We start from the raw sequence: 42,984 nt of genomic DNA, 5'->3' as shown, positions 1-42,984 counted from the left end.
AACGCTGAGACGCGTCGCACCGGCCGCTCTTCCGCATCCCCTTTTCGGAGAGGATCGGATCGGAGTGACTGGAGAATTTCGGTCGAAGCCGGAAGATGGAAACCGCTAAGTCGCTGTTTTCTCTTCCGTTTCTGCCGCCAGCGCCGCGCTTCGTTCAGCGCCCCGCCGTCGGTGGAGCGGTTTATAGGCGCCCTCCCCCAAACCGCGCAAGCGCTTTTTTGCTTTTCGATGAAAATTTCCTGACGGTTCGTTTTTCACCAGAGCCTGCACTGGATTCAGTGTAAGGGAACGACCCACCAACCGCGGCGTGGCCGGCACCGTCCGCGCACGCCAATCGATAGTATAACCCAGCGGGATCATGGTGTTCCCGTCGGGCTCACCCCCTGCGGTCTTGTGTCGGTTGACAGGGTCGGATTGGTCCAGCATCGTCCGATCTATAGGCTTAACACCTTTGGTGACGGCCATCGCCGACAGCCTGCTGAGCAGCCCCAGGGGTTACAGGAGGAGGACGACGGTGCGTTCGAGGCTCTCCCGCCTTCCCACGCTCGCCTTGCTTGCCATCATCACGGCCGGTGCGCTGACGCCTGCGACTGTCGTCGCGCGCAACGCCGATGCGCCGAATGGCCGGGCTCCCCATGCCTATAAGCCGGCAGTGAAGCCGAACACCGGTGCGGAGAGCGCCGCGGAGGCCAAGGACGATGCAGGGGATGACGGTCCAGCCACCGGACCGGTCGACCGGCGCACCCTGTCCATCGGCCGCGGGGATACGCTGATGGATCTGCTGGCAACCGCCAACGTCCCAACCAACGATGCGCACGATGCCGTCGCCGCCCTGCGCGAGGTCTATAACCCGCGCCGTCTGCAGGTTGGCCAGCATGTGACCGTCCTGTTCGAACCGCGCCGCGGCGGTGCCCGCAAGTTCGTCGGGTTCGAGTTCGCCCCCGATCCGCTGCGGTCGGTATCGATTGCGCGCAAGGGTGATGCCGGCTTCACCTCCAGCCAGACCGAGAAGCCGGTGACCCGCAAGCCGGTGGCGGCGCAGGGTGTCATCCGCTCCAGCCTGTTCGAGGCGGGCGCGCAGGCCGGAGTTCCGATCTCGGTCATGATGGCCTTCATCCAGAACTTCTCCTACGACGTCGATTTCCAGCGCGACCTGCAGCCAGGCGACCGTTTCGAGATCCTGTATGAGAAGCTGGTCACCACCGAGGGCACCCAGGCCGGCGAGGGCGAACTGCTGTACGCTTCGCTGACGCTGAGCGGCGACGACATGCCGATCTACCGCTTCAAGACCCGCGACGGACGTATCGACTATTACAATGGCGACGGCGAGAGCATCCGCCGCGCCCTGCTGCGCACGCCCATCGACGGCGCCCGCATCACGTCGGGCTTCGGCATGCGGCACCACCCGATCCTGGGCTTCAGCAAGATGCACAAGGGGGTGGATTTCGGAGCGCCGAACGGAACGCCGATCTATGCCGCCGGCCGCGGCACCATCGAGATCGCGGAACGCAGCAGCTCCTACGGCAACTATGTCCGTATCCGCCACAACACCGAGATCTCCACCGCTTACGCCCATATGAGCCGCTTCGCCAAATCGATCAGCCGCGGCGCGCGAGTCGATCAGGGCGACATCATCGGCTATGTCGGCACCACCGGCCGCTCCACCGGACCGCACCTGCATTACGAGGTGCTGAAGGCCGGGCATCAGGTGAACCCGCGCTCCGTCGATCTGCCGACCGGCGAGAAGCTGGACGGGCGGGAACTTCAGGCCTTCCAGCAGGCCCGGCGGTCGATCGAGAAAATGTTCGAGGACAGCCGCAGCGGCATGCAGCTTGCCCGGACCCCGGCCCCGGCATCGGCCGAAGAGAAGGGCTGCAACAAGGCCAGCAGTTGCTGACCTGCCGATGAACCGCGTACCGGCGGCAAGGATCGCCGGTGCGCCTATTCCTTGTTCATCATGTTGCGGATGGCGCCGACGAACTGGCGGGCGGTGTCCTCATTCTCCAGCATCTTCTGCAACCTGTCACGGATGATCATCGCCTTCGGCCGCTGCTGCATGGCGCGTTCGATGGCGACGTCGGCTTCGCCGGGCTTCAGGGGTTCGAGGTCTGACATGGCAGATATCCCATGCGGAAGAAATGGCCCGTGCGGAAGAGCTGTTGTGTCGGCACGCAGGTAAGGATAGCCGGAACCGCTGCGGTCATCATCAGGCAAAGCAGATCAACGATACACCATGTCAGCGATACTGGCCGACGGTCTCCACCGCCTCGCCGCCGGTGCCGAGCTTGAACTCCGTGACGCCGGGGGCGATGTCCGGGTTGATGCCGCCGAGGTCGAGAGCGCGGACGCCGCGCTGCTTGAGCTCCTGCATCGCCTTCCACAGCACCAGCCGCGTGGCGCCGTTCTTGCGCCCCGCCTCGCTGGCCCAGCTGATCTGACTGGTGGCGCAGGCGCCATGACGGAAGAACAGCCAGCAGGCAGCCGGCGTGCTGCCGTCCAGCGCCGTGATCATCAACGCCCCGTCGTTGCGGCCGCCGCCTTTGACCATGGCGTTGCGCAGACGGACCGCCAGCGGCCCGGTCATGGCGCGGAACCCCTTCTCGCGCGCCTGGTCATGCTCCCGCTTCATCAGCCAGGGCAGGTTGTCGGCCTTCCAGTCGACGTCGAGGACGAGGCCGGCCTTTTCGGCCCCGCGCAGGCGCTTGCGCCAGTCACGGGCAAGGCCGGCATGCATCGCCTCCTCGCTCCGCGTCAGGTCCAGCCAGACGGTCCGATAGCCGGGGCCGACCTTGCGGAAGCCACAGCGGGCGAGCAGCGCCTCGTTCTCCGCTCCGGCCGGAAGTTCGGGCAGCAGGTTGGCGCGGCTGAGCGGATTGCCCGGGCAGGCGCGGCGCAACAGGCAGAACACCGCCTCCAGCGTGTCGGCATCGGGAATCGTGCCGTCCAGCCACAACGGTCCGCGGTAGCATTGCCGGTCGTGGAACAGCTTCAGCATGCGGCGGTCGAGCGTCTGGACGAGGCCGATCGGCTCGCCGTCACGGCCGATCACGCCCAGGCGTGGCACATGGCCATAGGTGCGGCCCATGGCGCGGCCATAGGCGAAGCTCTGCAACAGGGTGGAACGGGGAACGCGGGCGAACAGCGCATCCCAATCGCCGACGGTGCCCTCGTTCCAGGCGATGTCGATGTCCGGCATCGGCGTCTTCCGAAGGATCAGGCCGGCGGCAGGGCGGAGGTCGCCTCTTCCACCTGGGCGAAGGTCGGGCGGTATTCCGGTTCCAGCACGTTGCGGGCGTATTCCACAGAAATGGCGGGTGCGTAGCCGGACAAATGCGCGATCAGGCCGGTCTTCATCGCCTGATAGTACTTGCCCTCGGCGTGATAGACGTTCTTGAGGCCGCTGGCGATGGGTGCGAGGAAGCCGTAGGCGACCAGAATGCCGGTGAAGGTGCCGACCAGCGCGCCGCCGATCAGTTTGCCCAGCACCTCGGGCGGCTCGGTGATCGAGCCCATGGTGTGAATCACGCCCAGCACCGCCGCCACGATGCCAAGCGCCGGCACGGCGTCGGCCACCGCCTGGATGGCATCGGCGATGCGCTGGTGTTCGTGGTGCATCGTCTCGATATCCTCGTCCATCAGGTCGACCAGCTCATGCGGATTGTCGGCGCCAAGCGACATCAGGCGGAGATAGGTACAGAGGAAGGCGATGGCGTGATGGTCGCCGTAGAATTTCGGGAACTGCTGGAAGAGCGGCGAGTCTTCTGGCTTTTCGATGTGCTGTTCAAGCGCCAGCAGACCCTTGGTCTTCGCGATCTTGAAGACCTGATACATCATGGTGAGGACCTCCAGGAAGTCCTCCTTCTTGTATTTCGGGCCTTTGAACAGGTGGCCCAGCTCCTTGCCGGTGTGGGTGACCACCGATTTCGGATTGGCGATGAAGAAGGCGCCGGCACCGGAACCCAGGATGATCATGAACTCGAACGGCATCCACAGCACGCCCATGTGGCCACCGCCGAGGATGTAGCCACCGAACACACTGAAGATCACGATGCCGAAGCCGATCATCACGAACATTCGGTCTCTCCCCTCCCCATACCGACCACGGGCCGCAAGATGCTCCCGGCGGACAGATGGCCGGACATCGGTTGAGTTTCCGTGAATCACCCGAACGGCCTACCGCCTTCGCGACAGGCCGCGCGATCCTACCGATGCAGGAGTGCCCTGTCACGAAAGGACTGAGGAGTAAGGGTTTTCAACGGGTGCAGGGAGGAGGGACGGTGAACGGGTCGCTGGGCTCCGTACCCGGGAGGGCAAATGCACAGTCGGAGCACGACGGAAACGCACAGGATGGTCACAGCCCAAGCAGGGCGGGCCGACAGCGCAACACCCCAGCGACCGGGTGGACCGGTCAGCCGGGGCGCTCGAAAAGCACAGAACGTTATCGAAGCGGAATGTTCATCTGGACGCTGACGCCCGGCTGGGGCTGCGGGGCATAGATGACCGGGGGCGGTGCGTAGGACGGCGCATAGATGACGCGCGGCGGAGGGGCCGGCACCACGACCACCGGCGGCGGCGCGCCATAGATGACGACCGGACGGTCGTCATGGTGATGCTTCTTGTGGTGGCCCCAGCCATGGCCGCGGCCATGTTCGCCCGGGTCGGCAAGCGAGGGCGCAGACAGCGCGGCACCGAGCAGCAACATCGTTCCGGCGACACCGGCGGCCTTCGCCGCGACACGGGCAGCCCGGCGCATCGCCGTTCGCGGCATCTGGAGATCCTGCATGGCGGCTCCGGCGTTCATCGACCTGTTCTCCTGGAATGGGCTTGCATCGGCAACGGGAAGCGCGGACGCCGGGCGGCCGGCCACATACCCATTTCGATGGGATAAACGCTTATGCTCAGGCTGAGGCTCGACCGGGTGGGACATTTTTGGGCGCTGTGCGGTGGACGGGGTTGGGTGAAGGGACAGCAGCGGCGGATTGCCGTGCATCCTTACTCATGAAGCTGTTGATCGACGGCCGTCGCCGCTACCCGTCCGAAGGGGTTAGACCGGATGACGCGCGCAGTCGGATGGCGCCGTCATGATCCGATGGGCACCGGGGCTCGTATCAGGCATCGTATGAGTAAGGATGACCTCATCCCAATTGCCACCCCACCCACCGAGCCGCGCCGATGACCGTCCGAGCCAGACTTCGCACCGTCGCCATGGCGGCAGTCCTTTCCATGATGGGAGGCGCCAGCGCCATGGCCGCAGGCAGCGCTTACGATTTCACCTTCCAGAGCATCGACGGCAAGCCACTGCCGCTGTCGCAGTTCAAGGGCAAGGCGATCCTGGTGGTCAACACCGCCTCGCAATGCGGCTTCACCCCGCAATACAAGGGGCTGGAGGCGCTGTGGCAGCGTTACCGCGACCGCGGTCTGGTGGTGGTCGGCGTGCCGTCCGATGACTTCGGCGGGCAGGAGCCGGGTAACGCCAACCAGATCAAGGATTTCTGCGAGGTCAACTACAGCATCGACTTCCCGATGGCAGACAAGACGGTGGTGTCGGGCGACAGCGCCCACCCCTTCTACCGCTGGGCGGGGGACGAGCTGGGCTTCCTCGCCAAGCCGCGCTGGAACTTCCACAAATATCTGGTGGGGCCGGACGGCAAGCTGGTGTCCTGGTTCTCCACCATGACCGACCCCGAGTCGGACAAGGTGCGCGAGGCAATCGAGACGCTGCTGCCGGAAAAGGCGCCGAAGTCGTAGCGGCGCCGTTGCCCCTGCCCTACTCCACCGCCTGCCGCAGCGCCGCGGCCCCCGCCCAGGGGGCGAGCGGCAGGGCGGCGGCGAGGATGCCGGCAAGCAGCAGCAGGTGCGGACGCGGGGTCAGCCCGTTGATCGCCGCGTCGATAGCGCCGGCGCCGAAGATCAGCACGGGAATGTAGAGCGGCAGGATCAGCAGCGACAGCAGCACGCCGCCCCGTCGCGCCCCCAGCGTCAGCGCCGCCCCGATGGCGCCGATCAGGCTGAGGATCGGCGTGCCCAGCGTCAGGGTCAGCACCAGCACGCCGAACCCCTGCGCATCCATGTTCAGCAGGACGGCCAGCAGCGGAGCGGCGACGATCAGCGGCACGCCGGTGACCAGCCAATGGGCCAGGGTCTTCGCCAGCACCGCAGCCTCCAGCGGCAGGGGGGACAGCGACAGAAGCTCCAGCGAGCCGTCCTCGTAATCGGTCTGGAACAGACGCTCCAGCGACAGCAGCGAGGCGAGCAGCGCCGCCACCCAGATCACGCCGGCGGCGATGCGGGCCAGGATGTTCGGCTCCGGACCGACGCCAAAGGGGAACAGCACCACGCACAGCACGAAGAACATGACGGCGATGGTGGCGTCCGATCCCTGGCGCAACGCCAGCCGCAGGTCACGCGCGACAAGGCGCAGGAAACGGCTCATGGCCCGGCCCCTTCTTCCTCATACTCGTCGCCCACATCCTCATCGCCGGCCTCTTCGTCGGCGTAGGGGGCGAACTCGTCCAGATGCAGTTCCTCGCCGCCGGGGGTGGCGATGTCGGTGTGGGTGGACAGCACCACCATGCCGCCCTGCGCCCGATGTTCGGCGATCAACCCCTCGAACAGGGCGATGGCGGCGCGGTCGAGCGCCACGGTCGGTTCGTCCAGCAGCCACAGGGTCGCCGGTGCGGCCAGAAGCCGCGCCAAGTTCAGCCGGCGCTTCTGACCGGCCGACAGGTAGCGGCCCGGCACCCCGGCGATGTGCGGCACCCCAAGCCGGTCGAGTGCGGCCCGCGCGTTGGCGGCAGGATCGGCGGCCCCGGCCAGCGCCGCCCAGAAGGCAAGGTTCTCCGCCGCCGTCAGCACCGGCTTCACCGCGTCGAGATGGCCGACATACTGCACCTGCGCCCGGTGGGCATCCGGGTCGTCGGCGACCGACACCCCGTCCCAGCCCAGCGTGCCGCGCAGCGGCTTCAGCAGTCCGGCCATCACCCGCAGCAGGCTGGACTTGCCGCTGCCGTTGGGACCGAGCAGAACCAGCGCGCCGCCGGGGGCGATGCGGAACTCCAACCCCGTGAAGACCAGCCGGTCGCCACGCAGGCAGGTCAGTTCTGATCCGGCAAAGACGGGCATGGTGACAGGTCGCGCTTCCGGTTGAGGGAGGCGCTGCTATAGCACAAGGCGGCGGGAAAGCCGGAGCGAGAATGCGGTCGCCCCAGCGGTCAACCGACGCAGCGGTTCAATGGACGCGGGACAAAAGAAAAGGCCACCGCGAGGGGGTTCTCGCGATGGCCTTGCGTCCGGCCGGGTCCGGCCGGTCGATACCTTGTGGAACGGCTTCGTTCGTCGGCGCGATGGCGCTAGGGGGAACGCCGATGCGCGCGACCTCTGGGGCCGGTTGCTTGGGTTATCGTATAAGGGAAGAAAGTGGCAAAATTTGGATGGAGTTCAAGGAAACGGATGCTACCCGATGCCGCACCACGGTCTCCGCAGCGCTGCGCTCCCATGCAGGCGCCGCAGCGCCGGGTACCGGGATTGTCACGGCTAAAGGCCGGACGCTTGTTCTGAATCAACGCCTTGGCCGCTGTCCTATCGCATCGTGGCGCCGTCATGCCCCCGCTCGAACGGGGACCGCCGCACCCCTCCGGGTTTCCCCATGATTGCGGCGGCGTCTGCCCAAATGTGTTCAGGAAGCGAGTTGTCCCATGTCGGCCTTCGCAGACATCCTCCAGGCCATGCCGCCGATCGCGCGGGTGGTGTTCATGCTCGGTCTCGTGTCGGCGGCGGGCGTGGCGCTCGGCCATATCAAGATCCGCGGGGTCGGGCTCGGCATCGGCGGCGTGCTGTTCTCCGGGATCGCCGGCGGCCACATCGCCAAGCAGGCGGGCATCGCCTTCAATCCGGAGATGATGGACTTCATCCGCGACTTCGGGCTGATCCTGTTCGTCTACACCATCGGTATCCAGGTCGGTCCCGGCTTCTTCGCCGCACTCCGGCGGACCGGGCTGGCCCTGAACGGGCTGGCCCTGCTGATGGTGGGATCGAGCATCCTGCTGACCGCGGTGCTGGTGTCGTCGGGCGCGCTGTCGCTGGGCTCCTCGCTGGGCGTGTTCGCCGGTGCCGTGACCAACGCCCCGGCGCTCGCCGCCACCCAGCAGGTGCTGACTGAGGTCGGGGCCGGGGCCGGGGTGATGGCCCTGCCCGGCCTCGCCTTCGCCGTCACCTACCCATTCGGCATCGCCGGAAACCTGCTGTCGATGGCCGCCGTCCGCATCCTGTTCCGCATCGACCCGGAGGCGGAGGCCACCCGCTTCGAGGAGTGCCGCCGGGCCGAAGTGTCAACTTTGGAGACCATGGATCTGGCGGTTCGCAATCCGGAGCTCGCCGGCAGGCCGCTCGGCTCCATCGACCTGCTTTGCGGCCAGGGAGTGGTCGCGTCGCGCCTGTTGTGCGACGGCAAGCTCTGCGTCCCGCATGACGGAACCTGCCTGAAGCTGGGCGACGTGCTGCATGTGGTCGGGCCACGGCCGAAGCTGGAGCAGGTGCGCGCCCTGCTGGGGCAGGAGTTCGACCGGCCGCTGACCACCAAGGGCACCGACCTGAAATGGGAGCGCATCGTCGTCACCAACAACGGGGTTCTGGGCAAGTCGATCGCCACGCTGAACCTCCAGGATGCCCATGACGTGGTGGTCAGCCGTGTCAACCGGTCGGGCGTGGAACTGGTGCCGACCCCGGCGCTGAAGCTCCAGTTCGGCGACATCCTGACGGTGATCGGCCGGCCGGACAGTCTCGCCGCCGTCGGGCAGATCTTCGGCAACTCCACCCGCAAGCTGCAGCAGGTGGAGATGATCCCGATGTTCCTGGGCATCGCGCTGGGTGCGGCGCTGGGCGCCATCCCGATCTTCCTGCCGGGGATGCCGGCGCCGCTGCGCCTGGGCCTTGCCGGCGGGCCGCTGATCGTCGCCTTGATCCTGGGCCGCATCGGCCATGTCGGGCCGCTGGTCTGGTTCATGCCGCCGGCCGCCAATCTGGCGCTGCGCGAGATCGGCATCATCCTGTTCCTGGCCGTGCTGGGCATCGCGTCCGGCGACCGCTTCGTCGCCACGCTGGCCAGCGGCGCCGGCTGGCCCTGGATGATGTGGGGCGTGCTGGTGACACTGGTGCCGCTTCTGCTGACCGGGCTGGTCGCACGCGGGCTGATGAAGCTGAACTTCCTGACCATCTGCGGCGTCCTGGCCGGCGCCCAGACCAACCCGCCGGGGCTGGCCTATGCCAACGCGCTGGTCGCGTCGGAGGCTCCAGCGCTGGCCTATGCCACCGTCTACCCGCTGGCGATGTGCCTGCGTATCCTGGGGCCGCAAATTCTGGTACTATTGTTGTGGTAACGCACCATTTTCCGACACAAGCGACACAACGCGCGCGGCGTGTGAAATCCGCGTTGCGGAACCCCTGCGCCCCGGTCTAGCCTGTGCCGTAATGGTCAGACCATAACCAGCCTCCACAACCCAGCCGGTTCTCCCGCATGCATCGCCATCCGCCTGTCAGCGATTCCGCACCCGCCGCCGTCGCCGTGGAGGATTTGCACAAGCGGTTCGGCGAGCTGGAGGTGCTGAAGGGCGTGTCGCTGACCGCGCGCGAGGGCGACGTGATCACGCTGATCGGCTCCTCGGGTTCTGGCAAAAGCACGCTGTTGCGCTGCATCAACATGCTGGAGATCCCGGACGACGGCCGCGTGGTGATCGGCGGCGAGTCCATCGCGCTGAAGAAGACGCGCGGCGGCGCCAGCGTCCCCGCCGACTCCCGGCAGGTGGAGCGCATCCGCACCCGGCTCGGCATGGTGTTCCAGAGCTTCAATCTCTGGACCCACATGACCATCCTGCAGAACGTGATCGAGGCGCCGGTCCATGTGCTGGGCGTGCCGAAGGCCGAAGCTGTCGACCGCGCCCGCATGCTTCTGGACAAGGTCGGCATCCTGGCGAAGGCCGACAGCTATCCGGTCCAGCTTTCAGGCGGGCAGCAGCAGCGCGCAGCCATCGCGCGCGCGCTCGCCATGCAGCCGAAGGTGATGCTGTTCGACGAGCCGACCTCGGCGCTCGACCCCGAACTGGTCGGCGAGGTTCTGCGCGTCATCCGCCAACTGGCGGACGAAGGCAACACGATGATCCTGGTGACGCACGAGATGGGCTTCGCTCGCGAAGTGGCGTCCAAGGTGGTTTTCCTGCACCAGGGGCGGATCGAGGAGGAGGGGTCACCCGACAAGGTGCTGACCAACCCCGACTCGGACCGGGTGCGGCAGTTCCTCTCGCGCCATCTGTCCGGCGCGGCGTGAGGGGACGAGGCAGAGGGCAGGACCGGACCGTCAGAAACAGCCCGGCTCCCAACAGGGGCCAAAGAACGGGCGAACCGAACAGAGGAGTGTGTTCCTTGAAGAAGATCGTTTCGGCCCTGGCGCTCGGCGCCATGATGGCCGTCGCCGCTGCCGGCGCCGCCGGTGCGAAGGAATGGAAGACGGTCCGCATCGCCAGCGAGGGCGCCTATCCTCCGTGGAACGCCACCGACACCTCGGGCAAGCTGACCGGCTTCGAGGTCGACCTCGGCAACGACCTGTGCAAGCGCATGAAGGTCACCTGCGAGTTCGTCGCCCAGGATTGGGACGGCATCATCCCGGCCCTGCAGCAGGGCAAGTATGACGCCATCATGTCGGCGATGACCATCACCGACGAGCGCAAGAAGGTCATCGACTTCTCGGTCCCCTACGGCACCGAGCCGTCGGTCTTTGCCGTCGTGATCGGTTCGCCGCTGGCCAAGGCGCTGAACCTCGGCGCCGACCGCGTCGACCTGAACGACCAGGGCAAGGCCAAGCCGGTCCTGGACAAGCTGGCCGAAGCGCTGAAGGGCAAGTCCGTCGGCGTCCAGGTGTCGACCATCCAGGCCGACTTCATGGACAAGCATCTGCCGAAGGTGACCATGCGCACCTACGACAAGATCGACAATGCCGGCATCGACCTGGGCTCGGGCCGCGTCGACGCCATGCTGGGCGACCGCTCGGTCGTCGAGGCGGTGGTGAAGGCCACGCCGGACAAGATGGTCATCGTCGGCCCGAACTTCATCGGCGGCGTGATCGGCGAAGGCATGGGTGTGGGCCTGCGCAAGGACACCGCCGACCTGAAGGCGATGTTCGACAAGGCCATCGGCGAGGCGCTGAAGGACGGCACCGTCAAGAAGCTGAGCACCCAGCATTTCGGCTACGACATCTCGCCCACCAAGTAAGGGGGCGAAGCAAGGCGGACCCCGGGTCCGTCTGTCTGATCGGTACGGCGCCCGGCGGCCTTCACGGCGACCGGGCGCCAGTCGTTCAGTAACCTCCGTTCGCTGACCCCCGTCCGGCCGGCGCTCCGCGCCGCGCCCGGCGGGCCTTACCGGGCGTGCCAATGCTGGAACTCCTTTCCTTCGGTCCCAACGGCTGGGGCGGGCAGCTGCTGATGGGCACCGCGATGACGGTCGCGGTCGCCGTGTCGGCCTTCGCCTTCGGCATCCTCGTCGGGTCGCTCGGCGCCTCGGCCAAGCTCAGCCACTCCCTGGCGCTGAACGTCGTGGCCGATGTCTACACCACCATCGTGCGCGGCATCCCCGAACTGCTGGTGATCTATCTGCTGTTCTTCGGCGGCAGCGGCGTCGCCACCTCCATCGCCTCCGCCTTCGGCTATGACGGGCGGGTCGATCTGAACGCCTTCACCATCGGCGTGCTGGCGGTCGGGCTGATTTCCGGCGCCTACTCGACCGAGGTGATCCGCGGTGCGGTGCAGTCGGTCCCCTTCGGCCAGATCGAGGCGGCACGCGCCTGCGGGATGAGCCGCTGGCTGATCCTGCGCCGGGTGCTGGTGCCGCAGACGCTGCGTTTCGCCCTGCCCGGCCTCGGCAATGTCTGGCAGCTGACGCTGAAGGACACGGCACTGGTGTCGGTGACGGCGCTGGCCGAGCTGATGCGCATCACCCATCTGGCGGCCGGCGCCACGCGCCAGCCCTTCCTGTTCTACAGCACCGCCGCCGTGCTGTATCTGATGCTGACCACCATTTCGACGGCGCTGTTCAACCGCGCCGAAATCTCCGCCAATCGCGGCGTCCGGAGGGCCTGAGGCCATGAACTGGCAACTGATGTGGGACAGCCTGCCCCGCATGCTCGGCGGGCTGACGCTGACGCTGCAGCTGATCGTCGGATCTCTGGCGCTGGGGGCGCTGGTCGCCTTCGGCGTGGCGTTGCTGCGTCTGTCGGGCAACCGCGTGGTGGAGACGCTGGCGGCGGCCTATGTCTTCGTCTTCCGCGGCACGCCGCTGCTGGTGCAGATCTTCCTGGTCTATTACGGGCTCGGCCAGTTCGAGTTCATCCGCGACAGCATCCTCTGGCCCTTCCTGCGCGAGCCCTACTGGTGCGCCATCCTGGCGCTGACGCTGAACACCGGCGCCTACACCAGCGAGGTGCTGCGCGGCGCCATCCTGTCGGTGCCGCAGGGACAGGTGGAGGCGGCGCGGGCCTGCGGCATGTCGCGGGCGCTCGCCTTCCGCCGCATCGTGCTGCCGGTGGCGATCCGCCAGATGCTGCCGGCCTACGGCAACGAGGTGATTTTGATGGTGAAGGCGACCTCGCTCGCCAGCACCATTACGCTGATGGAGGTCACCGGCATCGCCCGCCGGATGATCGCCCAGACCTTCGCGGTCTTCGAGCTGTTCATCGTCGCCGGCGTGATCTATCTGGTGCTGAACTTCATCGCCACCCGCCTGATCAAGTTCGCCGAATGGCGCCTGACCCCCTACCTGCGGGCGCGGGCGTAAGCGGCGTAAGTAAGGATAGCGTCGAACAGGCCCTCTCCGGCCCAGAGGTTTTCCCTTCTCTCCCTTGGAAAGCAAGGTCAGGGTGAGAGAGACGCACAGCGACGATCCCCGAGTATCCTTACCTGGGAAACGAAAACGCCGCGGTCCGTCCCGATGACGGCCGCGGTGTTTTCATTTCCAACCTCTCTTCCCGGAGGAGAGAGCGTGTGTCCTTACTGCCCGAGCATCTCGAAGGACGGCGGAGCCGGATCGACCACGCGCGATCCGGTGGGCGTGATCTCCATCACCGCCAGCCCGCGTTCGACCAAGCCGTCGGCGCGCAGGCGGAACAGGCCGTCCAGCCCCTCGAAGCCGTTCGGGTTGGTCATCGCCATGCGGTCGAAGGGCACCGGACCGCCGGTGCGAGTGAGCACCGCGGCGATGGAGGTGGCGTCATAGGCCAGCGTGGCGATGCGCGGCGGCTTGCGGCCATAGACCTGCTCGAACTGCGACTCGAAGCGGGCACGGGTCTGCGGGGCCGGTGCGGCATAGAGCGCGCCGACCAGCGCCGGCTCCTGACCCAGCGCGCCTTGCGAGGTGTCGTCCCACAGGCCGGTGCCCAGCAGCTTGACCTGCTGCGGCTGCACGCCGTTGGCGGCCAGCGCCTGGGCGATGCCCTGGACGCGCTGCCCGCCTTCGGCCAGCATCACCGCCTGCGGCTGCGGGGTTTCCTGGGCCACCTGCTTGGCCGGGATCGACAGGTCGGTGACCGCCGGATCGTAGCGTTCGACCTGCGTGGTCATGGTGCCCAGCTTCGGTGCGATCTGCTGCATGGCATTCACCACCGCGTCGCCATAGGGCGAGCGCGGCGCCAGCACGGTGAAGCGCGTCGCCCCGCGCGAGCGGGCATAGCCGGCGACGCGGTTGACCTGATCGGCCGGGACGAAGCCAAGCACATAGGTGCCGTTGCCGGCCTGGGTGGCGTCGTTGGTGAAGGCCAGCACGTCGACGCCCGCATTCTGGGCAATCGGCCGCACCGCGGCGACGTCGGCGGCGAACAGCGGGCCGATGATCAGGCGGGCGCCCTCGGCCAGCGCCTGGCGCGCGGCGTCGGCCGCCCCGCCCGGCGTGCCCTTGGTGTCGCGCGGCAGAAGCTGCAGCTGGTCGCCGGCCATATCGAACAGCGCCATCTGGGCGGAGTCCAGCATGGCCTGCCCGATGGCGGCGCTCTGCCCGCTGAGCGGCACCAGGACGGCCACCTTGATCGGGCCCTGCGCTTCCGGCAGGGGAGCCACCGGAGCCGGGACCGGTTGCGGCGCTTGTGCCACCCGCGGCGGCGCGCTTACAGTCGAACAGGCCGACAACAGGCCGGCGACCAGCAAGGCTGCCACGCCGTGACGTTTCAGACCCTGTGAGAAAGCTGTTGCCAAGCGTGCCACCAATCGTCTCCACATCTGCTGAAATGGCCGCCGATACCGAAGGCGAAACCCAAGGCATGGACCCCAACGGCCCGGACCCCAACGGCCCAGACCAAAGTGGCGCTCAAGGTAGCCCCCTCGCCGCGCCAAGTAAACTCGCGGGCGGACTGTATGTCGTCGCTACCCCCATCGGAAACGCCGCGGACATCACGCTGCGCGCGCTCGACACGCTGAAGCGGGCCGACGCCATCGCCTGCGAGGACACGCGCGTCACCGCCAAGCTGATGGGCATCCACGGCATCCACACACCCTTCGTCTCCTACCACGAGCACAACGCCGCAAAGATGCGTCCGATCCTGATCGGGCGCATGAAAAAGGGCGAGGCCGTCGCGCTGGTCACCGACGCCGGCACGCCGCTGGTCTCCGACCCCGGCTACAAGCTGGTGCGAGAGTGCGTGGCGGAGGGGGTGGCGGTGACCACCCTGCCCGGCGCCTCGGCCCCGCTGGTGGCGCTGGTGCTGTCCGGCCTGCCGACCGACCGCTTTCTGTTCGCCGGCTTCCTGCCCAACAAGAGCAGCGCCCGGCGCGCCACCGCCGGCGAGCTGAAGGGGGTGCCGGCCACCCTGGTCTTCTTCGAATCGCCGCAGCGCCTGCCGGAGTCGCTGGCCGATCTCGCGGATATCCTGGGTCCGCGCGAGGCCGCCGTCGCCCGCGAACTGACCAAGCTGTACGAGGAGGTGCGGCGCGGCACACTGCCCGAGCTGGCCGCCCATTATGCCGAGGCCGGGCCGCCGCGCGGCGAGGTCGTGCTGGTGATCGGTCCGCCGGGAGAGGAGGCGACGCCGGGCGAAGCCGATGTCGACGCCCTGCTGCGCGAGGCGCTGACCCGCCTGTCGGTGCGAGACGCCGCCGCCGATGTCGCCGCCCGCACCGGCCAGCACAAGCGCACCGTCTATGCCCGCGCGCTGGAACTGCAGCGGGAGGAACGGACGAAATGACCGACCTGGATGCGCGTCGCCTGCGGGCCGAGAGCCTTGGCCGCCGGGCGGAGGCGCTGTGCCGCCTGTCGCTGCGGCTGCGCGGCTACCGCATCCTGGCCAGCCGCCTGCGCACGCCGATGGGCGAAATCGACATCGTCGCCAGACGCGGCCAAACCATCGCCATCGTCGAGGTTAAGGCGCGCGGCGACTGGGACACCGCCAACGAGGCGCTGAACGCCCGCCAGCGCGGCCGGCTCGCCCGCGCCGCCCATGCCTTCCTCGGCGCCAACCCGCGCTATGCCGGCTATGTCTTGCGCTTCGACGTGATGCTGGTTACCCCTTGGGCCTGGCCCCGTCATCTGGTCGATGCCTGGAGACTGTGAGGGGATGAATTTGAGGGGGCGACAGTCTTGAGCAACCGCGCGGAAGCCCGCGAAATCCTGCGCCGCATCGGCGACCAGCCGGACGACGAGATCGATCTGGCCGAAGCCGCCCTGGCTCTGGGCGCGCTGGAGTTGCCGAGCGCCGACCTCGCCCCCTACCGCGCCCATATCCGCGCCATCGTCGAGGATCTGGCCGCCCGCGTCGCGGCGCAGGATCAGGCCGCGGGCGACAGCCTGGAAGCACGCATCGCGCACCTGCACGCCGTGATCGGCAAGCGCCACGGCTATTCCGGCGACCACGACACCTACGACGACCTGCAGAACGCCAACCTGCTGCGGGTGGTCGATCGCCGCCGCGGCCTGCCGGTGGCGCTCGGCATCCTCTACATGCATGCCGCCCGCTCGCAGGGCTGGCCGATGGTGGGCCTCAATTTCCCTGGTCATTTCCTGGTCCGCATCGAGAAGGACGGCGCCCGCGCCATTATCGACCCCTTCAACGAGGGGCAGACCCGCAGCGTCGTCGATCTGCGCGATCTGCTGAAGGCCACCGCCGGAAGCGCTGCCGAGCTGGAGCCCGGCCATTACCAGCCGGTGTCGAACCGCGACGTGCTGCTGCGCCTGCAGAACAACATCAAGCTGCGCCACCTGTCGGCGCACGATGTGCCGAAGGCGCTGGAGGTGCTGGAGGCGATGCGCCTGTTCGCCCCGCACGAGCCGGCGCTGTGGCGCGAGACCGGCCTTCTGGAAGCCCATGCCGGCAATCTGAAGGACGCCATCACCGCGTTGGAAACCTTTATGGCGCTGACCGGCGACGACCATCACCGGCACCAGACCGCCTCGCTGATCCAGCAATTGAAGAACCGCCTGAACTGACCCCGTTCCAGAGGGACCCGTCATGAGCCTCGCCGTCGCCTTCCAGATGGACCCCATCGAGTCGATCAACATCGACACCGATTCCAGCTTCATGATGGCGCTGGAGGCGCAGAAGCGCGGCCATCGCCTGTATCACTACCACCCGCGCGACCTGATCCTGACCGGCAACCGCCTGACCGCCCGTGTGCGCGAGATGACGGTGGTGCGCCAGCGCGGCGCCCACTACACGCTGGGCGAGCCGGTTATGACCGACCTGTCGACGATGGACGTCATCCTGCTGCGGCAGGACCCGCCCTTCGACATGGCCTACATCACCTCCACCCATTTGCTGGAGCATGTGCAGCCCAAGGTTCTGGTCGTCAACGACCCGGCCGAGGTGCGCAATGCGCCGGAAAAGCTGTTCATCACCAAGTTCCCCGACTTGATGCCGCCGACGCTGATCACCAGCGACAAGCAGGCCATCCTGGACTTCCGGGCCGAGCACAAGGACATCATCGTCAAGCCGCTGTTCGGCAACGGTGGCGCCGGCGTCTTCCACCTGAAGCCCGACGACGAGAATTTGGGCTCCCTGCTGGAGATGTTCACCCAGCTCTACCGCGAGCCGGTGATCGTGCAGAAGTACCTGCCGGAGATTCGCCAGGGCGACAAGCGCATCATCCTGGTCGACGGCGAGCCGGTGGGCGCAGTCAGCCGTATGCCGCTGGAAGGCGAGGCCCGTGCCAACTTCCACGCCGGCGGCAGCGCCAGGAAGACCGAGCTGACCGCGCGCGAGCGCGAGATGTGCGCCGCCATCGGCCCCGTGTTGCGCGAGAAGGGTCTGGTCTTCGTCGGCATCGACGTGATCGGCGACTACATGACCGAGATCAACGTCACCTCCCCCACCGGCATCCAGGAGATCAACCGCCTGAACGGCGTTCAGTTGGAAGCCCTGCTGTGGGATGCCATCGAGCGCCGCCGCGCGGCGAAATAAGAACTGCGGCGCGTGCGGAAGTAAGGATAAGGCGCCACCGGGTCAAACGGGCGGGCTGGACCGTGGGACCGGTCAGCCCGTGCGCTTGAACCGGGCGAAGGCGTCGCGGATTTGCCGGGCCAGTTCCGCCGCCGCCAGCGAGGGCGTGCGGACCGGCCGATGCAGCGTGACGGCAAAGGACGGCAGGTCGGGAAGACCGCTGTCCGCCGGCAGGATTTCCAGATCGGGCGGCACGGTGAAGGCCAGCCAGGCCGAGACCGCGAGATCCATCCGCACGGTGGCGAAGGTGGCGTCAAGGCCGCCATTCTCGAACATACTGCGCCAATCCCGCCCCTGCCGGCGCAGCGCCGCCATCACCGCCGGCCGGAAGACGCAGGTTTCCACCACCAGCGACAATGGCAGCGGGGTCGCGGCATAAGCACTGCCGCCGCGCGCACCGACCCAGACCAGACGGTCGATCAGCAGATGCTCGCCCTGCGCCGCCTCCACCGGCTCCTCGACCAGCGCAAGGTCGAGATCGCCATCGCCGATGCGGCCCACCAGTTCGGGAGACGATCCGCAGATCAGCGTCAGTTCGACCTTCGGGAAGGCGGTGGTGAAACTCCGCAGCATCGGGGCGATGCAGGGAGCGACAAGGTCGTAGGGAACGCCGATCCGCACCGGCCCGTCGATGGCGCCACCGGTGATGTCTGCCCAAATCTCGTCGTTCAGCGCCAGAAGCCGCCGGGATTTCCCCAGCAAACGCTCCCCCAACGCGGTCGGGCGCAATCCGCTGCGGTCACGAATGAACAGGGCGCCGCCGACCAGCGCTTCCAGCCGGGCAATCTGCTGGCTGACGGCTCCCTGCGTCAGGTTCAGGTCCTGGGCCGCCGCCGTCATGCTGGCGTGGTCGGCGACCACGGCGAAGCTGCGCAGCAGGGTCGTGTCGAGATTTCTGGGCATGGCGGCATTATGGATACTAATGACCTCCATCTCCACTATTAGTTATCCAAGAGCTCGGTTGAGCTGTACTCCGGTTCCATCCGCACCATGACCGGAGAAGCCGTTCCGATGATCCCTGCCCTCAACATCGACGCCGCACTCGACACCTTGACCGATCACTGGTCGCCCAAGGTGATCGCGCGGGTGAACGACCAGTATGTGAAGGTTGCCAAGCTGAAGGGCGAATTCGTCTGGCACCGCCACGATGATGAAGACGAACTCTTCCAGGTCATCCGTGGCCGGCTGCGCATCCAGTTCGAGGATGGCGGCGAGACGCTGCTGTCACCGGGCGAACTGTGCGTGATCCCACGTGGAGTGATGCACAATCCGGTCGCCGACGAGGAGTGCTGTATTCTGCTGATCGAAACGGTGACGACGAAGCACACCGGCGATGTCGAGACGCCGATGACCCGCTCCATCGCCCAACAGTTGGCCTAGGAAAGCGGGCCCGGCTGCGGCGCGCCGCGCCTTGACCGGCGGACTTCGGGGGGCGATAACTGCCGCCTCCCAGAGTTTTCGAGCGAGACCACCCGTGAACCGCATTTTCTCCGGCATGCAGCCGACCCGGCAGCTTCACCTCGGCAACTATCTGGGGGCGCTGCGCAACTGGGTGGATTTGCAGAACAGCTACGAGTGCATCTTCTGCGTCGTCGACCTGCACGCGCTGACCATCGACCAGGACCCGGAGGTTCTGCGCAACAACATCCGCGAGGTCACCGCGGCCTACATCGCCGCTGGCATCGACCCGGACAAGAACATCCTGTTCAACCAGTCGGTGGTTTCCGGCCATGCTGAACTGGGCTGGATCCTGTCCTGCCACACGCCGCTGGGCTGGCTGAACCGCATGACGCAGTTCAAGGAAAAGGCCGGCAAGCAGAAGGATATGGCCAACCTCGGCCTCTATGCCTACCCGACACTGATGGCCGCCGACATCCTGCTGTACAAGGCCACCCATGTGCCGGTGGGCGAGGACCAGAAGCAGCATCTGGAACTGGCACGCGACATCGCCGGCGCCTTCAACCGCCGCTATGAGACCGAATACTTCCCGCTGCCCGAGCCGCAGATCCTGGGCGAGGCGACGCGGGTGATGAGCCTGCGCGACGGCAAGAAGAAGATGTCGAAGTCGGACGAGTCCGAATATTCGCGCATCAACATGACCGACGACGCCGACACCATCGCCCAGAAGATCCGCAAGGCGAAGACCGATCCGGAACCGCTGCCGGAAACCGTGACCGAGCTGGAGGCCCGTCCGGAGGCCGACAACCTCGTCACCATCTATGGTGCGCTGGCCGGCCAGTCGCGCGAGCAGGTGCTGGCGCAGTTCGCCGGGTCCCAGTTCTCCGACTTCAAGAAATCGCTGGTCGACCTGTCGGTGGACAAGCTGGCGCCGATCACCACCCGCATGAAGGAACTGCTGGCCGACAAGGCTGAAATCGACCGGCTGCTGAAGAAGGGCGGCGAGCGCGCCGCCGCCATCGCGGAAAAGAACCTGAACGACGTGAAGGACATCATCGGCCTGCTGCGGCCGTAAGGATAACTTTCCCGTGACGGCCCCCATCCTGATCACCGGCTTCGCGCCGTTCGGGACACCCCCGGACGGCGAAGCGGCTCCTTTCGCCGCTGACCATCCCCCCACCGATCATCCCTGGACGGCCGATCCGACCGCCCTGCTGATGGAGCGGCTGGCGGGAGAGCCGGGGGTCGTCACCGCCACCCTGCCCCCCCTGTATGACGCCTGCGGCGAGGCCTTCGCCGAACTGTTGGCGGAACACCGGCCGCTGGCTGCGCTCGGCTTCGCCTATCTGGACTACAGCGATTACATCCGGCTGGAACGGCTGGCCTGGAACCGCGACGAAAGCCCATTGCCGGATGCGGCCGGCACGGTGCGGGACCATGCCGATATCGTGCCCGACGGGCCGACCGCCTATGGCAGCACCCTGCCGGTGCCACGGGTGATGCGGGAATTGTCGATGGCCGGACTGCCGGTGACCTTCGGCGATTTCTCCGGCGGCTTCCTCGGCAATCATCTGTTCTACCGGGCGCGCCATATCATCGAGAGCGCCGGCCTGGACGTGCCCTACGGCTTCTTCCACATGCCGCCGCTGCCCGAACGGGCGGCAACGCTGCGCCGCTTCGGCGGTCTGGGTTTGGAGCAGCAGGAGCTGGCGGTGCGCACGCTGGTGGGCATGCTGCGCCGGGCGCTGGACGGGATCGCTAGATAAGGATCAGGCCGTCCTGGCGGGACGACGCTGGTCGGGCGGGTTCACGATGGCGCGCAACGCGTCCAGGAACTCACGGCCCTTGTCGGTCAGGGTGACGATCTTGCGGCGGCGTTCGCGCGGATCTTCCTGCGCCTGCACCAGATCGAGGCCGGCCTTGCCGAAGCTGTGCCAGCGGCTGAGCGCCGCGACGTTGCGCGACGCGGAGGATTGGGCGATGCCCAGGCGTTCCGCCAGTTCGCCGATGGAGATGCCTTCGCTCTGCGCGATGGTCATGAAACTCAGCGCATACTGGATGGGCAGATCGGGGTCGAGCTTGCGGAACGCCTCAAGCACCTGGACGACGGTAAGGACCTCGTCATGACGAACGCGGGCCGGCATTCAGCAGGTCTCCGCGGCGCCGCGCGCTATGCAGCGCGGGAGGGTGGTCCCCAGCGGGCCGGTGTGTAGATGATGTTCAGGCGTCCAAGCCATAGGATGACTTCCCCGTTTTCACGCCTCAGGTCGAAGGACCCGGCCGGCGATGCCCAGCGGGCGTGTTCAACGAAGAGACGGTGACCGCAAAAACCCAGAAAGACACACATGGGATCCTCTCGATATCCGGAATTCACGTTCGAAGGCTGCGGGAAGAAGGCGGGCCGGCTGGGCTTGATTGGCGGCCATATGGGCGGCCCAATTGGCGGCGGTGATGGCCGGATCGCCCGATCGGCGAGTCCAGGCAGTGGCTACGATGGCTTTCATCGAAACTCTCCAGGGGTTGAGTGAGGCCGGCGTGAGAGGCCGGCGGATCCGGTATCGCCGGTCAGCGATACGGTTGCAAGGTCAAAAATGTCCGCGCGTCCGATAGGTTCCGATCGCGGATGTGAAAAGGCGGAAGGCGGCAGGCGAGTGGAGGCTCTTCGCCATCCCCGACGTCTCCGTCCGTCAATCCGATGTCGCGCCGCAAATGGTCGCACAGTCGGCCCGGTCCCGAGGATAGCCCGGAATCGAGCCAACGGCTCCGCAACGCCGTCCACAAGGTCGGCATGATCTGCTCCTGTAACCGAGAGGCACCGACGGCCGGGCCTCTGTGGCGAAATAATTCCGCGTGCGGATGTGTTCCGTCAACCGGTTCCTCCCGAGATGACCGTTCGTTTGCAAATGGCGTGACCTTCGCCGCACGTCTGTTGCAAATCGGCACCGCTTTTCCGCCGTTTCGCCATCCGCGGGGATGAGGCCGGGCATCTCTGGACAAGCGGAGGTCGGTCGGTCAAACACAAAGCCGGCGGCAAAAGCCGTCTGCAGTACTCCTCTCATCGGTCTCCTATCCATCAGTTCCGGGTCGTCCGTCCGTGTCCATCCTCCCCTCTTCCGCATGGCCGACAGCGGTGCGTTCCGCCCGCAAGCTGCTGGCGGTTGCAGCCGTGGCGGCGGGCACGCTGTGGAGCCTGCCCGCGGCGGCGGAGGCGCGCTTCACCCCCGGCCCCTGCTGGTTCACCGTGCCGGACGGCGAAGCGGCCCTGTGCGGAACGGTCGCGGTGCCGGAGCGGCGGGACCGTCCCAACAGCCGCAGCCTGCGCCTGCCGGTCGCCGTCCTGCTCAGCACCGCCCGCCAGCCGGCCCCCGATCCCGTGCTGTTCCTGGAGGGCGGCCCCGGCGCCTCCCCCTTCGGCAGCGGCGAGGCGACGGAGGAGCGGATGGAGGTGTGGTGGGAGCTGTCGGCTCCGTTCCGCCGCACCCGCAACCTGATCCTGTTCGATCCGCGCGGCGTCGGCCGGGCGGAACCCGACACCGATTGCCCGGAGCTGGACGCCGTCGGCACCACGCGCGGCACCCGGCCGCTGACGCGCGAGCAGCGGGCGGCGGCGGAACGCTCGGCGGTCAGCGCCTGTTCCGCGCGGCTGCAGGCGGCCGGGCTGGACGCCACCCAATTCTCCACCCCCGTCGCGGCGGAGGATGCGCTGGACATCGTCACCGCGCTGGGGGCCCAGCGCGTGAACCTGTTCGCGGTGTCCTACGGCACGCGGGTCGGGCTGGAGATCCTGCGGCGGCAAGGCGCCCGTGTCCGCACCGCCGTTTTCGACAGCGTCTATCCACCCGACGTCAATGCGCAGGAGGAAATGGCCTGGCTGGCGCAACGCGCCTATCGCCGGCTGTTCGACGACTGCGCCGCCAACCGGGCCTGCCGCTCCGCCTTTCCCGATCTGGAAAAGCGCTTCCTCGGCCTGATCGACCGGCTTGACCGCAACCCGGTCGAGATCGTCGTCGGCGACCATGAGACGCGCCGTGTCCTGCGGCTGACCGGCGGGGCGGCCATCGCCGCCGGGCTGGAGGCGATGGCGGTCAGCGAAGCGGTGCCGGCTCTGCCGATCATGCTCGACCGCGCCATCCGCGGCCAATACGCCACGCTGGCCGAATGGGCGCCGACCAACTGGCTGGGCGACCCGGAGGTCGCCGACGGGCTGGCCTTCTCGGTCGAATGCCGTGAGTCGGTGACCACCGCCGATCCGTTGAAGCGCGCCGACAACGCCCGCCGCTATGCCCCCTATGGGCTGGTCGCCGCCGACGACCCCGGCCAGCGCGTCTGCCGTCTGTGGCCGGCCGGCCATCAGGAGTTGACCGAGCGCCTGCCGGTCGCCAGCCCGGTGCCGGTGCTGCTGCTGTCCGGCGCCTACGACCCCGTCACCCCGCCGGAATGGGGCGACCGCGCCGCCGCCACCCTGCCGAAGAGCCGCCATCTGGTCTTCCGCGCCGCCAGCCACATTGTGACCTCCGGCGAGGACTGCGCCATGGCCGCCGCCGTGACCTTCGTCGAGCAGGAGTCGGTTCCGGCGACCGCCTGTCCGGGCGCGGCCAAGCCGCCTGTGTTCGAAGGGCCGTGACCCGCAGGAGAAGAGGTCCCCGATGCCCTTTCCATCCCATGAACGCGCCGTGCTGCTGGCGGTCAAAGGCGTCGGGCCGACTGTGATCGGCCGGCTCGAGCAGGTCGGCATCCATGATCTGGCGGCGCTGGCCGGTGCGGATGCCGCGGCCCTGTGCACGGCAATCGCCGGAGAGCTGGGCGCGAGCTGCTGGAAGAACAGCCCGCAGGCACGCGGCGCCATCGCGGCAGCGATCCGTGCCGCGCAACACCATGGGGCGGCAACCGCCGCAGACTGACGCCGGCGGTCGTCCTGGGCCCCCCGTTCACCGCCCTGGCGCGATCCGCCGGTAGCTCAGCGCCTCCGCGATGTGGCGGCGCTTCACCCCCTCGACCCCGTCCAGGTCGGCCAGCGTCCGCCCAACCCGCATCACCCGGTGGTAACCGCGGGCGGACAGCTTCAGCCGCTCCGCCGCCTCGGTCAGCAGGGCGCGGCCGGGGGCGTCGGGGGAGGCCACCTTTTCCAGCAGTTCGCCGTCCGCCTCGGCGTTGGTCCGCACCGCCCGGCCGGCCGGGTAAGGACCGAAACCGCCGTAGCGCTCCGCCTGGATGGCGCGGGCGACGGCAACACGGGCGGCGATGGCGGCGCTGCCCTCCGCCGGGGGCGGCAGGCTGAGGTCGGCAGGGCTGACCGCCGGGACATCGATGTGAAGGTCGATGCGGTCGAACAGCGGTCCGCTGATCTTCGACTGATAGTCGGCGGCACATTTCGGCGCGCGGGCACAGGCGAGCGAGGCGTCGTCGAGATGACCGCAGCGGCAGGGGTTCATCGCCGCCACCAGCTGGACGCGCGCCGGGTAGGTCACATGGTGGTTGGCACGGCTGACCACCGCCTTGCCGGTCTCCAGCGGTTGACGCAACGCCTCCAGCAGCGCGCGGGGAAACTCGGGCAACTCGTCGAGGAACAGAACACCCTGGTGCGCCAGGGAGATCTCGCCCGGCTTCGCCCGCGTGCCGCCGCCGACCAGCGCCGGCAGGCTGGCCGACTGGTGCGGGGCGCGGTAGGGGCGCTGGCGCAGCAGACGACCGTCCTTCAACAAGCCGCCGACGCTGTGGATCATCGACACCTCCAGCGCCTCCGCCGGGTCGAGCGGCGGCAGCAGGCCGGGCAGCCGGGCGGCCAGCATCGACTTGCCGGAACCGGGCGGGCCGATCATCAGCAGGTTGTGCGAGCCGGCGGCGGCGACCTCCAGCGCGCGCTTGGCCGTTTCGTTGCCCTTCACGTCGCGCAGATCTGGCGGCGGCGCGTCCTGCTCCTGCATCCGCGGCTTGGGCGGCGTCAGCACCTGGGTGCCCTTGAAATGGTTGATGAGCGCCAGCAGGTTGGCCGGCGCCAGCACGTCGAGGTCGGGACCGGCCCAGGCCGCCTCCCCGCCGCAAGCGGCCGGGCAGATCAGGCCGCGGTCGTTGGCCAGCGCATCGATGGCGGCGGGCAGCACGCCCGCAACCGGAGTAAGGGCACCGTCGAGCGCCAGCTCGCCCAGCGCCACATAGCGGGCGATCTCCGCATCCGGCAGCACCCCCATCACCGTCAGCAGGCCGAGCGCGATGGGCAGGTCGAAATGGCTTCCTTCCTTCAGCACGTCGGCGGGGGCAAGGTTGACGGTGATGCGCTTGGCCGGCAGCGCCAGTCCCAATGCATGCAGCGCGGCGCGCACCCGCTCCCGGCTTTCGCCCACCGCCTTGTCGGGAAGGCCGACGACGGTGAAGGCGACGATTCCGCCGGACATCTGGACCTGGACGTCGATCCCCAGCACCTCGATGCCCTGGAACGCCACCGTGTTGACGCGCGCAACCACAACCGCACCCCGAAACAGACGCCCGTCAGGGCATGGTACACGCGATTGTAGTAACCATGAGACCAATGCGCCAGCGCGGGATGAACAAAACCCAACCGCCGGCCCCGTCATGCCCGCCCGGCGCAGGGAGCGGTTGTCCCGGCCCGCCGGCCGCCTAACATGAAGGCAAACGCATTCCCGGCCGCATTTCCGGCACGCATCGTCGAAAAGGATCAGCCACCGTGCAGCTTCACCTGAGCACCTGGGCCGAGGTCGAAGGCTATCTGAAGACCTCCAAGGGCATCATCATGCCGATCGGCTCGACCGAGCAGCACGGACCGAACGGGCTGGTCGGCACCGACGCCATCTGTGCCGAGGTCATCGCGAAGGGCGTCGGCGACGCCACCGGCGCGCTGGTCGGTCCGACCATCCCGGTCGGCATGGCCGTCCACCACATGGAATTCCCCGGCTCGATGACGCTGAAGCCGTCCACCCTGATCGCGCTGCTGCGCGACTATGTCGGCTCTCTGGCCGAACACGGGTTCGAGCGCTTCTTCTTCGTCAACGGCCATGGCGGCAACATCGCCACGCTGCGTGCCGCCTTCTACGAGATCTATGCGGAGAACCGGGCGCTGCGCGGCCGCGACGCCCCGGATCTGCGCTGCACCCTGGTGAACTGGTGGGAGAATGGCGAGGTCGGCCGCCTGTCACGCGAGCTGTACCAGGGCAAGGAGGGCTCGCACGCCACCCCCAGCGAGGTGTCGCTGACCCAGTACGCCTATCCCGACTCGATCAAGACCGCGGCGATGGAACCGGAACAGGCACCGGCCGGCGGCTTCCATGATGCCCGCGACTTCCGCCGCCGCTATCCCGACGGCCGCATCGGCTCCGCCCCCGGCCTTGCCCGTCCCGAACATGGCCAGCGCCTGTACGAGGCGGCGGTCGGCGCCATTGCCACCCAGTACCGCGCCTTCCTGGCGGAGCAGTAAGGGCGGTCACACGCCTGCATACCGCTTGCAAGCCAATGGGGGCATGCCGGTGGGGCATCTTCGCCCCGCACGTTGATTCGGCGGTCGGACCTGCCTAAATTCGGACCGGTTGACGGAACACGCGTTCCGCAACCGACCGGCCCGAACAGAGCACGACCGCCCCAGTCCATGATCAACGAGCTGAACCAGCGATCGCGCGAGATTTTCCGGCTGATCGTCGACGCCTATGTGGCGTCGGGGGAGCCGGTCGGTTCCCGCACGATCTCGCGGCGGCTTGGCATGGCCTTGTCGCCTGCGACCATCCGCAACGTGATGGCCGACCTGGAGGAGCAGGGGCTGCTCTACGCCCCGCACACCTCCGCCGGCCGCATCCCGACCGATGCCGGCCTTCGCATGTTCGTCGACGGCCTGCTGGAGATCGGGTCCCTGACCGAGGACGAGCGCGCCTCGATCGAAGCGAAATGCTCCGCCTCCGGCCGCGCCTTCGCCGACGTGCTGGGCGAGGCGTCGACCATGCTGTCCGGCCTGTCGCACTGCGCAGGCCTGGTTGTGGCACCCAAGACCGACCGTCCGCTGAAGCACATCGAGTTCGTGTCGCTCGGGCCCGGCCGCGCCCTGGTCGTCCTGGTGAACGAGGACGGGCTGGTCGAGAACCGGGTGATCGAGGTGCCGTTGGGGGTCCCGACCTCCACCCTGCAGACGGTGTCGAACTTCCTCAGCGCCAAGCTTGCCGGCCGGACGCTGGACGAAGCCCGGCAGGAGGTCCTGCAGGAGATCGAGCAGCAGAAGACACAGCTGGACGAGCTGTCGCGCAAGGTGGTCGCCGCCGGTCTGGCCACCTGGGCCGGCAGCGGCGGGTCGAACGCCGGCCAGCTGATTGTCCGCGGCCAGTCCCGCCTGCTGGAGGACGTCACCGCACTGTCCGACCTGGAGCGCGTGCGCGGCCTGTTCGAGGCGCTAGAGACCAAGGAGACGATGCTGCGCATGCTGGATGCCACCGGTCGCGGCGACGGCGTGCAGATCTTCATCGGCGCCGAGAATGTCCTGTTCAGCCATTCCGGCTGCTCGATGATCATCTCCCCCTTCCAGAACAGCCGGGAACAGGTGATCGGCGCCATCGGCGTCATCGGCCCGACCCGCATCAATTACGCCCGCATCATTCCGCTGGTCGATTACACCGCCAAGGTGGTCAGCCGGCTGATCGGCTGAGCACCGCCCTCAACAACTCCGCCTTTTGACGAAGCAAGAATTGAGAAAACCATGAGCGAAGAGCAGAACAAGCCCGCCGACGCCACGGTGGAGCCGACCGAGGCCACCGCCGACACCGCCGCCAACCAGACGGATACCGGTTCTTCCGAGGACCGCGTGGCCAAACTGGAGGCCGAGGTCGCCAGCCTGAAGGACCAGCTTCTGCGCGCCATGGCGGAGACGGAGAACACCCGCCGCCGTGCCCAGCGCGACCGCGAGGACGCCAGCAAGTTCGCCGTGTCGAGCTTCGCCAAGGAGCTGGTGTCGGTCGCCGACAATTTGCGCCGCGCGCTCGACGCCGTGCCGGCCGAGGGCCGCGAGCAGGACGATGTGCTGAAGGGCCTCGCCGTCGGCGTCGAGGCGACCGAGCGCCAGCTGTTCGCCGCCTTCGACCGCGCCGGCATCAAGAAGCTGGACCCCGCCGGCGAGCCGTTCGACCCGAACTTCCATCAGGTGATGTTCGAGATCGAGAACACCGGCAAGGCCGCCGGCACCGTCGTGCAGGTTCTCCAGCCCGGCTACACCATCCACGGCCGCCTGCTGCGCGAGGCGATGGTCGGCGTTGCCAAGGGCGGTGACGCCGGCGGCCAACACGTCGATACGAAGGCGTAACCATACGACTTCTGCAAAGCTCCCGGTTCAGCGGCACCGCCGACGGGCCGGGGGCTTCGTGTTGTGCGGAATAGGGTACGCCAGCGGTTGACGGTCGGCGGGAAATTGCCTAGGGCTTTCCCATAACTCTTTCGGCCGAGCAACCGGAGCCGCGTTCCATGCCCAAAAGCGTCCTGACCGTCGACGATTCCAAGACCATCCGCGACATGGTCGGGTTCACGCTGAAAGGCGCCGGCTATGAGGTGGCGGAGGCGTCGGACGGCAATGCCGGCCTCGCCCTGGTCAACCAGCGCAAGTTCGACTGCATCATCACCGATTTGAACATGCCGGGCCTGGACGGGCTGGCGCTGACCCGCGCCATCCGCGCCTCGGCCACCAACCGCGCCACCCCAGTCCTGCTGCTGACCACCGAAGCCGATCCGGCCAAGAAGTCCGCCGGCCGCGAAGCCGGCGCCACCGGCTGGCTGGTCAAGCCGTTCAACCCGGAAAAGCTGGTGGAGACGGTGCGGAAGGTTTGTCCGTAAGGACCGGTCTTTCCCGTCAACGGGTAACCAGGAACTCCCCTTCCGGATCGTGCGCGGCGAAGCGTTGCTGGGCCTTGCCGCGGTCGGCGACGGCATAGCAGTAGACGCAGCCGTGCGGGCAGCTGTCATAGTCGCCGATGTCGCGGCTTTCGGCGCACAGGCAGCCGGGGCGGTTGCCCTTCTCCCGCGCGGCGATCGCATGGCCCGCGACATCGGACAGCCGCAGCGCATCGACGCAGCGGGCCGGCGCCGTGCCGGGCGTACCGGCCAGCTCCGGCTGGGTGCAGAGCGTCAGCGCCATCCCCTCCCCCGCCGCGATGCCGGCCAGATCGGCCAGCAGCGCGCGTTTCTCCTCCGGCTCCGGATCGCGCCAGCCGATACCGGCGGCGGCGAGGTTGCGGGCGGTCTTGCGGTAAGGCTGGAGGAATGAGGCCACCACCTCGTCGGTCACCCCGCGCAAAGAGCGGGCGATGGCGGCGAAGGTCTCGCGGTGCCAGGCGGGCGGCGTCGCGTCGGTCAGGGCGATGGGGTCGTAGCGCCAGACAGCCGCCCGCGGCCCCCAACGCTCGCGCACCCGCGCCATATAGCCGACCGCCGTCTCCCAGGCGGGGACCGAGCGCTCCAGCACGGTGGGCAGGCCGGTGATGCTGTACTGCACGACGAAGGGAAAGCCCCGCTCCGCCACGCTGTCGAGCGCGGGCAGGAACGGTCCCAGATTCTTGGTCCAGAAGATGAGGCCGTCGACCGCCGGCCGGGTCAGGTCGATGCGGTAGGTCTGGCCGCCATAGGGATTGACCATCCGGCAGTAACCGGCGTCGAGGCGGTTCAGGAACCAGCGCCCGTAGAAGGCGGGAATGTCGGTCTTGTAGCTGGCGGAGATGATCATGCAGCCAGCATGGGAATGCCGGCCCGCCGCATCAAGGGCGGACCGGCATCAACCATTGGGAGGCCTTACTGGACCGCGCGGACCTCGACCACTTCGGGGATGTAGTGGCGCAGCATGTTCTCGATGCCGTGCTTCAGCGTGGCGGTGGAGCTGGGGCAGCCGGAGCAGGCCCCCTTCATCGCCAGATAGACGACGCCGCGCTCGAAGCCCTGGAAGGTGATGTCGCCGCCGTCCTGGGCGACCGACGGGCGGACGCGGGTGTCCAGCAGCTCCTTGATCTGCTCGACGATCTCCTCGTCGTCGGCGTTCGCCGCCGCGGCATGGCCGTCGCCGCCGTCCTCCAGCAGGACCGGGCGGTCGGCGGTGAAATGCTCCATGATCACGCCGAGGATCGACGGCTTCAGCAGAAACCAGTCGCGGGCGTCGGTCTTGGTGATGGTGATGAAGTCGGCACCCAGGAAGACGCCGACGACGCCCTCGATCTCGAACAGGCGCTGGGCGAGCGGCGAACGGGCGGCATCCTCGCGGCCGGTGAAGTCGGCGGTGCCGCGTCCGAGCACGTCACGCCCCGGCAGGAACTTGAGAGTCGCCGGGTTGGGCGTCTGCTCGGTCTGAATGAACATGGTCTGGTCCTCCATCGGCGGCGGAATGGAACCGCCGGCGCGCCCGGGATCGGGACGCGGTACGATTGGGGGAAATCTGGGCCGAAACGCCGGGCGGATCAAGGACCCCGGTTGTGTGGGTATTCGGCATCCGGCATGCGCGAACCGTCCCCGCAGCACCCATCCTTACCTGCGTGGCTATCCTTACTTACGTGCGCCCGCTTATGTGATCGCGTCCAGTTCCTCGTTGCTGAGCCCGCCGGGGACGATGGTCAGGGGAATGTGCAGCCGCCCCAGCCCGCGGCCGGTGTAGTAGGAGATCAGCGGGCCGGGCCCCTCCGGGTCGGTGCCGGCGGCCAGCACGAGGATGGAGATGCTCGGCTCCTCGCCGATCAGGGCCAGCACCTCCTCGGTGCGGTTGCCTTCGCGGACATAGAGCGCCGGCAGGGTGCCGGTCAGCTGGTTGACCTCGCGCGCCAGCTTCTGGAGCATCTGCTCCGCCTCGGCGCGCTGTTCCTCGCGGATCAGGTTCTCCACCGCCAGCCAGTGCTGCATCTCGCCCTTTTCCAGGACGGTCAGCAGAGCCACCTTGCCGCCCGACTTGCGGGCGCGCAGGCAGGCATAGCGGAGCGCCACCTTCAGCTCCGGGCTGTCGTCGACCACCACCAGGAAGATGCGCACCGGCTTGGACTGCTGCGTGCCGGGCGTCGTCGGCTGTGTCATGTCGGTCATCTCTGTAACCCTCTCGGCTTAGACCCGGCGGAATGCGGCGCCGGCCGCCCAGCCGGCCGCGATGGCGCCGAGGACGGCGGCCACCCCGTAGATGACCGGGCGGTTGCGCGCGAAGTCCGACACTTCGGCGCTGAACCCGATCTTGGACACCACCAGCGGCGTGGTCTGGGCGCTGACCACCTCGCCGTCGCGAATCAGCAGGGCTTCGACATTGTACAGCCCGGTCGGGACGTTGGCCGGGAAATAGATGTTGGTGCGGAACAGCCGCTCGCCCAGGAAGGCGACCTGCCCCATGGAGATGGCGTACAGCCCCTGGCGCTGCTTGTTGCGGATCAGCGCACTGCGGTAGGCGGCAAGCTCCTCCGGCGGCATGTTGGCGTCGGCCGGCAGTTGCAGCTGCGGCAGGCCCAGCTGGTGGCGCTCCAGAACCGGCCGGCCGACCAGCTGGTCGAGCGGCCGGCTGACCGCCACCGTGTAGAAGCTGGGCACCTGATCGAAGCGCAGGCTGTCGGTGTTCATCCACATGCCGGCCACCCTCTGCTTGCGGCGGACGGTGGCGGGGGACCGCGGGCCGGTGACGACGATGGCGACGTCGCCCGCCCCGTCGGTGGTGCCGAACAGCACGACCTCCGTGCCCGTAAAGCCGGTGGTGATGGCGATCAGGTGGCTCGACAGGTCGGCGACCAGTTGCTGCGCCCACACCGTCGCCGCCACCGTGCCGCCCAGCAGCAGCCCGGCCAGCGCCGCGGCGGCCTGGACCAGCAGGCGCTTGATGGGCCTGCGCTTGGTAACCGCCGCCATCAGCGCAGCCCCATGGTCAGGGTGTAGAGATCGTCGGGACGGGAGAACAGGTCCCAGGCCAGCTTCAGCGCCACCGCCACCACGATCAGCGACAGCGCCATCCGGGCGGTCTCGCCGCGCAGCCGGGTGCCGGCCCGGGTGCCGAACTGCGCGCCGATCACGCCGCCGATCAGCAGCAGGAGCGCCAGCATGGCATCCACCGTCTGATTGGTGGCGGCCTGGAGCAGGGTGGCCGCCGCGGTGGTGAAGATGATCTGGAACAGCGAGGTGCCGGCGACCAGACCGGCCGGCATGTTCAGCAGATAGATCATCGCCGGCACCAGCAGGAAGCCGCCGCCGATGCCCATGATCGCCACCAGCATGCCGCCGACGGCCCCGATCCCCGCCGGCAGCAGGGCGGAGATGTAGAGCTTGGAGCGCTGGAAGCGCATCTTGAAGGGCAGGCCGTGCAGCCAGATGTGGCGGTGCAGCTTGCCGCGCTTGGCCGTCGGCGCGCGGCGTCGCAGGATGGCGCGGCTGCTTTCCACCAGCATCATGCCGCCGATGGTGCCGAGGAAGAAGACGTAGGACAGGGTGATGGCGATGTCGATCTGGCCCAGCCGCTGGAGGATGCCGAAGATCCACACCCCCACCGCGGTGCCGACCACGCCGCCGCCCAGCATCACCACGCCCAGCTTCACGTCGACATTGCCGCGCCGCCAGTGGGCGAGCACGCCCGACACGCTGGCGGCGACCAGCTGGTTGGCCTGGGTGCCGACGGCGATGGCCGGGGGAACGCCGATGAAGATCAGCAGCGGCGTCATCAGGAAGCCGCCGCCGACGCCGAACATCCCCGACAGGAAGCCGACCAGCCAGCCCATGCCGAGCACCAGCAGCGCGTTGACCGACATCTCGGCAATCGGCAGGTAGACTTGCATGGAGGGGCAATCTGTCAGGATGGGCGGCGGGATCGGCAGCTTACCCGAGCCGGTGCCGTGGCGGAAGACCGCAGCGCCGGCCTTTTGGGGGGTCGCTTCCGGTGAAAGGGCCGGCGGGAGGGGTGGAACGGCGTGGAACGCTGTCCGGCCGATGTTCCATCCGCCGCCTACCGGTGGCGCGGCAGAGTCGTTGGGTAAGGCGACAGCTTATAAGCCCTCTCCCCCCTGGGGAGAGGGTTGGGTGAGGGGGGCAGCGCGGACGGAACGACCGCGCCAGGGGATTGCCAAGGGGCAGCATGCCCCTTGGCGGTGCGCGGATCGCGCGCCGGCCCCCTCACCCTCCCCACGCCTGCGGCGCGGGTCCCCTCCCTCTCCCCGGGGGAGAGAGGGCAATCCGCGGTGCCCTCGCACAGGCTACCGGAAAGGTCGTCGTCGAGTTCGGGGACGGGCTGACGATCCGGTTGCGTGGTTTGCCGCTTGGAGGCTGGAGTATCGAGGCCGGCGAACAGCCCCAGCCGCTCGGCCAGCCAGCGGACGGTGGCGGGATCGCCCGAAGTGACCAGCCGTTCGATCTGCTCGGCGACCAGAATGCGCAGCGAGGACAGACGCAGCTCGGCCTCGCGGTTCAGGGCCTGCCGTTCCCACCAAACCCTGTGACGGAAATCCTTGGAACCGTAATAGGCGCGCCAGAGTGTCGTCCGGCTGCACCCCATGGCACGGGAGACCTGAAGGAAGCTGTTGCCGCGGGCCAGCATGCCGGCGGCCATGATCCATTGCTCTTCATGGAACTGCGAACCGGGCACCAGCGAGCCTTCGGACGGAGTCGGCGGCTCTTCGGCCCAGCGGGGGAACTGGTCGTTGGTGAAGCTACGGCTGTCGAGGGGCATGGCGCGGCTCCGCGAATGAGTGGGCATTGCGGAGAGGTTATAGGAATTATTTCTCCAGACGGTGGTCTTTTGCGAAAAACGGAAACCCGGCAGGGGGTCAGGGCACCGCCGCGTGGAAGAAGACCTGATAGCCGCCCTTCTGCGGGAAGACATGGTCCGCCTCGCGCCGGGCGGACCCCATGTCCAGCGCATGCACCACGACCCGGTTGCCGTAGCGCCAGGCCGGGTTCACCGGCTTGCCGGCGGCGCGGGCGGCGGCGGCGACAACGGTGTCGAACTTCGCCTCCGCCTTGAAGCCGCGCCGGTTGCCGCCGGGGGTGCCGAGGATGTGCAGGAAGACCGGCGGTTCCTTGTCCAGCATGTCGATCTGGCGCTGGAGATGGCTGACCCGCAGTTCGGCGGCGGTCAGACGGCCCCTTGCCTCCTCCAGGCGGCAGGCCATGTCGGCCAGCGCCTCCGTCTCGGCGCGCTGGCGCTCCTTCAGCGGTCGCACCGACTGGCGCAGCCGGTCGAGCCCGGCCACCCGTTCCCAGCTGCGCCGGATGCCTACCCAGCACAGATGGCACAGCATGGCCAGCGCCGCCACCAGCGGCACCGCCGAGTCGAGGATCGTCCGCACCACATCCATCGCCATCCCCGCCCCAATCGAACTCCGCCCGAATACCGGCGCCTGCCCTGGCACGCCGGTTGCTGCAGTCCCGGCAGCCGTGCACGCAGCAAGGAGCGTGCCGAAGGAGCGGAGGACCGATGGGCATGCAGACGCCGCTGCTGCTGGTGCTGGAAATGGTCATCATGATGGCCTGCCTCAGCTGGGGCACCGTGTCGATCCTGCGGATCGGCTACCGGATCGCGTCCGTGCAGCGCCGCCGGTCGCAGCTGCATCATGGACGGACGGAGCTGGCCCAGACCACCAACTCCCTGCGGCGCGACCTGCACCGGCAGGAAACCGAACTGCGCCAGCTGGAGGACGCGATATCCGTGCGCAACGCGCAGGCGGCGGACCTGCAGAGCCAATTGAACGATTTGCGCCGCCAGGGGCCGCGTGAATACACGCTGATGAACGAGCGTTTCGGGGAGAAGGACCGGCTGTGGCTGCTGACCGTTCCGCGGCCCGACCGGCCGGAGCGCTGGGCGGTGGCCGCCCCCGACAGCGGGACGGCGCTGGCGCTGCTGTGCGCCAGGGTCACCGTGCCGGAGCGGCCGGTGGTGGATGACCAGTTGAACTGAGCCGGCTGAACCGAAGAAGACCGGATCGGAATGAGAACCGGCCGCAGTTGCAAAATGCAGTGCGGCCGGCAACGTTGTCACGATCTGACGTGCAAATCGCAGGTTATACTCGCCCTCAATCGGCGGGCGCGGCCATCCGGCCGCTTGCCTTCGCAGGCATGGGCCTGCGGGGCCGCAGTCGCGGCCCTTACCGTCGAGCGTAAGCCAGACCTTACGCTCGACGGTATTACAGAATGCCCTTGGCGGCGACCAGCTCGCGCAGGTTCACCTCCGGCCGGGCGCCGACATGGCTGATGATCTCCGCCGCGGCGACGGCGCCCAGACGGCCGCAGACCGCCGGGGACAGGCCGCGGGTGTGGCCGAACAGGAAGCCGGCGGCATAGAGGTCGCCGGCGCCGGTGGTGTCGACCACCCGCTCCACCGGCTCGGCCGCCACCTCGACCACCTCGCCGGCCGACACGATGACCGCGCCCTTCTCGCTGCGGGTCAGCGCCGCCGTCTTGCCCAGCCGCTTCACCGCCGCCAGCGCGTCCTCGAACTTGTCGGTGCCGTAGAGGGCGCCGATCTCATGCTCGTTGGCGAACAGGATGTCGACGTGGCGTTCCACCAGATCGACGAACTCGGCATGGTGGCGGTGGACGCAGAAGCTGTCGGACAGCGACAGCGACACCTTGCGGCCGGCGGCGTGCGCGATCTCCGCCGCCTTGCGGAAGGCGTCCTTGGCGCGGGGCGGATCCCACAGATAGCCTTCCAGATAGGTGACCTGCGAGCCGGCGATCAGCACTTCGTCGATGTCCTCCGGACCCAGCTCGACGCAGGCGCCGAGATAGGTGTTCATCGAGCGCTGGGCGTCCGGCGTGACGAGGATCAGGCAGCGGGCGGTCGGCGCCCCGGCCAGCAGCGGCGCGCTGTCGAAGGCGACGCCGGCCGCGCGGATGTCGTGGCGGAACACGTCGCCCAGCTGGTCCCTGGCGACCTTGCCGATATAGGCGCCGCGCCCGCCCAGCATGGCGATGCCGGCCATGGTGTTGCCGGCCGAGCCGCCGGAGACCTCCACGCCCGGCCCCATGCGGCCATACAGCTCCTCGGCGCGGGCGGCGTCGATCAGCGTCATCGCCCCCTTCTCGATGGTGTTGGCGGCGAGGAAGGCGTCGTCGGCGTGGGCGATCACGTCCACGATGGCGTTGCCGATGCCGGTGACGTCGTAGGCGGCATCGTGAGTGGACGTGGCCATGGGCTCTCCTGGGGAATCTTGCGGTCGGGGCGATGTTGCGGCGCGAGTATAGCCGCCGCCGCCCGCATCACAAGTGCGGCTCAGGCAAGCACTTCCGATGCTCCGCGGCTGTGCCGCCACCGCCGTCACTTGCATGATGAAAGTGACCGTGCGACAGTCGCCGCCATGCGACGCACCCGCCTGAGCGACGTTCCCTGCCCCATCGCCCGCGGCCTTGACGAGGTCGGGGAATGGTGGTCCCTGCTGATCCTGCGCGACGCGATGTTGGGCCTGACCCGCTTCGACGAGTTCCAGCGCAGCATCGGGCTCGCCACCAACATGCTGACCCGCCGCCTCCAGGCTCTGGTGGAGGCCGGGCTGCTGGAGAAGCGGCCCTACCAGGACCGCCCGCTACGCCACAGCTATCATCTGACCGGCAAGGGGCGGGATTTCCTGCCGGTGCTGATCACCATGGCCGACTGGGGCAGCCGCTGGCTGCCGCCCGGCGGGGCGTTCCGGATCGTCGACAGGGACACCGGACGGCCGGTCGAGCCGGTGCTGATCGACAGGACGACAGGCGAAGCGCTCCGGCCGGAGCGGCTGCGCCCGGAATTCACCATCCCTGCAAAGACGACATGGGCAAAGGACGAAACCGAATGAGACGAGTCGTGGTCACCGGATTGGGCGCGGTCACTCCGCTTGGGGCCGGGGTGAATCCTAGCTGGCGCGCCATGCTGGACGGCCGCAGCGGCATCCGCGCGATACGCGGGGTCGATACCGGCGGGATCGATGTCGCCGACCTGCCCTGCCGCATCGCCGGACATGTGCCGGACAGCGGGGAGGCCGCCTTCGACGCCGATGCGGTGGTGCCGCCCAAGGACCAGCGCAAGATGGACCGCTTCATCCTGCTGGCGCTCGCGGCCGCGGAGGAGGCGGTGGCCGATGCCGGCTGGCGCCCGGCGGACGCGGAGGCGCAGGAGCGCACCGGCGTGATGATCGGCTCCGGCATCGGCGGCCTGCCGGCCCTGGCCGACGCGGCCCTGACCCTGCACGCGAAGGGGCCGCGCCGCATCTCGCCCTTCTTCGTGCCGTCGACCCTCATCAATCTCGCGTCGGGCCATGTCTCGATCCGCTACGGCTTCCGCGGACCGAACCATGCCGCGGTGACCGCCTGCGCGACCGGAGCCCATGCCATCGGCGACGCCGCCCGGCTGATCGCCATGGACGATGCCGACGTCATGCTGGCCGGCGGCAGCGAGGCGACGATCTGCCGTCTCGCCATCGCCGGCTTCTGCGCCGCCCGCGCCATGTCCAGCGGCTTCAACGACGACCCGGCCCGCGCGTCGCGCCCCTGGGACCGCGAGCGCGACGGCTTCGTCATGGGCGAAGGCGCCGGCGTGCTGGTGCTGGAAGAGCTGGAGCACGCCAAGCGGCGCGGGGCGACGATCTATGCCGAGGTCACCGGCTACGGCCTGTCGGGCGACGCCTACCACATCACCTCCCCGGCAGAGGACGGCAACGGCGCCTTCCGCGCCATGCGCGCCGCGCTGAAGCGGGCCGGGCTGGCGCCGGACGCCATCGACTACGTCAACGCCCACGCCACCTCCACTCCGGCCGGCGACCCGGTGGAGATCGCGGCGGTCAAGCGCCTGTTCGGCCCGGCGGCGGCGGACCTCTCGATGTCCTCGACCAAATCGGCGACCGGCCATCTGCTGGGCGCGGCGGGTGCGGTGGAGGCGATCTTCGCCATCCTGGCCCTGCGCGATCAGGTCGCCCCGCCCACCCTGAACCTGGAGGCGCCGTCGGAGGGCTGCGACCTCGACCTCGTGCCGCTGCGGCCGAAGGAGCGGCGCATCCGCCATGTCCTGTCGAACAGCTTCGGCTTCGGCGGGACCAACGCCGCGCTGGTGTTCAGCCCCGCACCGTAACGGAAGAGCGGAAGGGCGGCACGGGGGGACTGGAACCCGGCGGCCGGCCACCGTAGATATGCGGGCGGCGGCGGCAGCCCTGCCCCGCCTCCAGGCCCCGCCGCCGCCCCGTTTCGCCGCCTTACGGACCGCCGATGATCCGCGCCCTCGTGCTTGCCTTCGCCCAGCTGTCCGACCCGCGCGTGCGCCGGGTGGTGTGGACCGGGGTGTTCGTCTCGCTGCTCGCCTACGTCCTGCTGGCGCTCGGCGCCTCGTGGGCGCTGTCGGCGACGCCGCTGACCGGCTATGGCTGGATCGACGCCACCATCGACGTCATGGGCGGGCTGGGGGTGCTGGTGCTGGCGTGGCTGCTGTTCCCGGCCACCGTCGGCACGGTGTCGAGCTTCTTCCTCGACGAGGTGGTGGAGCGGGTCGAGGCGCGGCACTACCCCGGCCTGCCCGCCCCGCGCCAGGCCGGCTGGCTGGAGGAGCTGGCGACGGCGCTGCGCTTCCTGCTGCTGGTGCTGGCGGTCAACCTGCTGGCTTTGCCGATCTACATCTTCGCGCCCGGCCTGAACCTGATCGTCTTCTACACCATCAACGGCTATCTGCTGGGCCGGGAGTATTTCGAGATGGTCGCACACCGGCGGATGGACCGCGCCGCCGCGCGGGCGATGCGCCGTGCCAGACCGCTGAAACCTTTTTTGGCCGGGGTCGTCATTGCCTTCCTTTCGACAATCCCCTTCGCCAATTTGCTGGTCCCGGTCGTCGCGAGCGCCTTCATGGTTCATGTCCTACAGTCCATGTCGGCACCCCTTGCGGCAGGCCGGACGACCGTGATACGCCGCTAGGCGGCACGGCCGCACACCGTCGCCTGCCCGGAAACCGGCCGCCCGGACACCGATTGCGGCGACCGCCTTTCCGGCGGGGCGCCTCCGGCACCGGGCCACACGATTTCCAGGCCATCCCGCCACCCGAATGTCCAGACTGGGGGAACCGCTCATGCTGTTCGGACGAAAGACACCGCCCGCCGCTCCCAAGGCCGACAGCCCCGTCCCGCCGCAGCCGGGTGTCCGTCCGTACACCCCGGGCGAGCCCGGCGCCGTCTCGTCGCCGCTCGCCTCGCTAAATAATCCGGCACATGCCCCGGCCTCCGCCCCCACTTCCGCTCTCGCGGCCGGAGCAGCCGCCCCCAGCATGGCCCACGCCCTGGCCGACACTCAGCACGCCGCCCCGGCCTATCCCGACATGCCTGCCGCCTCGAAGGGACCCGACATGAACAGCATTCCCAAGCCCCCGTCCGCGCCGTCCGCGCCGGGTGCCGGCTTCAAGACCGACGTGCCGCGCCGGGTCGTCGACATGCCCGGCTCCGCCCCGCGCCAGCCGTCGATCCCCATCGCCAACCCCGGCGCCGCTCCCGTCGCCCAGGCTCCGGTCGCGCCGGCCCCCGTCGCTCCGGCCATGCCCGAGCAGCGCCGCCTGACCGTCGGCCGCGACATCTCGCTGACCGGCGAGATCGGCTCGTGCGACGTGGTGGTGGTCGAGGGCACGGTCGAGGCCAAGCTGCGCGAAGGCCGGCTGGTCGAGATCGCCGAGACCGGCCTGTTCAAGGGCTCGGTCGACATCGAGGAGGCCGACATCGCCGGCCGCTTCGAAGGCGACATCGCCGTCCGCGGCCGCCTGACCGTGCGCTCCACCGGCAAGATCACCGGGTCGATCCGCTTCGGCGAACTGGCGGTCGATGCCGGCGGCCAGCTGATCGGCGACATCCAGATCTACGGCGCCGGCTCCAGGCCCGCCGCCGCCGCGGTTCAGCCCGTGGCCCAGCCCGTGGCCGAGCAGGTCCCGGCGGCCGAAGCCGTCTGACCGGCAAAAACCGCAAAACGCCCGGCTGGCTTTCCGCCATGCCGGGCGTTTTGCGTTTGGATCAGGCGATGATCTTGTCCTTGAAGGCGCAGAGGTCGGCGACCGGGCAAACCGGGCAATCGGGCTTGCGCGCCTTGCAGACGTAGCGGCCGTGCAGGATCAGCCAGTGGTGGGCGTGGCGGCGGTACAGCTTGGGCACCGCCTTCAGCAGCTTCGCCTCCACCGCGTCCGGCGTCTTGCCGGGGGCGAGCCCGGTGCGGTTGCCGACGCGGAAGATGTGGGTGTCGACCGCGATGGTCTCCTCGCCGAAGGCGACGTTCAGGACGACGTTGGCGGTCTTGCGGCCGACGCCGGGAAGCTGTTCCAGCGCGTCGCGGTCGCGCGGCACCTCGCCGCCATGGCGCTCGATCAGCAGCTCCGACAGGCGGATGACGTTCTTGGCCTTGGTGTTGAACAGGCCGATGGTCTTGATGTAGCCGCGCAGCCCCTCCTCGCCCAGCGCCACCATCTGCTGCGGCGTGGTGACGAGCTGGAACAGCGGTCCGGTCGCCCGGTTCACGCCGACGTCGGTGGCCTGGGCCGACAGCACCACGGCGACCAGCAGCGTGTAAGGATTGACGTATTCCAGCTCGCTCCGGGGTTCCGGATTGGCGGCGGACAGGCGGCGGAAGAATTCCTGGACGGCGGCTGGCTTCATGGCCGCCACCATAGCCGCAACGGCCCCGCCTGCGCCAGAGGCGGAGCGAGCCGTTCGGAGGGGCCATGGAGAGGGGCCATCTGACGGCGGACGATGACAGCCGCGAAACACTCCGGCGCAGACTGCAGGCCAAACTGCAGCGTTGCGTCGCAATTTGCGACAAAGACCGGAATAAGTGACGCCAGTTCAACAGAATTGGTCGCAGGATTACGGCTTTCCGGTCGTTTTCACGGTGGCGTATGATTTGCTGACTGTCGGGACACCGCTTGAACACCTTTAAAAGAACCATGGATTATCCTGGTTGTGGCGTTCCGATCGGATAAGGGTATCTTGATATGACTGCGTCTTCTCTTGTGGAACTGAAGGATTGGGGACTGCATGTCCGGTTGCAGGGCACCCTGTCGCTGGAGCAGCGCGACACCATCGCCCGGCAGGTGGAGATGCAGTGCGCCACCCTGGGCGCCCGCGGCACGTCCTGGAGCAGCCTTGTCGAGTTCGACCGCTTCGAGGCCGAAGGATTCCGGCCGGAGATCGTCGTCGCCCTGATGAAGCTGGCCCGGCGCTGCGGACAGCTGCGCTGCGGCGTGGTGATGACCGACTGGCACTGGGCCTCGGTGATGGCGGAGGTGATGATCGCCGCCGGCATCGACGATCAGGCGCGGATCTTCGTCCTGGCCAAGGATCCGCAGGCCGACGGCGGCCTGGCCGGAGAGATCGGGGTCCGGACGGCCGCGGACTATCCCGCAGACTATCCCGGTATGGACAGCGCCATGGCCTGGGTGCTGAACGGCGGCGCGGTGCCGATGGTGTCGAGGGCGGCATAACCCCGCTTTCCTCGCGGTTTTCTGCCGGGCGGCGCTGGGGTAGGATGGCCGCCATGCCAATCGACATCAGCGGCCCGCAACCCGGTGGCCGGCAGCCCGGCGACGGTCCCTCCCCTGCTGAAAGCAGCGGCGGCAGCGGTTCCGTGCTCGTGCTGTTCGACGCCATCCTCCACCCGCACCGCAGCCTGGGCCGCAGCGGCTTCCGGGTCCTGATGGCGGTGGTGGTGGCGATGAACCTGATCGTCGCCGGCATCTTCGTCGCCCATGGCGCCTGGCCGGTCGTGCCCTTCTGCGGGCTGGACGTCCTGGCGCTGTGGCTGGCCTTCCGGGTCAGCTACCGCTCCGCCCGGCAGTACGAGCGGGTGCGGCTGACCGAAACCGCGCTGACGGTGCAGCGGGTGCATTGGAAGGCACCGGAGCGGCGCTGGTCCTTCCATCCCTACTGGCTGCGGATCACCCACACCGAGCCGGCCGACCATGAGCGCCGCGGTGCCGCCGGGCAGGTCACGCTGAGTTCCCATGGCCAGTCCGTAGGCGTCGGATCCTTCCTGTCGCCGGATGAGCGGTCCAGCTTCGCCAGCGCGCTGGGCGATGCGCTGCGGGCCTGGCGCCGTCCCCCCTGCCCGCCAGCGCCCGCCGGATAAGTCCTGCCTAACGTTTATCAGCCGGGTCGGGCAAGCCACGCTCCTCCAGCTCCTCGTCCACCTCGCGCTCCACTTCGCGTTCGACCGCGCGTTCCACCTTCTCGTCGATGCGGTGGTCCAGGCACTCGGCGGTCCTGGCGAGCTTTTCGAAGCTGCGCTTCACCTTCGCCAGCTCGTTTTCCGGCATCTCCTCCACGTCGATCATGCCGTTGCGGGCGGAGTGGGTGGCGCGGATCAGCTCGTCCAGCTTCAAATGGATGGCCTGGGTGTCGCGGTTCTGGGCGTTCTGGATGATGAACACCATCAGGAAGGTGACGATGGTGGTGCCGGTGTTGATCACCAGCTGCCACGTGTCGGAGAAGTGGAACAGCGGCCCGGTCAGCCCCCAGACCAGCACGACGGCGAAGGCGGTGACGAAGGCGCCCGGACGGCCGGACTGGCGCTCCATCCAGCGGGCAAACCGGGAAAAGGCATCGCTGAGCATTTTTGCGGCTGGCTCCCGCTCGTCGGACGTACAGGACGTACATAAGGAAAACGCCCGGCAAAGCCGGGCGTTCCCTGTCCGTAAGGTGTGAGCGGGTGCCTGCGGGCAGTACCCCCGGCGGTCAGGAGCCCTGGCTGAGCGCTTCCGCCAGCGCGCGGTCATGCGGGTTCTGGCCGACGACCAGCTGCATCGACTGGGTCGGCATGGAGATGCCCAGCTCGTCGAACTTCTTCTTGAGCAGGCGGTTGAACTCGCGGGTGACGCCCCACTGGCGAGTCGGGCGGGTCTTGAACTGGGCCAGGATGTTGATGCCGGTGTCGGACAGCTTGTCGACGCCCAGCACCTCCAGCGGGTTCAGGATGTCGGCGGCGAACTGCGGCTGGGCCTGTACCTCGGCACCGGTCTCCTTCAGCGCGGCGATGATGCGGTCGGGATCCTCGCGGTTGGACACCGTGATGTTGAACAGGGTGACCGAGAAGTCCTTGCTCATGTTCTTCACCGTGGTGACGGCGCTGAACGGCACGGAATGGACCGCACCCGCCCCGTCGCGCAGGCGGATCGAGCGGATGGAGATCGCCTCCACCGTGCCGGAATGGCCGCCGCCGACATCCACCACGTCGCCGAC

At 68.2% G+C, this 42,984-nt stretch carries 48 protein-coding genes (1 of these 48 running past the window's edge); 27 read left to right on the top strand and 21 right to left on the bottom strand.

The genetic code is table 11. From position 1 onward, the window contains the following. Window positions 1-514 precede the first annotated feature (514 nt). Window positions 515-1,897: a peptidoglycan DD-metalloendopeptidase family protein gene (locus ABNQ40_RS30585; RefSeq protein ID WP_109051193.1), complete on the top strand. Its 1,383-nt coding sequence runs from the start codon at window positions 515-517 to the stop codon at window positions 1,895-1,897. Window positions 1,898-1,941: 44 nt separating this feature from the next. Here ABNQ40_RS30585 and ABNQ40_RS30580 read toward each other — a convergent pair whose 3' ends face one another. From ABNQ40_RS30580 to ABNQ40_RS30565, 4 genes are all read right to left on the bottom strand, one after another. After that, window positions 1,942-2,115, bottom strand: a complete 174-nt coding sequence (locus ABNQ40_RS30580; protein ID WP_158285610.1) for a hypothetical protein — start codon at window positions 2,113-2,115, stop codon at window positions 1,942-1,944. Window positions 2,116-2,236: 121 nt separating this feature from the next. Next, complete coding sequence (locus ABNQ40_RS30575) at window positions 2,237-3,196, bottom strand: GNAT family N-acetyltransferase (RefSeq protein ID WP_109051192.1); 960 nt, start codon at window positions 3,194-3,196, stop codon at window positions 2,237-2,239. 17 nt (window positions 3,197-3,213) lie between these two features. Beyond that, window positions 3,214-4,074: a flagellar motor stator protein MotA gene (motA, locus tag ABNQ40_RS30570; protein ID WP_098740974.1), complete on the bottom strand. Its 861-nt coding sequence runs from the start codon at window positions 4,072-4,074 to the stop codon at window positions 3,214-3,216. Between the two features lie 364 nt (window positions 4,075-4,438). Next, complete coding sequence (locus ABNQ40_RS30565) at window positions 4,439-4,801, bottom strand: hypothetical protein (protein WP_247879958.1); 363 nt, start codon at window positions 4,799-4,801, stop codon at window positions 4,439-4,441. Between the two features lie 371 nt (window positions 4,802-5,172). Between ABNQ40_RS30565 and ABNQ40_RS30560 the strand changes: the two genes are divergently transcribed. Continuing rightward, complete coding sequence (locus tag ABNQ40_RS30560) at window positions 5,173-5,748, top strand: glutathione peroxidase (protein ID WP_109051191.1); 576 nt, start codon at window positions 5,173-5,175, stop codon at window positions 5,746-5,748. A gap of 19 nt (window positions 5,749-5,767) precedes the next feature. Here the strand turns inward: ABNQ40_RS30560 and ccmB are convergent, their stop codons facing one another. Both ccmB and ccmA read right to left on the bottom strand, forming a co-directional pair. After that, window positions 5,768-6,433 carry a heme exporter protein CcmB gene (gene ccmB, locus ABNQ40_RS30555; RefSeq protein WP_098740972.1) on the bottom strand — a complete coding sequence of 222 codons (666 nt, stop codon included), beginning with the start codon at window positions 6,431-6,433 and terminating at the stop codon, window positions 5,768-5,770. Further along, window positions 6,430-7,122 (bottom strand): heme ABC exporter ATP-binding protein CcmA, encoded by a 693-nt coding sequence (ccmA, locus tag ABNQ40_RS30550; protein WP_109051190.1) that lies wholly within the window; start codon window positions 7,120-7,122, stop codon window positions 6,430-6,432. The genes ccmB and ccmA overlap by 4 nt, the downstream gene beginning before the upstream one ends. Window positions 7,123-7,694: 572 nt before the next feature. Here ccmA and ABNQ40_RS30545 point away from each other — a divergent pair. The 5 genes from ABNQ40_RS30545 (at window position 7,695) to ABNQ40_RS30525 (ending at window position 12,819) form a co-directional block, all read left to right on the top strand. Further along, complete coding sequence (locus ABNQ40_RS30545) at window positions 7,695-9,374, top strand: putative transporter (RefSeq protein WP_247879957.1); 1,680 nt, start codon at window positions 7,695-7,697, stop codon at window positions 9,372-9,374. 137 nt (window positions 9,375-9,511) lie between these two features. Continuing rightward, window positions 9,512-10,318: an ABC transporter ATP-binding protein gene (locus ABNQ40_RS30540; RefSeq protein WP_109051189.1), complete on the top strand. Its 807-nt coding sequence runs from the start codon at window positions 9,512-9,514 to the stop codon at window positions 10,316-10,318. A gap of 86 nt (window positions 10,319-10,404) precedes the next feature. Further along, complete coding sequence (locus tag ABNQ40_RS30535) at window positions 10,405-11,259, top strand: lysine/arginine/ornithine ABC transporter substrate-binding protein (RefSeq protein ID WP_244592921.1); 855 nt, start codon at window positions 10,405-10,407, stop codon at window positions 11,257-11,259. 161 nt (window positions 11,260-11,420) lie between these two features. Next, a complete protein-coding gene (locus tag ABNQ40_RS30530; protein WP_109051188.1) occupies window positions 11,421-12,125 on the top strand; it encodes an ABC transporter permease in 705 nt (234 codons plus the stop codon). Between the two features lie 4 nt (window positions 12,126-12,129). Continuing rightward, a complete protein-coding gene (locus ABNQ40_RS30525) occupies window positions 12,130-12,819 on the top strand; it encodes an ABC transporter permease (RefSeq protein WP_098740967.1) in 690 nt (229 codons plus the stop codon). Between the two features lie 212 nt (window positions 12,820-13,031). On the opposite strand, the gene ABNQ40_RS30520 is transcribed toward ABNQ40_RS30525, so the two are convergent. Next, a complete protein-coding gene (locus tag ABNQ40_RS30520) occupies window positions 13,032-14,189 on the bottom strand; it encodes a penicillin-binding protein activator (protein ID WP_247879614.1) in 1,158 nt (385 codons plus the stop codon). 104 nt (window positions 14,190-14,293) lie between these two features. Here ABNQ40_RS30520 and rsmI point away from each other — a divergent pair, with 104 nt between their 5' ends. Genes rsmI through gshB form a run of 4 tightly spaced genes read left to right on the top strand, consistent with a single transcriptional unit; the run spans window position 14,294 to window position 17,422 of the window. After that, window positions 14,294-15,214, top strand: coding sequence for a 16S rRNA (cytidine(1402)-2'-O)-methyltransferase (gene rsmI / locus ABNQ40_RS30515; RefSeq protein WP_247879613.1), 921 nt, complete (start codon window positions 14,294-14,296; stop codon window positions 15,212-15,214). Further along, window positions 15,211-15,579, top strand: coding sequence for a YraN family protein (locus ABNQ40_RS30510; protein ID WP_098740964.1), 369 nt, complete (start codon window positions 15,211-15,213; stop codon window positions 15,577-15,579). Before rsmI ends, ABNQ40_RS30510 begins: the two co-directional genes overlap by 4 nt. A gap of 27 nt (window positions 15,580-15,606) precedes the next feature. After that, entirely contained in the window at window positions 15,607-16,452 is an 846-nt protein-coding gene (locus ABNQ40_RS30505) for a SirB1 family protein (protein WP_109048349.1), read from the top strand. 22 nt (window positions 16,453-16,474) lie between these two features. Then, window positions 16,475-17,422 (top strand): glutathione synthase, encoded by a 948-nt coding sequence (gene gshB / locus ABNQ40_RS30500; RefSeq protein WP_109048348.1) that lies wholly within the window; start codon window positions 16,475-16,477, stop codon window positions 17,420-17,422. Window positions 17,423-17,494: 72 nt separating this feature from the next. On the opposite strand, the gene ABNQ40_RS30495 is transcribed toward gshB, so the two are convergent. Beyond that, window positions 17,495-18,364: a LysR family transcriptional regulator gene (locus ABNQ40_RS30495; protein ID WP_109048347.1), complete on the bottom strand. Its 870-nt coding sequence runs from the start codon at window positions 18,362-18,364 to the stop codon at window positions 17,495-17,497. A gap of 108 nt (window positions 18,365-18,472) precedes the next feature. Here ABNQ40_RS30495 and ABNQ40_RS30490 point away from each other — a divergent pair, with 108 nt between their 5' ends. The 3 genes from ABNQ40_RS30490 to ABNQ40_RS30480 all read left to right on the top strand — a co-directional run bounded on the left by ABNQ40_RS30490 (window position 18,473) and on the right by ABNQ40_RS30480 (window position 20,625). Continuing rightward, window positions 18,473-18,841 carry a cupin domain-containing protein gene (locus ABNQ40_RS30490; RefSeq protein ID WP_247879612.1) on the top strand — a complete coding sequence of 123 codons (369 nt, stop codon included), beginning with the start codon at window positions 18,473-18,475 and terminating at the stop codon, window positions 18,839-18,841. A 94-nt stretch (window positions 18,842-18,935) separates the two neighbouring features. Further along, window positions 18,936-19,934 carry a tryptophan--tRNA ligase gene (trpS, locus tag ABNQ40_RS30485; protein WP_098740959.1) on the top strand — a complete coding sequence of 333 codons (999 nt, stop codon included), beginning with the start codon at window positions 18,936-18,938 and terminating at the stop codon, window positions 19,932-19,934. 13 nt (window positions 19,935-19,947) lie between these two features. Next, window positions 19,948-20,625: a pyrrolidone-carboxylate peptidase gene (locus tag ABNQ40_RS30480; RefSeq protein ID WP_109048345.1), complete on the top strand. Its 678-nt coding sequence runs from the start codon at window positions 19,948-19,950 to the stop codon at window positions 20,623-20,625. A 3-nt stretch (window positions 20,626-20,628) separates the two neighbouring features. Here the strand turns inward: ABNQ40_RS30480 and ABNQ40_RS30475 are convergent, their stop codons facing one another. Further along, window positions 20,629-21,003 carry a MarR family winged helix-turn-helix transcriptional regulator gene (locus ABNQ40_RS30475; protein ID WP_014249257.1) on the bottom strand — a complete coding sequence of 125 codons (375 nt, stop codon included), beginning with the start codon at window positions 21,001-21,003 and terminating at the stop codon, window positions 20,629-20,631. Between the two features lie 950 nt (window positions 21,004-21,953). Here ABNQ40_RS30475 and ABNQ40_RS30470 point away from each other — a divergent pair. Together ABNQ40_RS30470 and ABNQ40_RS30465 are read left to right on the top strand one after the other, a co-directional pair. Then, window positions 21,954-23,483: an alpha/beta fold hydrolase gene (locus ABNQ40_RS30470; RefSeq protein ID WP_247879611.1), complete on the top strand. Its 1,530-nt coding sequence runs from the start codon at window positions 21,954-21,956 to the stop codon at window positions 23,481-23,483. A 22-nt stretch (window positions 23,484-23,505) separates the two neighbouring features. Next, window positions 23,506-23,760 (top strand): Pathogenicity locus, encoded by a 255-nt coding sequence (locus ABNQ40_RS30465; protein WP_109048343.1) that lies wholly within the window; start codon window positions 23,506-23,508, stop codon window positions 23,758-23,760. 27 nt (window positions 23,761-23,787) lie between these two features. Here ABNQ40_RS30465 and ABNQ40_RS30460 read toward each other — a convergent pair whose 3' ends face one another. Further along, complete coding sequence (locus ABNQ40_RS30460; RefSeq protein ID WP_109048342.1) at window positions 23,788-25,320, bottom strand: YifB family Mg chelatase-like AAA ATPase; 1,533 nt, start codon at window positions 25,318-25,320, stop codon at window positions 23,788-23,790. Window positions 25,321-25,541: 221 nt separating this feature from the next. Here ABNQ40_RS30460 and ABNQ40_RS30455 point away from each other — a divergent pair, with 221 nt between their 5' ends. The 4 genes from ABNQ40_RS30455 to ABNQ40_RS30440 all read left to right on the top strand — a co-directional run bounded on the left by ABNQ40_RS30455 (window position 25,542) and on the right by ABNQ40_RS30440 (window position 28,672). Next, window positions 25,542-26,288, top strand: a complete 747-nt coding sequence (locus tag ABNQ40_RS30455) for a creatininase family protein (RefSeq protein WP_109048341.1) — start codon at window positions 25,542-25,544, stop codon at window positions 26,286-26,288. A gap of 168 nt (window positions 26,289-26,456) precedes the next feature. Further along, window positions 26,457-27,497: a heat-inducible transcriptional repressor HrcA gene (gene hrcA, locus ABNQ40_RS30450; protein ID WP_109048340.1), complete on the top strand. Its 1,041-nt coding sequence runs from the start codon at window positions 26,457-26,459 to the stop codon at window positions 27,495-27,497. Between the two features lie 51 nt (window positions 27,498-27,548). Then, window positions 27,549-28,148 carry a nucleotide exchange factor GrpE gene (gene grpE / locus ABNQ40_RS30445; protein WP_109048339.1) on the top strand — a complete coding sequence of 200 codons (600 nt, stop codon included), beginning with the start codon at window positions 27,549-27,551 and terminating at the stop codon, window positions 28,146-28,148. Window positions 28,149-28,306: 158 nt separating this feature from the next. Beyond that, a complete protein-coding gene (locus tag ABNQ40_RS30440; protein ID WP_109048338.1) occupies window positions 28,307-28,672 on the top strand; it encodes a response regulator in 366 nt (121 codons plus the stop codon). Window positions 28,673-28,688: 16 nt separating this feature from the next. Here the strand turns inward: ABNQ40_RS30440 and ABNQ40_RS30435 are convergent, their stop codons facing one another. The 7 genes from ABNQ40_RS30435 to ABNQ40_RS30405 all read right to left on the bottom strand — a co-directional run bounded on the left by ABNQ40_RS30435 (window position 28,689) and on the right by ABNQ40_RS30405 (window position 34,131). Continuing rightward, window positions 28,689-29,558 carry a DUF1848 domain-containing protein gene (locus ABNQ40_RS30435; RefSeq protein ID WP_109048337.1) on the bottom strand — a complete coding sequence of 290 codons (870 nt, stop codon included), beginning with the start codon at window positions 29,556-29,558 and terminating at the stop codon, window positions 28,689-28,691. A gap of 65 nt (window positions 29,559-29,623) precedes the next feature. After that, complete coding sequence (locus tag ABNQ40_RS30430) at window positions 29,624-30,181, bottom strand: NifU family protein (RefSeq protein ID WP_098740951.1); 558 nt, start codon at window positions 30,179-30,181, stop codon at window positions 29,624-29,626. Between the two features lie 201 nt (window positions 30,182-30,382). Further along, a complete protein-coding gene (locus tag ABNQ40_RS30425; protein ID WP_109048336.1) occupies window positions 30,383-30,892 on the bottom strand; it encodes a universal stress protein in 510 nt (169 codons plus the stop codon). Between the two features lie 18 nt (window positions 30,893-30,910). Beyond that, window positions 30,911-31,693, bottom strand: a complete 783-nt coding sequence (locus ABNQ40_RS30420; protein ID WP_109048335.1) for a TIGR02186 family protein — start codon at window positions 31,691-31,693, stop codon at window positions 30,911-30,913. Then, complete coding sequence (locus ABNQ40_RS30415; protein ID WP_109048334.1) at window positions 31,693-32,610, bottom strand: sulfite exporter TauE/SafE family protein; 918 nt, start codon at window positions 32,608-32,610, stop codon at window positions 31,693-31,695. The genes ABNQ40_RS30420 and ABNQ40_RS30415 overlap by 1 nt, the downstream gene beginning before the upstream one ends. 167 nt (window positions 32,611-32,777) lie before the next feature. Continuing rightward, window positions 32,778-33,497 (bottom strand): hypothetical protein, encoded by a 720-nt coding sequence (locus ABNQ40_RS30410; RefSeq protein ID WP_391348348.1) that lies wholly within the window; start codon window positions 33,495-33,497, stop codon window positions 32,778-32,780. A gap of 97 nt (window positions 33,498-33,594) precedes the next feature. Next, a complete protein-coding gene (locus ABNQ40_RS30405; protein WP_391348346.1) occupies window positions 33,595-34,131 on the bottom strand; it encodes a hypothetical protein in 537 nt (178 codons plus the stop codon). A gap of 113 nt (window positions 34,132-34,244) precedes the next feature. Between ABNQ40_RS30405 and ABNQ40_RS30400 the strand changes: the two genes are divergently transcribed. Then, window positions 34,245-34,724, top strand: a complete 480-nt coding sequence (locus ABNQ40_RS30400) for a hypothetical protein (RefSeq protein ID WP_109052203.1) — start codon at window positions 34,245-34,247, stop codon at window positions 34,722-34,724. A 226-nt stretch (window positions 34,725-34,950) separates the two neighbouring features. Here the strand turns inward: ABNQ40_RS30400 and ABNQ40_RS30395 are convergent, their stop codons facing one another. Continuing rightward, window positions 34,951-35,958, bottom strand: coding sequence for an adenosine kinase (locus ABNQ40_RS30395; RefSeq protein WP_391348342.1), 1,008 nt, complete (start codon window positions 35,956-35,958; stop codon window positions 34,951-34,953). Between the two features lie 165 nt (window positions 35,959-36,123). Here ABNQ40_RS30395 and ABNQ40_RS30390 point away from each other — a divergent pair, with 165 nt between their 5' ends. The 4 genes from ABNQ40_RS30390 (at window position 36,124) to ABNQ40_RS30375 (ending at window position 39,710) form a co-directional block, all read left to right on the top strand. Further along, a complete protein-coding gene (locus ABNQ40_RS30390; protein WP_391348339.1) occupies window positions 36,124-36,597 on the top strand; it encodes a winged helix-turn-helix transcriptional regulator in 474 nt (157 codons plus the stop codon). Beyond that, window positions 36,594-37,865: a beta-ketoacyl-ACP synthase II gene (gene fabF / locus ABNQ40_RS30385; protein WP_109052206.1), complete on the top strand. Its 1,272-nt coding sequence runs from the start codon at window positions 36,594-36,596 to the stop codon at window positions 37,863-37,865. The genes ABNQ40_RS30390 and fabF overlap by 4 nt, the downstream gene beginning before the upstream one ends. A 134-nt stretch (window positions 37,866-37,999) precedes the next feature. Beyond that, window positions 38,000-38,695: an EI24 domain-containing protein gene (locus ABNQ40_RS30380; protein WP_109052207.1), complete on the top strand. Its 696-nt coding sequence runs from the start codon at window positions 38,000-38,002 to the stop codon at window positions 38,693-38,695. A gap of 151 nt (window positions 38,696-38,846) precedes the next feature. Continuing rightward, window positions 38,847-39,710, top strand: coding sequence for a polymer-forming cytoskeletal protein (locus tag ABNQ40_RS30375; protein WP_391348335.1), 864 nt, complete (start codon window positions 38,847-38,849; stop codon window positions 39,708-39,710). Between the two features lie 61 nt (window positions 39,711-39,771). On the opposite strand, the gene nth is transcribed toward ABNQ40_RS30375, so the two are convergent. Next, window positions 39,772-40,407 (bottom strand): endonuclease III, encoded by a 636-nt coding sequence (gene nth / locus ABNQ40_RS30370; RefSeq protein WP_109491206.1) that lies wholly within the window; start codon window positions 40,405-40,407, stop codon window positions 39,772-39,774. Between the two features lie 335 nt (window positions 40,408-40,742). Here nth and ABNQ40_RS30365 point away from each other — a divergent pair, with 335 nt between their 5' ends. Both ABNQ40_RS30365 and ABNQ40_RS30360 read left to right on the top strand, forming a co-directional pair. Beyond that, a complete protein-coding gene (locus ABNQ40_RS30365; RefSeq protein ID WP_109052209.1) occupies window positions 40,743-41,231 on the top strand; it encodes a hypothetical protein in 489 nt (162 codons plus the stop codon). Window positions 41,232-41,284: 53 nt separating this feature from the next. Continuing rightward, the gene (locus tag ABNQ40_RS30360; RefSeq protein WP_391348331.1) at window positions 41,285-41,875 is read left to right on the top strand and encodes a DUF2244 domain-containing protein; all 591 of its coding nucleotides are present in this window, start codon (window positions 41,285-41,287) and stop codon (window positions 41,873-41,875) included. A 7-nt stretch (window positions 41,876-41,882) separates the two neighbouring features. On the opposite strand, the gene ABNQ40_RS30355 is transcribed toward ABNQ40_RS30360, so the two are convergent. Next, window positions 41,883-42,359 carry a low affinity iron permease family protein gene (locus tag ABNQ40_RS30355; RefSeq protein WP_391348328.1) on the bottom strand — a complete coding sequence of 159 codons (477 nt, stop codon included), beginning with the start codon at window positions 42,357-42,359 and terminating at the stop codon, window positions 41,883-41,885. A gap of 121 nt (window positions 42,360-42,480) precedes the next feature. After that, on the bottom strand, window positions 42,481-42,984 hold the end of the coding sequence (locus tag ABNQ40_RS30350; protein ID WP_391348325.1) for a mechanosensitive ion channel domain-containing protein. It continues 1,746 nt past the right edge of the window; 504 of the gene's 2,250 nt are visible here — the last part of the coding sequence; the start codon falls outside the window, past its right edge — the gene reads right to left on this strand; it ends in the stop codon at window positions 42,481-42,483.

The sequence above is a fragment of the Azospirillum sp. A23 genome (assembly GCF_042938965.1).
Lineage (GTDB): Bacteria > Pseudomonadota > Alphaproteobacteria > Azospirillales > Azospirillaceae > Azospirillum > Azospirillum melinis.
This window is presented reverse-complemented; position numbering and strand designations above follow the sequence as displayed.

Bases quoted from the DNA above. Each gene is read 5' to 3' on its own strand.
- ABNQ40_RS30580 (WP_158285610.1), bottom strand. From the start codon at position 2,115: ATGTCAGACCTCGAACCCCTGAAGCCCGGCGAAGCCGACGTCGCCATC.
- ABNQ40_RS30575 (WP_109051192.1), bottom strand. From the start codon at position 3,196: ATGCCGGACATCGACATCGCCTGGAACGAGGGCACCGTCGGCGATTGG.
- motA (WP_098740974.1), bottom strand. From the start codon at position 4,074: ATGTTCGTGATGATCGGCTTCGGCATCGTGATCTTCAGTGTGTTCGGT.
- ABNQ40_RS30565 (WP_247879958.1), bottom strand. From the start codon at position 4,801: ATGAACGCCGGAGCCGCCATGCAGGATCTCCAGATGCCGCGAACGGCG.
- ABNQ40_RS30560 (WP_109051191.1), top strand. From the start codon at position 5,173: ATGACCGTCCGAGCCAGACTTCGCACCGTCGCCATGGCGGCAGTCCTT.
- ccmB (WP_098740972.1), bottom strand. From the start codon at position 6,433: ATGAGCCGTTTCCTGCGCCTTGTCGCGCGTGACCTGCGGCTGGCGTTG.
- ccmA (WP_109051190.1), bottom strand. From the start codon at position 7,122: ATGCCCGTCTTTGCCGGATCAGAACTGACCTGCCTGCGTGGCGACCGG.
- ABNQ40_RS30545 (WP_247879957.1), top strand. From the start codon at position 7,695: ATGTCGGCCTTCGCAGACATCCTCCAGGCCATGCCGCCGATCGCGCGG.
- ABNQ40_RS30540 (WP_109051189.1), top strand. From the start codon at position 9,512: ATGCATCGCCATCCGCCTGTCAGCGATTCCGCACCCGCCGCCGTCGCC.
- ABNQ40_RS30530 (WP_109051188.1), top strand. From the start codon at position 11,421: ATGCTGGAACTCCTTTCCTTCGGTCCCAACGGCTGGGGCGGGCAGCTG.
- ABNQ40_RS30525 (WP_098740967.1), top strand. From the start codon at position 12,130: ATGAACTGGCAACTGATGTGGGACAGCCTGCCCCGCATGCTCGGCGGG.
- rsmI (WP_247879613.1), top strand. From the start codon at position 14,294: ATGGACCCCAACGGCCCGGACCCCAACGGCCCAGACCAAAGTGGCGCT.
- ABNQ40_RS30510 (WP_098740964.1), top strand. From the start codon at position 15,211: ATGACCGACCTGGATGCGCGTCGCCTGCGGGCCGAGAGCCTTGGCCGC.
- gshB (WP_109048348.1), top strand. From the start codon at position 16,475: ATGAGCCTCGCCGTCGCCTTCCAGATGGACCCCATCGAGTCGATCAAC.
- ABNQ40_RS30495 (WP_109048347.1), bottom strand. From the start codon at position 18,364: ATGCCCAGAAATCTCGACACGACCCTGCTGCGCAGCTTCGCCGTGGTC.
- ABNQ40_RS30490 (WP_247879612.1), top strand. From the start codon at position 18,473: ATGATCCCTGCCCTCAACATCGACGCCGCACTCGACACCTTGACCGAT.
- ABNQ40_RS30475 (WP_014249257.1), bottom strand. From the start codon at position 21,003: ATGCCGGCCCGCGTTCGTCATGACGAGGTCCTTACCGTCGTCCAGGTG.
- ABNQ40_RS30465 (WP_109048343.1), top strand. From the start codon at position 23,506: ATGCCCTTTCCATCCCATGAACGCGCCGTGCTGCTGGCGGTCAAAGGC.
- hrcA (WP_109048340.1), top strand. From the start codon at position 26,457: ATGATCAACGAGCTGAACCAGCGATCGCGCGAGATTTTCCGGCTGATC.
- grpE (WP_109048339.1), top strand. From the start codon at position 27,549: ATGAGCGAAGAGCAGAACAAGCCCGCCGACGCCACGGTGGAGCCGACC.
- ABNQ40_RS30440 (WP_109048338.1), top strand. From the start codon at position 28,307: ATGCCCAAAAGCGTCCTGACCGTCGACGATTCCAAGACCATCCGCGAC.
- ABNQ40_RS30435 (WP_109048337.1), bottom strand. From the start codon at position 29,558: ATGATCATCTCCGCCAGCTACAAGACCGACATTCCCGCCTTCTACGGG.
- ABNQ40_RS30430 (WP_098740951.1), bottom strand. From the start codon at position 30,181: ATGTTCATTCAGACCGAGCAGACGCCCAACCCGGCGACTCTCAAGTTC.
- ABNQ40_RS30425 (WP_109048336.1), bottom strand. From the start codon at position 30,892: ATGACCGACATGACACAGCCGACGACGCCCGGCACGCAGCAGTCCAAG.
- ABNQ40_RS30420 (WP_109048335.1), bottom strand. From the start codon at position 31,693: ATGGCGGCGGTTACCAAGCGCAGGCCCATCAAGCGCCTGCTGGTCCAG.
- ABNQ40_RS30415 (WP_109048334.1), bottom strand. From the start codon at position 32,610: ATGCAAGTCTACCTGCCGATTGCCGAGATGTCGGTCAACGCGCTGCTG.
- ABNQ40_RS30410 (WP_391348348.1), bottom strand. From the start codon at position 33,497: ATGCCCCTCGACAGCCGTAGCTTCACCAACGACCAGTTCCCCCGCTGG.
- ABNQ40_RS30405 (WP_391348346.1), bottom strand. From the start codon at position 34,131: ATGGCGATGGATGTGGTGCGGACGATCCTCGACTCGGCGGTGCCGCTG.
- ABNQ40_RS30400 (WP_109052203.1), top strand. From the start codon at position 34,245: ATGGGCATGCAGACGCCGCTGCTGCTGGTGCTGGAAATGGTCATCATG.
- ABNQ40_RS30395 (WP_391348342.1), bottom strand. From the start codon at position 35,958: ATGGCCACGTCCACTCACGATGCCGCCTACGACGTCACCGGCATCGGC.
- ABNQ40_RS30390 (WP_391348339.1), top strand. From the start codon at position 36,124: ATGCGACGCACCCGCCTGAGCGACGTTCCCTGCCCCATCGCCCGCGGC.
- fabF (WP_109052206.1), top strand. From the start codon at position 36,594: ATGAGACGAGTCGTGGTCACCGGATTGGGCGCGGTCACTCCGCTTGGG.
- ABNQ40_RS30380 (WP_109052207.1), top strand. From the start codon at position 38,000: ATGATCCGCGCCCTCGTGCTTGCCTTCGCCCAGCTGTCCGACCCGCGC.
- ABNQ40_RS30375 (WP_391348335.1), top strand. From the start codon at position 38,847: ATGCTGTTCGGACGAAAGACACCGCCCGCCGCTCCCAAGGCCGACAGC.
- nth (WP_109491206.1), bottom strand. From the start codon at position 40,407: ATGAAGCCAGCCGCCGTCCAGGAATTCTTCCGCCGCCTGTCCGCCGCC.
- ABNQ40_RS30365 (WP_109052209.1), top strand. From the start codon at position 40,743: ATGACTGCGTCTTCTCTTGTGGAACTGAAGGATTGGGGACTGCATGTC.
- ABNQ40_RS30360 (WP_391348331.1), top strand. From the start codon at position 41,285: ATGCCAATCGACATCAGCGGCCCGCAACCCGGTGGCCGGCAGCCCGGC.
- ABNQ40_RS30355 (WP_391348328.1), bottom strand. From the start codon at position 42,359: ATGCTCAGCGATGCCTTTTCCCGGTTTGCCCGCTGGATGGAGCGCCAG.